At 53.4% G+C, this 57,671-nt stretch carries 45 protein-coding genes (1 of these 45 running past the window's edge); 11 read left to right on the top strand and 34 right to left on the bottom strand.

Annotation, left to right across the window (positions count from 1 at the left end):
• The 6 genes from J2Z18_RS20485 to spoVAC all read right to left on the bottom strand — a co-directional run.
• Positions 1-1,666: the 5' portion of a transglutaminase TgpA family protein gene (locus J2Z18_RS20485; protein ID WP_210095244.1), read on the bottom strand. It extends 548 nt beyond the left edge of the window; the window shows 1,666 of its 2,214 coding nt (coding positions 1-1,666); its start codon is at positions 1,664-1,666; its stop codon lies beyond the left edge, outside the window.
• Positions 1,663-2,910: a DUF58 domain-containing protein gene (locus tag J2Z18_RS20480; RefSeq protein WP_210095243.1), complete on the bottom strand. Its 1,248-nt coding sequence runs from the start codon at positions 2,908-2,910 to the stop codon at positions 1,663-1,665. Before J2Z18_RS20480 ends, J2Z18_RS20485 begins: the two co-directional genes overlap by 4 nt.
• Before the next feature lie 2 nt (positions 2,911-2,912).
• Positions 2,913-3,869 (bottom strand): AAA family ATPase, encoded by a 957-nt coding sequence (locus J2Z18_RS20475; protein ID WP_007129355.1) that lies wholly within the window; start codon positions 3,867-3,869, stop codon positions 2,913-2,915.
• Between the two features lie 179 nt (positions 3,870-4,048).
• On the bottom strand, positions 4,049-4,399 hold the full coding sequence (spoVAE, locus tag J2Z18_RS20470) for a stage V sporulation protein AE (protein ID WP_007129354.1): 351 nt from the start codon (positions 4,397-4,399) through the stop codon (positions 4,049-4,051).
• Positions 4,399-5,418 (bottom strand): stage V sporulation protein AD, encoded by a 1,020-nt coding sequence (spoVAD, locus tag J2Z18_RS20465; protein WP_007129353.1) that lies wholly within the window; start codon positions 5,416-5,418, stop codon positions 4,399-4,401. Before spoVAD ends, spoVAE begins: the two co-directional genes overlap by 1 nt.
• 6 nt (positions 5,419-5,424) lie before the next feature.
• Positions 5,425-5,916, bottom strand: coding sequence for a stage V sporulation protein AC (gene spoVAC / locus J2Z18_RS20460; protein WP_007129352.1), 492 nt, complete (start codon positions 5,914-5,916; stop codon positions 5,425-5,427).
• 634 nt (positions 5,917-6,550) lie between these two features.
• Here spoVAC and J2Z18_RS20455 point away from each other — a divergent pair.
• Entirely contained in the window at positions 6,551-7,624 is a 1,074-nt protein-coding gene (locus tag J2Z18_RS20455) for a M42 family metallopeptidase (RefSeq protein WP_028404355.1), read from the top strand.
• A gap of 500 nt (positions 7,625-8,124) precedes the next feature.
• The gene (locus J2Z18_RS20450) at positions 8,125-8,499 is read left to right on the top strand and encodes a winged helix-turn-helix transcriptional regulator (protein WP_028404356.1); all 375 of its coding nucleotides are present in this window, start codon (positions 8,125-8,127) and stop codon (positions 8,497-8,499) included.
• Between the two features lie 145 nt (positions 8,500-8,644).
• Here J2Z18_RS20450 and J2Z18_RS20445 read toward each other — a convergent pair whose 3' ends face one another.
• Positions 8,645-9,721: an SDR family oxidoreductase gene (locus J2Z18_RS20445; protein WP_210095242.1), complete on the bottom strand. Its 1,077-nt coding sequence runs from the start codon at positions 9,719-9,721 to the stop codon at positions 8,645-8,647.
• A 147-nt stretch (positions 9,722-9,868) separates the two neighbouring features.
• Positions 9,869-10,831 (bottom strand): acetylxylan esterase, encoded by a 963-nt coding sequence (locus J2Z18_RS20440; RefSeq protein WP_007129346.1) that lies wholly within the window; start codon positions 10,829-10,831, stop codon positions 9,869-9,871.
• Positions 10,832-11,119: 288 nt separating this feature from the next.
• Between J2Z18_RS20440 and J2Z18_RS20435 the strand changes: the two genes are divergently transcribed.
• Together J2Z18_RS20435 and J2Z18_RS20430 are read left to right on the top strand one after the other, a co-directional pair.
• Complete coding sequence (locus J2Z18_RS20435; protein WP_210095241.1) at positions 11,120-11,965, top strand: sugar phosphate isomerase/epimerase family protein; 846 nt, start codon at positions 11,120-11,122, stop codon at positions 11,963-11,965.
• A gap of 176 nt (positions 11,966-12,141) precedes the next feature.
• The gene (locus J2Z18_RS20430) at positions 12,142-12,417 is read left to right on the top strand and encodes a hypothetical protein (protein ID WP_007129344.1); all 276 of its coding nucleotides are present in this window, start codon (positions 12,142-12,144) and stop codon (positions 12,415-12,417) included.
• A gap of 69 nt (positions 12,418-12,486) precedes the next feature.
• Here the strand turns inward: J2Z18_RS20430 and J2Z18_RS20425 are convergent, their stop codons facing one another.
• The 9 genes from J2Z18_RS20425 to J2Z18_RS20385 form a co-directional block, all read right to left on the bottom strand.
• Complete coding sequence (locus J2Z18_RS20425) at positions 12,487-14,040, bottom strand: hydantoinase/oxoprolinase family protein (RefSeq protein WP_210095240.1); 1,554 nt, start codon at positions 14,038-14,040, stop codon at positions 12,487-12,489.
• Complete coding sequence (locus tag J2Z18_RS20420; RefSeq protein ID WP_210095239.1) at positions 14,033-15,136, bottom strand: S-methyl thiohydantoin desulfurase family protein; 1,104 nt, start codon at positions 15,134-15,136, stop codon at positions 14,033-14,035. Before J2Z18_RS20420 ends, J2Z18_RS20425 begins: the two co-directional genes overlap by 8 nt.
• On the bottom strand, positions 15,136-16,401 hold the full coding sequence (locus J2Z18_RS20415; protein ID WP_210095238.1) for a cytosine permease: 1,266 nt from the start codon (positions 16,399-16,401) through the stop codon (positions 15,136-15,138). Before J2Z18_RS20415 ends, J2Z18_RS20420 begins: the two co-directional genes overlap by 1 nt.
• A gap of 142 nt (positions 16,402-16,543) precedes the next feature.
• Positions 16,544-18,100 carry a PucR family transcriptional regulator gene (locus J2Z18_RS20410; RefSeq protein WP_245256104.1) on the bottom strand — a complete coding sequence of 519 codons (1,557 nt, stop codon included), beginning with the start codon at positions 18,098-18,100 and terminating at the stop codon, positions 16,544-16,546.
• Positions 18,101-18,314: 214 nt separating this feature from the next.
• Positions 18,315-19,013, bottom strand: a complete 699-nt coding sequence (gene sigK, locus J2Z18_RS20405) for an RNA polymerase sporulation sigma factor SigK (RefSeq protein ID WP_007129338.1) — start codon at positions 19,011-19,013, stop codon at positions 18,315-18,317.
• Between the two features lie 381 nt (positions 19,014-19,394).
• Complete coding sequence (locus J2Z18_RS20400; protein WP_210095236.1) at positions 19,395-20,438, bottom strand: dienelactone hydrolase family protein; 1,044 nt, start codon at positions 20,436-20,438, stop codon at positions 19,395-19,397.
• Positions 20,439-20,565: 127 nt separating this feature from the next.
• The gene (locus tag J2Z18_RS20395; RefSeq protein ID WP_138919324.1) at positions 20,566-20,760 is read right to left on the bottom strand and encodes a hypothetical protein; all 195 of its coding nucleotides are present in this window, start codon (positions 20,758-20,760) and stop codon (positions 20,566-20,568) included.
• Positions 20,747-21,601, bottom strand: coding sequence for an anti-sigma factor domain-containing protein (locus tag J2Z18_RS20390; RefSeq protein WP_007129336.1), 855 nt, complete (start codon positions 21,599-21,601; stop codon positions 20,747-20,749). The genes J2Z18_RS20395 and J2Z18_RS20390 overlap by 14 nt, the downstream gene beginning before the upstream one ends.
• Positions 21,582-22,184, bottom strand: a complete 603-nt coding sequence (locus J2Z18_RS20385; protein ID WP_007129335.1) for a sigma-70 family RNA polymerase sigma factor — start codon at positions 22,182-22,184, stop codon at positions 21,582-21,584. The genes J2Z18_RS20390 and J2Z18_RS20385 overlap by 20 nt, the downstream gene beginning before the upstream one ends.
• A gap of 262 nt (positions 22,185-22,446) precedes the next feature.
• Between J2Z18_RS20385 and J2Z18_RS20380 the strand changes: the two genes are divergently transcribed.
• The 3 genes from J2Z18_RS20380 to J2Z18_RS20370 are packed head-to-tail and all read left to right on the top strand — an operon-like array spanning position 22,447 to position 25,710.
• The gene (locus tag J2Z18_RS20380) at positions 22,447-23,610 is read left to right on the top strand and encodes a COG1470 family protein (RefSeq protein ID WP_007129334.1); all 1,164 of its coding nucleotides are present in this window, start codon (positions 22,447-22,449) and stop codon (positions 23,608-23,610) included.
• A 2-nt stretch (positions 23,611-23,612) separates the two neighbouring features.
• Positions 23,613-24,638 (top strand): ABC transporter ATP-binding protein, encoded by a 1,026-nt coding sequence (locus tag J2Z18_RS20375; RefSeq protein WP_007129333.1) that lies wholly within the window; start codon positions 23,613-23,615, stop codon positions 24,636-24,638.
• Positions 24,604-25,710, top strand: coding sequence for an ABC transporter permease (locus tag J2Z18_RS20370; RefSeq protein WP_007129332.1), 1,107 nt, complete (start codon positions 24,604-24,606; stop codon positions 25,708-25,710). The genes J2Z18_RS20375 and J2Z18_RS20370 overlap by 35 nt, the downstream gene beginning before the upstream one ends.
• Positions 25,711-26,004: 294 nt before the next feature.
• Here the strand turns inward: J2Z18_RS20370 and J2Z18_RS20365 are convergent, their stop codons facing one another.
• From J2Z18_RS20365 to J2Z18_RS20315, 11 genes are all read right to left on the bottom strand, one after another.
• The gene (locus J2Z18_RS20365; RefSeq protein WP_210095235.1) at positions 26,005-26,964 is read right to left on the bottom strand and encodes an ABC transporter substrate-binding protein; all 960 of its coding nucleotides are present in this window, start codon (positions 26,962-26,964) and stop codon (positions 26,005-26,007) included.
• Positions 26,965-27,033: 69 nt separating this feature from the next.
• Positions 27,034-28,653: a helix-turn-helix domain-containing protein gene (locus tag J2Z18_RS20360; RefSeq protein ID WP_210095234.1), complete on the bottom strand. Its 1,620-nt coding sequence runs from the start codon at positions 28,651-28,653 to the stop codon at positions 27,034-27,036.
• Between the two features lie 386 nt (positions 28,654-29,039).
• Positions 29,040-29,849 (bottom strand): alpha/beta hydrolase, encoded by an 810-nt coding sequence (locus tag J2Z18_RS20355; protein WP_210095233.1) that lies wholly within the window; start codon positions 29,847-29,849, stop codon positions 29,040-29,042.
• A gap of 77 nt (positions 29,850-29,926) precedes the next feature.
• Complete coding sequence (locus tag J2Z18_RS20350; protein ID WP_210095232.1) at positions 29,927-30,262, bottom strand: cupin domain-containing protein; 336 nt, start codon at positions 30,260-30,262, stop codon at positions 29,927-29,929.
• A gap of 369 nt (positions 30,263-30,631) precedes the next feature.
• Complete coding sequence (locus J2Z18_RS20345; RefSeq protein WP_210095231.1) at positions 30,632-31,171, bottom strand: hypothetical protein; 540 nt, start codon at positions 31,169-31,171, stop codon at positions 30,632-30,634.
• Positions 31,129-32,130 (bottom strand): hypothetical protein, encoded by a 1,002-nt coding sequence (locus J2Z18_RS20340; protein ID WP_245256102.1) that lies wholly within the window; start codon positions 32,128-32,130, stop codon positions 31,129-31,131. The genes J2Z18_RS20345 and J2Z18_RS20340 overlap by 43 nt, the downstream gene beginning before the upstream one ends.
• Positions 32,131-32,147: 17 nt before the next feature.
• Complete coding sequence (locus J2Z18_RS20335) at positions 32,148-33,707, bottom strand: family 43 glycosylhydrolase (RefSeq protein WP_245256101.1); 1,560 nt, start codon at positions 33,705-33,707, stop codon at positions 32,148-32,150.
• 16 nt (positions 33,708-33,723) lie between these two features.
• Positions 33,724-34,602: a carbohydrate ABC transporter permease gene (locus tag J2Z18_RS20330; protein WP_210095230.1), complete on the bottom strand. Its 879-nt coding sequence runs from the start codon at positions 34,600-34,602 to the stop codon at positions 33,724-33,726.
• A 20-nt stretch (positions 34,603-34,622) separates the two neighbouring features.
• Positions 34,623-35,582 (bottom strand): ABC transporter permease, encoded by a 960-nt coding sequence (locus J2Z18_RS20325; protein WP_210095229.1) that lies wholly within the window; start codon positions 35,580-35,582, stop codon positions 34,623-34,625.
• Between the two features lie 85 nt (positions 35,583-35,667).
• Positions 35,668-37,200: an extracellular solute-binding protein gene (locus J2Z18_RS20320; RefSeq protein WP_210095276.1), complete on the bottom strand. Its 1,533-nt coding sequence runs from the start codon at positions 37,198-37,200 to the stop codon at positions 35,668-35,670.
• A 320-nt stretch (positions 37,201-37,520) separates the two neighbouring features.
• The gene (locus J2Z18_RS20315) at positions 37,521-39,032 is read right to left on the bottom strand and encodes an extracellular solute-binding protein (RefSeq protein WP_210095275.1); all 1,512 of its coding nucleotides are present in this window, start codon (positions 39,030-39,032) and stop codon (positions 37,521-37,523) included.
• Positions 39,033-39,265: 233 nt separating this feature from the next.
• On the opposite strand from J2Z18_RS20315, the gene J2Z18_RS20310 reads away from it, so the two are divergent.
• Positions 39,266-41,581, top strand: a complete 2,316-nt coding sequence (locus tag J2Z18_RS20310; protein ID WP_210095228.1) for a helix-turn-helix domain-containing protein — start codon at positions 39,266-39,268, stop codon at positions 41,579-41,581.
• Positions 41,582-41,648: 67 nt separating this feature from the next.
• Here J2Z18_RS20310 and J2Z18_RS20305 read toward each other — a convergent pair whose 3' ends face one another.
• Positions 41,649-42,695, bottom strand: coding sequence for a pectinesterase family protein (locus J2Z18_RS20305; protein ID WP_245256100.1), 1,047 nt, complete (start codon positions 42,693-42,695; stop codon positions 41,649-41,651).
• Between the two features lie 368 nt (positions 42,696-43,063).
• On the opposite strand from J2Z18_RS20305, the gene J2Z18_RS20300 reads away from it, so the two are divergent.
• Complete coding sequence (locus J2Z18_RS20300; RefSeq protein ID WP_210095226.1) at positions 43,064-44,638, top strand: FAD-dependent oxidoreductase; 1,575 nt, start codon at positions 43,064-43,066, stop codon at positions 44,636-44,638.
• Between the two features lie 208 nt (positions 44,639-44,846).
• On the opposite strand, the gene lepB is transcribed toward J2Z18_RS20300, so the two are convergent.
• A complete protein-coding gene (lepB, locus tag J2Z18_RS20295; protein WP_210095225.1) occupies positions 44,847-45,506 on the bottom strand; it encodes a signal peptidase I in 660 nt (219 codons plus the stop codon).
• Positions 45,507-45,790: 284 nt separating this feature from the next.
• Here lepB and J2Z18_RS20290 point away from each other — a divergent pair, with 284 nt between their 5' ends.
• Positions 45,791-46,579 carry an aminoglycoside adenylyltransferase domain-containing protein gene (locus J2Z18_RS20290; RefSeq protein ID WP_210095224.1) on the top strand — a complete coding sequence of 263 codons (789 nt, stop codon included), beginning with the start codon at positions 45,791-45,793 and terminating at the stop codon, positions 46,577-46,579.
• Between the two features lie 449 nt (positions 46,580-47,028).
• On the opposite strand, the gene J2Z18_RS20285 is transcribed toward J2Z18_RS20290, so the two are convergent.
• The 4 genes from J2Z18_RS20285 to J2Z18_RS20270 all read right to left on the bottom strand — a co-directional run bounded on the left by J2Z18_RS20285 (position 47,029) and on the right by J2Z18_RS20270 (position 55,489).
• Positions 47,029-51,672 carry an S-layer homology domain-containing protein gene (locus J2Z18_RS20285; RefSeq protein WP_210095223.1) on the bottom strand — a complete coding sequence of 1,548 codons (4,644 nt, stop codon included), beginning with the start codon at positions 51,670-51,672 and terminating at the stop codon, positions 47,029-47,031.
• Between the two features lie 129 nt (positions 51,673-51,801).
• A complete protein-coding gene (locus tag J2Z18_RS20280) occupies positions 51,802-53,340 on the bottom strand; it encodes an extracellular solute-binding protein (protein WP_007129314.1) in 1,539 nt (512 codons plus the stop codon).
• A gap of 227 nt (positions 53,341-53,567) precedes the next feature.
• On the bottom strand, positions 53,568-54,485 hold the full coding sequence (locus J2Z18_RS20275; protein ID WP_144873019.1) for a carbohydrate ABC transporter permease: 918 nt from the start codon (positions 54,483-54,485) through the stop codon (positions 53,568-53,570).
• 17 nt (positions 54,486-54,502) lie between these two features.
• The gene (locus tag J2Z18_RS20270) at positions 54,503-55,489 is read right to left on the bottom strand and encodes an ABC transporter permease (protein ID WP_077564828.1); all 987 of its coding nucleotides are present in this window, start codon (positions 55,487-55,489) and stop codon (positions 54,503-54,505) included.
• A 1,385-nt stretch (positions 55,490-56,874) separates the two neighbouring features.
• Between J2Z18_RS20270 and J2Z18_RS20265 the strand changes: the two genes are divergently transcribed.
• Positions 56,875-57,111 (top strand): DUF6953 family protein, encoded by a 237-nt coding sequence (locus J2Z18_RS20265; RefSeq protein WP_007129311.1) that lies wholly within the window; start codon positions 56,875-56,877, stop codon positions 57,109-57,111.
• Positions 57,112-57,671 lie beyond the last annotated feature (560 nt).

Raw genomic sequence — 57,671 nt, 5'->3', positions numbered from 1 at the left:
AGCCGTACTCGCCGAAGTAGACCTCGACCCATGAGTGCGCGTCGGCATTCGTTACCGTATAGGTCCCGCTGCTGACCGGACTCTGCCCGTCCATCGGGATGTATTCGCTGACTGAGCTGCTTCCGGGCGCATAGCCTTTTACCCAGCGTGCAGGGATATCCAGCGATCGGGTCATCATCACCATTGCGGTGGAGAAGTAATCGCAATAGCCCTCCCGGACTTCAAACAGGAAGCTGTCCACAAAATCCTCGCTTTGCTTGCGCGACAGATCAGGCGTATTGGTATATGAGTAGTTGCTCTGTAAGTATTGTTGCAGCAAAATGACCTTATCATACGGCGTTTCTGCCGATTCCGTGATTTGCTTGGCCAAATCGGTTACGCGGTCGGGAAAGTTTCTTGGGATCTGGAGATAGGCATCATCCACGGAACCGTTGTACAGTTGACTGTAGGTTTTGCCCCTAAGCTCTTCAAGTGGAATGACGGGAACCTCCGATACCAGCGTATAGCTTTTCGGGTAATCGCCGTTTCGTCCCCCCTGCAGATGCAGCTCAGCCCCTTCAGATACCCAGCTTAGACGCTCCGGATCGATAACCTCATCCAGCATTTGAACCTCATGGATCTTATAAGCTCCGAATAGGACCGGATACTCGGTATCGTTCAGCATCGTGACCGTTTGCTTCACGGTCTTGGTCGGCATGGAGCTTGCCTCCTCATCGGGAAGGCTCTCCCCGATCCCTACATCGGCCCCCGAGCGTCTTCCGCTCCGGTCGGCCCAGCCTGTTCCGGAGTAAACGGCCCTTGTCTCCCCGCGCCAATAACTGCGCTCCTCCGAGCTAACCGACATCACCGGGGAGTAATCAAAGTTGAAGCCGCTGCCCAGATCGTTATCGCCTCTTCCGTATCCGGACGAGCTCTCTACCGGAGTTTCGATCAAGGTACCGGTACCGCTCGTGCTGACGCCGGACAATGGCACTCCGCTCCATTCCCTCCATGCCGTATAAGGGTCGGTCAGCGTCGGATTGATGTGCGGCATATTGACACCGGCAACGATAATGAGCGAGAAGATGACGAGAATGTTGGCAATGATTTTAAACGGAGATCTCGATAAGTTAACCCATCCTTGCGGGAACCGTCTCCGAAAGCGGTTGAAGTGGTTCGTCACGAGCCAGCCCATGCCTGCTCCGGCTACCCATGCCGTCTCATCCCATAGAGTGACCTTCGTGAACGAATCCAGAACCGCAAGGCCGATCACGTTCAGTCCGACAACAAACAGAATGCGCCGTTTGGTCTTCGCCCAGAGAAATATAAAGACGAAAATTACCCACGCTGCAACAGCGAACCATAAATACGGGAATAAATACATCAATTCATCGGATAATACCGTATCCGGTCCGAATGAAGGCACCGGCATGCCGCCGGCTTCCAGCAGCTTAAACACGCTGTATAGAATCAATAGGAATTGCAATACAAGCCTAAACACCATCTTAAGGGGTATCAGCGCTTCAATCACCGCCGTAATGGTGATGGCGGCGATTACGATCGCCGTCGTCTCCGACAGCCAGATGGATTCCGTGAAGGATACCCATTGCATGCCGATGATCCAAATCCACAGCACCGTCAGCGTATTAAAAAATGTCGTTGACAGCTTATCAAGCCACAGCTTCAAGCGACTCCACCTCCCAACGCAGCAGGCAGCTCCTCAAGCGATGAGACGGAGTAACATGAAATCCCCCGCGACCTCAGGATCGAGATCGATTCATCGCGAAGCGGCTTGCCGCCGGGATTCATGATTTGCAGAAAGCATGGATTCATGCCCCTGGCTTCCACCCAGCGTAGGACTTCGGACGCCTCCCTGCCGCTCATCGGACTGATGAGCAGGAGCACGGCTCCCTGCGGGAAATGGCGGTAGGAGCGTTCTAGCTCTGCAATCAGGCTGCCCTTGCGGTTGTGATCCACATCGACCAAATGCTGAATCATGCGCATACGTTCCCCTGCCTGCTCCGTCGGAGGAAACAGCTTGCCTTCCTCTGTGGCCGTAAACAAACCCGTTCCCGCATGCTCCTTCGCACCATATTCAATCAGCGAAGCGGCAGCAGATACGGCAACCTCGAATTGCTGATCGCTCACATAAGCATTCTGGGCTCCATCCAGGACGATCAGCGTCTTGGGAAAGGATTCATGCTCGAACTCCTTGGATTTCCACGAACCGGTCTTCGCCGTCGCGTTCCAGTGAATCCGCGAAATCCGATCGCCATAAACATAATCGCGCACCCCATTAATTTGAGTCGTCTCCCGCCTTGAGGCAGATACTGTTGTATGCGTACCGCCGAGCCGGGATCTATGGATATTCCGGTTCCATTTCGGAATATAAACCGTCCTTGGGAGGACCCTAAATTCCGTGTTCACTTCGATCCGTCCCCGATGCTCCATGATGCCGAAGATATCCTCGCTGATACATTCCGTCCCGGCGAACGCATACCGCCCCCGCTCGAGAGGCGGAGTCTGGAATACGAGCACCCCGGCACCGCGCATGTTCGGGATAATGCTGTCTTCGAATGACCATGAATCGCCGTTATGTCTTTGCAGCACTTCCTTGACGACCAAATACGGCATCGGCAATAACCCGGGGACGTTCACATCGAGCCGAACGCGCACCTGCTCCCCGGCATGAAGCTGATCGCGGCGATCCCGGTCACCGAGAATGTTGCGCTTCGCCTTTACGCGCCTCACCCCGCCAAAGCCCGCTCCGATGACATATACGGATAAGAGGCTGACCATGGAAAAGAGCATGAGAGAGGTTTTCCCTCCTTGAAACAACACGTACAAAAGACATAAGCACCAAACCGTCAATACCGCTGCCAGTCTGGACGGCTGCATGCCATTTAGAAATACGGAAACGGCGCGCCGCATGCTTATCTCCCCATTTGAACAGGCACTTTAACCTGTCGCAAAATAAAGTCCAGCACCGATTCGGGCGTTGCATTATCGAGCCGTGCTTCCGGACGCAGCATAATCCGGTGTGAGAGGACGTAAGGGGCAAGCGTCTTCACATCATCAGGCAGCACGTAGTCACGCTGCTGAAGGAAGGCAAAGGCTTTGGCCGCATTCATGAAGGACAGCGTTGCCCGCGGGCTTGCGCCCAGCATGACGGAAGGGTGCTCCCGCGTTGAGCGGGTGATGTTCAACAAGTAATCGGCAACCGGTTCGCCGATAAATATGTCGCGAATCTCGCGCTGAATTGCGGAGACGGTATCCATATGCGTCACAGGCTTCAGCCTATCCGACAGCTGTCCGTCCTTCGAGGCATACATGAGCTGCTTCTCGGTTGCCGCATCGGGATATCCCAGGCTTAGCTTCAGCATGAAACGGTCAAGCTGCGCCTCCGGAAGCATATAGGTTCCCTCGAAATCAATCGGGTTCTGGGTGGCGCACAGCATGAACGGATGCGGAAGCTCATGCGTCTCCCCGTCCACGGTCACGCTGCGCTCTTCCATGACTTCAAGCAGAGCGGACTGCGTCTTCGTCGTGGCCCGGTTAATCTCATCTGCGAGCAAAATATTGGTCATGACAGGTCCCGGCCGGAAATAAAACATTTCATCTCGGGGGTGAAATACGGATACCCCTGTTATATCACTCGGAAGAATGTCCGGATTGCATTGAATACGCCGGTAATCTCCCTGCATGGATTTAGCCAGTGCTTTGATCAATTGCGTTTTTCCCGTTCCCGGTACGTCCTCGATCAGAACATGTCCACCAGCGAGCAGCGCCGTAAGGAGCAATTGGATCTCGAATTCTTTGCCTAGCAGGCACGACTCCAGATTGGATCGCACCGAGGAAATGATTTTCATGGATTCTTGGCTTACGGGCATGTATGACTAACCTCCTGTAAGGGAATAAATACTTAATTTAGTACTATTGTACATGATCGAGGTCGCAGAGTACATTCGCAGCCATATTTTGTTCCTTAACCAACGCCAGACTTGCTTTAAACAGCAAAAAACCCTGGTTGTTTAACCAGGGCAGCATAGATGTCTGAACAGCTATAACATTAGCCTTTTGGCCTCACCAAAAGCGCAGCAAGAAAAGAGAATATGATCGCCGAGGATATCCCTGCACTCGTTACTTCGAATATCCCCGTCACGACCCCGATCCAGCCGTCCCGCTCCAGCTCTGTCAAAGCTCCGTGAACCAGAGAGTTGCCGAAGCTGGTGATCGGAACCGAGGCTCCGGCTCCGGCAAATTTGACAAGCGGTTCATACAGGCCGAACCCGTCGGCAATTGCGCCGGCCACGACGAGGGTGCTCATCGTATGCGCAGGGGTCAGCTTTATAACATCCATCATGATTTGTCCGATAACGCAGATCAAACCGCCAATGATAAAAGCCCATAAAAACTGCATCAGTTGCTTCCTCCCGTCTCTATAGCTACTGCATGAGCAATGCACGGGATGCTCTCGCCTTGTTGGTATGACAGCGGCGACAACAGGGCACCCGTAGCAACGACCAGCACCTTGTTCAGTTCTCCTTTACGCATCCGGTTCAAGATATGGCCGTAAGTCACAACGGCTGAGCAGCCGCAGCCGCTGCCGCCGGCATTCACGTACTTCTGTTTTTCCAGATCGTAAATCATCAGACCGCAATCGGCAAAAACCGTGCCGTCCATGATGACATCGTTCTGCTTCAGAAGATCCTTGGCAATCGGCAGGCCGACGGATGCCAGGTCGCCGGTCACGATCAAATCATAATCCTTGGCTTGTCTGCCGGTATCTTTAAAATGCTTCGTAATCGTATCGGCCGCAGCGGGGGCCATGGCGGCTCCCATATTGAAGGGATCCTTGATGCCCAGGTCGACGACCTTCCCGATCGTGGCGTATGTGACGCGCGGTCCGTCCCCCTCGCTGGAGACGACGGAGCAGCCTGCTCCCGTTATGGTGTACTGGGCGTACGGAGGCTTTTGCGAGCCGTATTCGGTCGGATAACGGAACTGCTTCTCCACCGTACAGTTATGGCTCGCCGTGCCTGCCATCACATATTTCGCGGAGCCCGAATCCACGATCATCGAAGCGACCGCAAGGCTCTCCATGGAGGTGGAGCAGGCGCCGAAAACGCCGAGATACGGAACGCCAAGCTGCCTTGCTGCGAAGGAGCTGCTGATAATTTGGTTCATTAGGTCTCCGCCTACAAAGAACTGAAGCTGATCCTCCTTAATCCCGGCCTTCTCCGCAGCTTTCCGTGAAGCGTCCTCCAGCAGCTTACGTTCCGCCTTCTCCCATGTTTTCTCATTGATCTCGATGTTGTCGTATATATAATCGAAGTCTTCCGCCAGCGGCCCCTCTCCCTCTTCAGGTCCGACAATCGTACCGGTGCCGATAATGACCGGTTTGTTCTCGAACTGCCACGTTTGACCGATGATCTTCATCTCGCGTTACCTCCCCCCGATGCCGAGCACGGCGTATATGATGCCGATAATAAACGCCGCAACGGTACCGAACACGATCACGGAGCCGGCAAGCTTAAACATGCTAGCTCCCACTCCAAGGACCAGTCCCTCTGCCCGGTGCTCCAAAGCGGCCGAACACATGGAGTTGGCAAAACCCGTAACCGGCACCGCGCTTCCCGCACCGGCCCATTGGGCAATTTTGTCGTATACGCCAAAGCTGGTCAAAATGACGGAAATGATAATAAGAACGGCCACCGTCGGGTTGCTCGCTTCCTTCGTGCTCATATCGAACACGGTCATGAAAAAGCGCTGAATGCATTGACCGATCAAACAGATGAGGCCTCCGACCAAAAAGGCGCGTATACAGTTTTTAAATACGGCGCGGGGAGGCTCATGCTTCTTCGCAATCGCCTGATATTCGGCCGAGCTCATGGTACTGATATCAGACTTGGGCTTTTGGTTGTTGGAACCGGACATTTGGTTACACCTCCGCTGAATATTTAAGTATGGATTCTTCAACCAGCCTCGGAAAGCCATTATGGATATCACTCGATAATCATTATGCTTTGAACGAACTTCCTTTATGTTTGGAAAATCATCCTTAATGCAAAAGCCGCGCGGTGTCATGCTGTTTTGAACGATTCCGTCATCAGGGCGCAAACGGCCGCCACGGTGGTACGGCTCTCATGGGCAAGCATAAATGCAAAAAGACAGCCTTCCGTAACCGGAAAGCTGCCGATCGTAGTTGCTTGATTGAATTTAGCATAAATGTACCGTAACCATTTCGCCCATTAAATCAAAAAGTAATTCAGCAATATGACGAGCAGTATGAAAAGAATGATAATGAGCAGAAACTCGCCGAATTCAGCTTGCCGGCCGTACGATCCCACCCCGTATTCGCCCATATTTCTTCGCCCTTCCCCTGTCCATGACTCATTGACATGTTTTATTCCAGCGTATTCTTCGGGAATCATTTGGTGCTTGGACGATCTATTTTTCCTGAGCAAGCCGCGATTGTTTCATAGCTTGTAATGTAGACTTTTGCGGTATATAGGGGCATACTAAATAGGATGAACTCATACATACCTTTTTCCAAAGGAGCGAATAGCCTATGAATGAATCTACACGCGAATTGTTTCGGACGCTTACTGAATTTCCGGCTGCGCCGGGCTTTGAAAGAGAGCTGCGCGCTTGGGTAAAAAATGCACTCTCCCCATATACCGAAGAATTTGTACAGGATCGGCTCGGCAGCCTGTTTGCTGTACTGCGCGGGAACGACGAAGGTCCGAGAGTCATGGTCGCCGGGCATATGGATGAGGTCGGCTTCATGGTAACCGGCATTACGGAAGCGGGCATGGTGCGCTTTCAGCCGCTGGGCGGCTGGTGGAGCCAGGCCGTTCTGGCTCAGCGCCTGCAGATTATTACCGACAACGGGCCGATTATCGGGGTCGTCGGCTCCATCCCGACCCACCTGCTGGACGAAGCACAGCGCAGCAAGCCGGTCGATATCAAATCCATGTATATCGACATCGGCGCGGACAACAAAGCGGAGGCGGAATCGTTCGGCATCCGTCCGGGGCAGCAGATCGTGCCGATCTGCGAATTTACTCCGCTGGCCAATCCAAAAAAAATCATGGCTAAGGCATGGGATAACCGATACGGCGTCGGCCTGGCCATCGAGCTCGTTCAAGCTCTTCACGGAGAGAAGCTTCCGAATACGGTTTATGCCGGAGCCACCGTTCAAGAAGAGCTCGGACTTCGCGGCGCGCGGACTGCAGCCAACTTGATCCAGCCCGACATTTTCTTCGGCCTTGATGCAAGCGCGGCAAACGATATGATGGGCGACAAGAGCCAATTCGGCCAGCTCGGACAAGGGGCCTTGCTCCGCATCTTCGATCCGACGATGCTGACGCATCGCGGCATGGTGGAATACGTGCAGGATACGGCAGAGACGAATAAGATCAAATATCAGTACTTCGTATCGCCGGGCGGAACGGATGCCGGGCAAGTTCACTTAAGCGGCATCGGGGTTCCATCTACGATCATCGGCATTTGCTCCCGGTATATCCATACCTCGTCGTCCATCATCCACACGGATGACTACGAAGCAGCCAAGGAGCTTCTGATCAAGCTGGTAAAAGGGCTCGACCGGACGACCCTCCAAACGATTCTGGACCGGGCTTAACCGTAAACGGACTAACTAAATCAAAAGGGATAAAGCCAGCCTCCACTAAACGGGACTGACCCCATAGCGTAAGGCAAATTAAACACCTTCAAGAGAAGGATCCGTGTCGAAAGATATGGGGACAATCTTGGAGGTGTTTTTGCGTTGGCAAGAATCTGCTGTCCGGTGAAATTGGGAAGAAACATTGAAATGTGCCTGGCTGGCTGGTATTACAGTGAGAGAAAGAGAAGTCATGGGGCAATTGAACATGCGAAATAGGAGACAAGCGGAAGACCTGGAGAGTTGGCGTAGTGGTCCATGGAACCGGTGACAGTCCAATGTCGGCAAGCCGTTCTTCCTGTCCATTGCCGAGTGCAGGAGAAGTTCATATGTATCAGCATTTCCAAAGCAAGATCGGATCAGATGGATGAAGGAGTTCATGTTATAGTGGAGGAAGTAAAGCGCGAGTTCGGAAATCGCTGGTAAATATCATATCTTGGTCGAAGGGAGCGAGGCTTATCATGGAGCATAAGGAAAAAGTGTACAACACCGCGGTGGAAGCGACGCTGGAGGTCATCGGCGGAAAGTGGAAACCGGTCATTCTTTTTCATCTTACTTTCGGGAAAAGACGCAATAGCGAATTGTTAAGCCTGATTCCCCAAATCACCCAGAAAATGCTGACACAGCATCTGCGTGAGCTGGAAGAGGAGGGCATTATCGTACGTAAAATTTATAATCAGGTTCCGCCCAAGGTGGAGTATGAACTGAGCGAGTATGGCTGGAGCTTAAAGGAAATTCTGCATCTGATGTGCCGATGGGGAGATGCTCATATCGAGCGAAAATACGGCGAGTCCGCAACCGTTCTGGAAAAGCCGCTGCTTGAGGAATCGCATTAACAAGCAGAACAGAGCCGGCTAATATAGCCGGCTCTCTTGTGCAATCCGAAAACGGAATTACCGTTCATGTTCTGGTTGTGACGAGGTGAACGGAAGAAGCGCTCTCGGCTGCCTTGTTTCGGGAGCTTCAGTTACTGCCCGGTGTTTATGGAATGACCTTGCGACGCCGGAGCTCGTCAAAGATATTCAGGAACATGGCTTCCGTATCGACATACTCATGAAAACCGAAGCGGCGGGCCTTTGAGCCGTCCGCAAAGAAATCATAGTCCCAGGAGAACACGAAATCGCCGAATTTCCAGGATGAGACCTCTTGGTAAGAGTGCTTCGCAAGCCCATGCTTCTCAACCATGCGATTCCAGACCGGCTCCTTATCTGCCATGACCGTTTCCAGATTCATCTGCAGAGGCGGTGCGGTTTCCATCTCGAAATACTGCGCAATCTTCGGCCATAACTCGTTCCACCGGAACAGGTCCCCGTTCGCAATATTGAAGGCTTGATTGGCGCAGCGTTCATCGGTTGCCGCCCAAACGGTCGCCTTGGCAAGCAGACCGGCATCGGTCATCTCCAGCAGGCTGTGATAGGCTCCCGGCTTACCGGGAAAACGCAGGGGAATGCCAAGCTCTTTCGAAATCGACGCATATACGGCAATGACCATGGCCAGATTCATCGGGTTTCCAAGAGCGAAACCGCTGACAACGGAGGGACGCAGCGCTGACCAGGTCCAAGCTTTGCCCTTCTGCCGTTCCTCGAGGAAGTTCTGCTGATCGATATTGAATTCCGGCGGCATATGGTTCGCATCCGTCTCCCGGGCCGGCGTCTTGAATGGACCGAGATGAGCGCCGTACACTTTGTAGCCCTGCATTAGGCTTACATGCTGCAGGTTAGCGGCAACGGGCTCGATCGCTTCCACGACATGGACGAGCATGGCCAAATTCGGCGCGACGAGCTCGGCCCACGTCGGCCGATCCTGGTATGCCGCATAGAAAATATGCGTCACTTCGGTCAAGCCGCTTAATTTGGCGGCCGTATCCTCCCGGTCCAGCAGGTCGGCCGATACATAACGAACGCGGTTCGTGGACTCCCCGCCTCGGCGCGATACGCCGATGATATCCCAGTCGGGAAGCGTCGCAAGGTACTCGATGAGGTTGCGGCCAATCACCCCGTTGGCCCCTACAACCAAAGCCGTTTTTAGCGAATGATGTGAACGTTGATCCGTATTCATATAAGCGCATCTCCTAACGTCATGTATTGATTAATGTCATTTTGCACGTTAGGGTTCTGCTTGAGAAGTACGCACTTTGAAGTGATGTAATTACTTTTTGGTAACGTTTAAGCAGTACCAGCCCTTTTAGCTAAGAAATATGTTGACTTAAGCTTTCCCCAAGACCCGCTCCAGAAAGAGTACCGCTTCCCTCTTTTGATACTCATTCACCTCATGCCCGGAGAACGGATAATCCCGTATTTCCTTAGGTGCCTCAATCCGGTTATAAGCTGCGTAGATGGTCTCCGGCATGCATACCGTATCCTTCCAGCCGACAGAAACCATGACCGGCGCTTTGATTCTTGGGGCAAGATTCAGGATGTCGAAATGAGCCAGATGATACAGAATAGGATCCAGCAGATCCGGATAACGCTTGATATACTGGGCGATTTCCGTCAATGAGCTGGCCGAGTGCAGCACCCCGTAATCCATTCTGCACAGATTCGGAATGTCGGCCACGATTGCCGCCACCTTCGGATGCAATGCCCCGGCAAGGAGCGCAAGGCCGCCTCCCTGGCTTCCCCCGACGACGGCGATTTTGGCAGGATCTACCCCAGGCTGTGCCAGGGCAGCATCGACGGCTCTTACGGTATCGATGGCCATCGCCATATAGTAGGATCGATGAATGTCGGTAATGCCCTGGGATACCCAGCCCTTCACGACGCCGCCATCCAGGGGCAGCAGATTTCCCGTCTCTCCGCTCTGGCCCCGGACATCAGCTGCCAGCACGGAATAGCCGAGCATCAGCCAATGGGCATATCGCTCCGGAAGCCCTCGGTCTCCGGAATATCCAGGAAAGGTAATGACGCAAGGCCGTTTGGACGATTCATTGGAATCCGCAGGCGTTATGTACCAGGCATGGATCGGTGTCTGGTCAAAGCCGCGGTATGTCACCTTGGACACCTTCATATGGGGATACGGCGTTTCTTCCGGCTCACTATCGATTTGAAGCGGCGAGCCTGCGTATACATGGAGATAATGATCCCAGAATCGATTCAGCTCGTCCTCGTTCATCGTCGGTTCGGGACGGCAGTTGTTAAGTTCCCTCTTGCGAATCTGTATGGTATTCATTGGTTTGGTTGTTCGTCTCCTTTACCGTCGCTTGTTTCACGATTCATCGTTTACTGTACGATCGTCCCGATTGATATGCGCCCCAGTGAAATCAGTAATAATACGTACCCTCGGGAGTCTCTATAACAAGAGTATTTCGGCACCTTGGTTTGCATTCCCTCTCTGCCCGATATAAAATTCGATGTCTTTAACTCAACTTTAAATCTCCTAATAAGAAGGTTTGATAGATTTATGGGCGAAAACATAACTATAATAGAAATGAACTTTAAGAGATTGGAGACGATAGAAATGCTTCAAGGATTAACAACTGCAGGAATCGGAAAACTTGAAAGCGATTTACAGCTTATCGAACTCGCTTCCCGCTACGGTTTTGATTGCGTGGATTTAGATGCGAAAAGTTTGGTGGACCGTTTGGGAACAGAAGAGGCGGCAGCGCTGCTGCAGGCGAGCAATATTCAAATCGGCGCCATCGGATTGCCTGTGGAGTGGAGAGGAACGGATGAGCAGTTCCTGGAAGGGCTGGAGAAGCTTCCGTCCGCAGCAGCCGCGGCTGCTGCCTTGGGCTGCACTCGCTGCTGTACATACATTCTTCCTTCCACGGATGCGCCGGCTGCGCATTTCATGGCTGTGGCAACCAAGCGCCTTCGCAGCTGCGCCAATATTCTGGGCGCTTACGGCATTCGGCTGGGACTGGAATTCGTCGGGCCGCATCATCTGCGCACGCAGTGGAAGCATCCGTTCATCTGGACCGTTCAGGAAACGCTGGATTGGATCGATGCCATCGGCGAACCGAATGTCGGGCTTCTGTATGATGCTTACCACTGGTACACCAATGAAATGAGCGTGTCGGACATCCGCCAGCTGCGTGCGGACCAGATTGTTCATGTTCATATTAATGACGCCAAGGATATTCCGGTGCAGGACGTCCTCGATAATGATCGGCAGTATCCAGGTGAGGGAGTCATCGATTTGGCAGGCTTCCTTCGCGCGCTGAACGATATCGGGTATGCAGGGCCAGTCAGCCAAGAGATATTGACCGCTGCCCAGCCGACGGCTTCGCCTGAAGAGCTTGTCATCAGATCACGCACTGCTTTTGATCGGGTGTTCCAGGCTGCAGGATTGATACAGCAATAAAGCACCGGATACCCGAGCGTCACTATATAAGTGAACAATGAATGGATGTCAGGGCAAGTACGTAAAATGATCCTACAATCGCTGTTGGTTTCAGATTGGCCGCGGTTTTTCCGCATGATTTCCGGGATCACAGGGGACACTGTCGGTATATCAGGTACCATTCAGGAGGCTTCACTATGAACCGGTTTAAGAAGGAAGAACGGGATGAGTATACGGATTTGTCGACCGTAGAGTCCCAGCGCAACGATCTGACTGCGGAAGAGTTTCCCGAAGGTCCTTTCGGCTCAAGCCTGATGACGGAATCGCTTGGCAAGAGCAGCCCGTGGAGAGCCGATCAGCGGCCGCCGAACAGCTTCGACTATGAAAATCGGGAGCTTCATCAGGAGCTGAAGCGCGACTATCCGTCCGAGGATCAAATCATTCAGACCGAATTCGATCAGGAAGAGTCCTGATCAACTCCAAAGCCAAACAGCCGGCCCCCTTGATGTAAATCATGCAAGGGGGCCGGCTGTTTCACGTTCCTATTTCATTTTCCCGACAACTTTCACTCTTAATCTTGTCGCATTCTCAGGATGATAGGCGAGCGGGGTTTCTTCCACTTCAACCAATTCGATCGTATCCGAGTCCGCACCGGCCAGTTTGGCCTGCTTGACCGCTTTTGCCTCCGCATCCTTCAGACAAGCCTCGCGCGGTTCCCGCGCATAAATATAAATCTGTTCATATTGCCCGCTGATTTGAGCAATGGACGCCCCGATGGCGTTGGCTACACTTCCGTTCTCCACTTTCATCATGCCGGCTACTCCCCGAATCGAATCCGGGATAATAATGCTGCCGCCGCCGACAAGAACGAGCTGAACGTCTTCCGAGGAGGTCTTCATTTTATCGATCGCTTGCTCGACGATTGCAGAAATTTCGGCCTGCACCGCTTTCGCAAACGCCTCCTCTATATGGGACACTAATCGCTTGTCGCCTACATCGGCCAGTCCCAGCCGGACGGCGATATCGGTGGTTGTCAGCGTGCTGCCGCCAAAGACAAGCGCTTCTTCGCCGATCCTGTAACCGACACTGTCGGGTCCGACCGAGATCTTGCCGCTTTCGTCCACGCGGACAATACTGCCTCCGCCCAGTCCAACGGAGATAATGTCCGGCATACGGAAATTGGTACGGATATCGCCAACTTCCACGGCAACCGACGACTCTCTCGGGAATCCATCCTGCAGAACGCCGATATCCGAAGTCGTACCCCCGACGTCCAGCACCATCGTGTCTTTGATCTTCGCCAAATAAGAAGCACCGCGAATGCTGTTCGTCGGGCCGCAGGCGATCGTGAGGATCGGAAACTGTTTGGCGTAATCAATAGACATTAATGTGCCGTCATTTTGACATAAATACACAGCCGCATCCGTAATTCCTTCCTCCTCCAAGGCGTTTACGAACCCTTGGGTGGTCGTCTCGATCACCTTGCACAACGCCGCATTCAAGATGGTCGCATTCTCACGTTCAATGAGTCCGACGGAGCCGATCAGGGAAGAGCAGGAAACCGGATATTCTTCTCCATATACCTCGTGGATAAGATCGCGGACACTTAGCTCCTGGTCGTTCTTGATGGAGGAAAATACGCCGATGACCGCGATGGACTCGACTGTTCCACGCCATGCTGCCAACAGCTCGCGAATTTCATCCTCATCGACTTCGCTGAGCACTTGACCATCGTATTCATATCCCCCATGAACTAGAGCGTAATTTCCCGACAGCTTCTCAACCATATCGTCCGGCCAAGCCGTATACGGAGGAACGGAAGCCGTTGCAGGATAGCCTAGGCGAATGACGCCGACCGTCGCCAGCTTTTTACGTTCCACAATCGCGTTGGTGCATTGCGTCGTGCCAAGCATGGCATGCGTAATTTGGGTTTTATCAATGCTCGATTCTTGCAGCAATTTCCTAAGCGATGCTTCGATCCCTGTCTTGATGTCCAGACTGGTTGGAGATTTTACGGAGTGAACCAACTGATGAAACTCGTCCAAAATAATGGCGTCCGTATTCGTTCCGCCCACATCGATTCCGATTCTATACATGATCAGCCACCGCCTTTTTCACCAGTTCTTCAATCGGAACATAATCGTAATCATATCCAAAGTACCTTGGTCCGGCCGTTTGGATTCCTTTATCCGTTCTCCATTTTTCATGAGCCGGAAGTCCGATTACCCGCACGCGCTTGCCATACTTCAGACTCTCGGTCGTGACGGGCGTTAACGTTTCATAATCAACCAGACAGAGTAAGTCCGGGGTCATGCCGACAACCTGACCGTCCCTTTCGGCAACGAGATTCTCATTTTGAAAATGAACCTTCATATTGCCGCCTTTATGGGCTTCGATGCCTTCCAGATTCATTTTGCCGAGATTAAAGCCTCCCTTGGTTTCCCGGATCACATCGACGATTTTTCCTTGGAACAGCTCGTAGCCGGACACCAACGTTAAAAGCTCCTGCAGCTTTTCTTTCGCATCTCTATGGTTCGAGGAAATAATCTCCCCGATTTGCTCAGACAACGTAACCACATGATGGACCCCGCTTCTCTTCATTTGAGCCCCGGTCGTCGGGTACAAGCTCACCAAAGCGCTGGCCCCCATTTCGACCGTAGCTGCCCGGGCCAAGCGTTCCGTCCATTTGTTATCGATCGTTTCAAAAATGCCGATATTTCCTTTCTCGTCCGTAATCGCCATCGGCGTTGCCGAGATTCCATCCAGGTTAAATGTCACCATCTGCAGCTCGGGAAAGGCTCTGCCCATTCCGTCGCAATCGATCAGCGGCAGACCGAGCTGCGCCGCGACGACGATCGGGATCATCGAATTGACGCCGCCCGCTTCCATTGGGTATGTGCCTGCGATTTTGTCCTCTCCCAAATACCGGGCCAGCTTCTGAAAGACCTTCACAAACTCGCTTCCGTTCGGAAATTTCTCGGATGATACGGAAGGGGCTCCCATCATGGCTGCCGGAATAAAAAAGTCTTCATCGCCGATTTCATCGACCGAATACAATTTGACGGGCCCGTTCTTCTCAACAGCCGAAATCGCCATCAATTTTCCGATATACGGGTCTCCGCCACCGCCTGTTCCCAGGAAAGCAGCGCCAATCGCAATGTGTTCAATCGAGGCTTTATCTAAATATCTCATCAGTGTTCCTCCAATATGACAGACTTTGTAACGGTAAAGCGATATCCTACCACATAAATGACAAATGAAATGACAATGCCGATCAACGGCTGATTAGATACCTGCGGTAAACTGGGGAAGAACGACAATACGACGGGTAGGCAGGCAATGACCGAACCGATCAGCCACGATAAAACGCCCAGTCGATTAACGCCCTCCGTTTCCTTCCAGCGGCTTTTATCCCCTTTGTTCATTACCCAATAAGCGGCAATCATGACGCCCGCTACGGGAGGCACCATGGCCGACAACACGGACATGACCGGCGTAAAGTAATCCAGAATGCCCACGACGGCAAGCACCGTCCCGATCAGCCCTGCGGCGCCTACCGCCCATTTTTCTTTTTCCTTGGAAACGTTAAAGACATTGATCAACGCGAACCCGCCCGAGATCGCATTCACCATATTGGTCTTCCAAGCCGCCAGGATCAGCACGATGCCGCCGATCAACGGAGTGGCGATGTTCAAAAAGACGGCCGTAACATCATTCGTTTGGTAAGCCAGCGTCAAGACGGCCCCTACGCTAATCATCAGAACGCCTGCCGGGATAATCCCGAAGAGGGCGGCTTTCCACACATCGGAACGCTTCGCGGAAAATTGCGAATAATCCCCGGCAATAACCGCTCCGAGCGCAAAGGAGCCCATCGTTACCGCCAGCCCGTCCATGAAGCTCATGTCCTGCTCAGGTCTGTAGTTCGAAATAAGCTGCAGCGTCTCTCCATTCAGCGCCTTGACCAAACCATACACGCAGAGCACGACCAGCAATGGTACCGCAATATAACTGAGCACGCGCAGCACTTTGATTCCGTACATTGCAGAAACGACCATCACCAAACCGCTGATCAGCGAGGCTATTGGGACCGGAATCGCAATATCAAACTCGGCCAACAAATTTGCCACCGCCGCGCCGCAGACATTGGCCTGTATACCAAACCAACCGAGGCAGGCAATCGTCAAAATAATCGAAAGAATCGTGCGGGATCCCTTGCTGCCAAACACCTGACTCGCGACCTGAACGGTCGACTTGCCCAGCTCCGTGCTTTGAATCCCCTGTAAAATCATGATGGCTACGATAATGGCATACCCGACCAAAGTAACCACTAAGGTTTGGGATAAGCTCATACCGGTGATGAGCGTATTCCCTACCAGGAGACCCGGTATGCTGATCATCGCGCCGGCCCAAACGATCCCCAGCGTGAACCAAGACTGCGTTTTTTCTGTATTGCTCATCCTATCCCGCTCCCTCCACTTGATCGAGTGACCAAAAACTATTTTTCTTATTGTAAAAGAAGAGGGACAACGCGTCTTTTTCCGAAATAAAAATAAAAATCCGAATTTTTGTCATTTTCGACAAACCCTCGGATTCTTGGACTTAGTTATGGATTAACCGGTAGATCATGCAGGCCAGATACACATCGTAAAATTCGGAATTCATCGTGATATCGTAGCCCAGCAGCTCGCTGATTTTCTTGATGCGGTACTTTACGGTGTTTTTGTGGACAAAGAGGAGCTTGGCACAGACATCAAAATTCCCCTTCGCATCCAGAAGAAATATCGTTAATGTTCTAACCGATTCAGGGTCATCCAGAATAGGAGCGATCACCGCCATCCATTCCTCAATGACTTCTTCTCCTTGCACGCTCAAGTCGATCGCCCGCTTCATGGAGCGAATTTCTGCAGCCGTAAACATTTTCCGTTCTTGATATATAAGATGCACTTTCTTCCCGACTTGGTTCACGAGCTGATACATCCTGCGTACATCCGTCGTATTCCTCATTCTCGGCGCGTACACCATTTCCGATATGGATGGCAGGAAGCTTGTCGTATCGATATATTCTTCAGCCACCTCAATCTCATTGTATTTATAGGAGCAGTTGCCCAGAAGGACGATGATGCAATGATCGATCGTTTGAATGACCGCCGTTTTATAGGATTTGGAGAGATGCTCCGACAGTTCCTCCCGGATGCGTTTTTCCTCCGATAAATCCTGAATGTAGACGAGCCACATCATTTGGATCGACGCTACATCGATATGCAGCAGATGGGCAAGTCTCCGCATCTTTTCGCTTTCATCGTTAATAATCGCCTTGACCAAGGCATATTCGCTGACCTCGTTATGCTTGTCTCCCCATAAATTGATAGCCACCTGCACGACCTCGCTGATTTTATCGATCGTCTTCCCCGGCAGTTTCGAATTTTCTTTGATTAAAAAAAGATTCAGCGCCTCCCCGTTCTTTTGACGGAGAACCTTATGATCAACGAAGCAGGCGATGTCGGAGCTGATCGCTCCGGCACTGCCGTTCGCCATTTGAGGCGCGTGCTCCTGAATGATTTTCATAACATCCAACGTAGAGTTGCGCGGCCACATGACTTGATTCACGATCTCAAGCTTCGTATTGGTCAGTACAATGTTGGCTTTCAGCCGGTCGGCTAACAATTTCAGCATAATCTCCACGCTGCGCGAATGCTCCGGAAGGTACGACACCTTCTCCAGCGATTCATTGACAAAATTATCATTGATCGTCTGATTGTCCAGCACGATCGCTTCCATCACTTCATAAATCACTTCATTGTAACGCAGGGAGGAGTCGTTCTCCGGCATGCAGATGATAATAAAATTTTGGGACTCGGCTAATTGCAGCACTTCCTCCGGCACCTTCGGAATGACAATTCCGACATAATATAAAATCAGTCCCACTTCACCGAGATTAATCAAGTATTGAATCGCTTCGCACTGCTTGTCCACACTGTCCTTGATGGAGTATAACGAGCTGATCACAATTTCCTCCGCATACCACTCCTCTTGGACGGAACGGACGATTTTAGAAGAAAAATCAGCGTTGGAAACCTCCAATACGGATAATGAGGAGACCGTACGATGAAGGCTGTTCAGTCCGGTCAGCACCTTGGCTCCCCGGAATGAAGGCAATTGCAGTATATCTTTAACGGTTACCCCATATGTTTCACCACTTCTTCTTGTTTTTGCTCCAATGATCAAAGTTATAATCCCGTCATTAAGGGATGCTTATACTTGGCTGCGTGTCTTACATTTTAAAGTGATTTCTGCTGGATTGCTACCAGGAAAAAAAGCGCCGCATGAAACTTAAAGTCAAAAAAAGACCGGGCATGGCCCGATCCTCAAATCACTTTTTCTTATAAAACTCATGATACAGCTTCATTAGCGCCCGCTTCTCAATCCGGGACACATAGCTCCGGGAAATCCCGAGCTCCTTGGCGATTTCGCGCTGGGTACGCTCCTCGCCTCCAGCTTCGAGCCCAAACCGCCCGATCACGACCTCCTTCTCCCGGTCATCCAAAATATCAAGATTGCGGTAAATTTTGCTCTTCTCAATCTTCAGCTGCACCGCATCAACGATATCATCCGCTTCGCTTCCGAGAATATCGATAAGTGTGATTTCATTTCCCTCTTTGTCCGTTCCTATCGGGTCATGCAATGATACGTCTTTTCGCGTCTTCTTCAAGGAACGAAGATGCATCAGAATTTCATTTTCTATACAACGGGCAGCAAATGTCGCCAGCTTCGTGCCTTTATTCGGCCGGAAGCTTTCAATCGCCTTGATGAGTCCAATCGTCCCGATCGAAATCAAGTCTTCCAAATCCTCGCCGGTATTGTCGAATTTTTTGACGATATGCGCGACCAGCCGGAGGTTATGCTCAATCAGTTTGTTGCGCGATTGAGGGTCGCCTTCGGCCATTCGCTGCAGATGCTTTGCTTCCTCATCCTCCGTTAGGGGCTGGGGAAACGCATTGTTTTTCACGTACGAAACGAGCAGGGTCAACTCTTTAATGAACAAAGCAATTGCGGTAAACAATCCAGGCACTGTAGGACACCTCCTGCGAAAAATACAATGCAACCGGCCCTATACGCGCTCGGTTCTCGGTCTTCTCATTGTATGTAGGCTGTGGCCCAGAAGTGCCTGTACGTTTGGAAATGCGTCCAATAAAATCGATCAGGAAGCGGGTGCTCGGCATGTCTGTTGGCGTTCTGCAAGGACCGCGATTTGCATCCAGCTGACGTTCGGCTTCGCCTAGGCGAGCTCCAGTCTTGCCGTCATGTGATGCCGGGGAGGTCCATAATAAAAGAGATGCTCCTTAGAGAGCTTCACAACAGAAAGCTTCATAGTAGGGAGCTTCGCAATACAGCGCTTCATAACAGAGAGTCTCGCAATAGGAACCTCACCAATGAGCTACAGAATCCCTGCTCATTCTATCGCGCCCGGCTGGCTCAGCTGATCGAACAGCCAATCGTACGAGTACCTACCGCTGATTTGGTGCCTTCCCGGGAACAGATCGGCCACCAGCCGATTCTCCGCCCCGTCGCGCCGGTAAATATCCCGGAGCTGATCAGCAGCGGCACGAAAGCCCTGCTCGGGAAATATCCGATCATCGGTGCCCGATTCCACAAACAAGGGTCTGGGAGAGATCAGCCCCAGCCACTCCGGGAGCTCGGCATGGGCCAGCATGCCGGGGATGTAATTGCAGACGCAGTGCTGCATCGCCAAGATGCTGTCCTTAAACGTATTCAGATATCCAGCAATGACGGCAGCCCGGATTCGCAAGTCCAGCACCGCGGTCAAGAACGAAATCATCCCCCCGCCTGAAAAACCCATGATGCCGATTCGATCGTCACGGACCTCTGCCCGACCGGCGGCATAATCGACCGTCTTTAACGCCTCCGTCACGCGCAGACCTGCCAGCGTCTTGCCATGCATCATCAGCCGGGTGGATAAGCGAAGGCAGGAGTGGTTCACGTCAGGGTTAGCTGTCACATCCGCCATAAGCCGCCGCTCTCCGAAGCCGGCAACGTCCGGGGCGATGACGATCATCCCCCGCTTCACCAATTGGATGGCAAAATGCCCGTGGGCTCCGGGCGGCTCCATGTCCGGAGAGCCGTCCGGCTTCAATCCGACAATTTCCCTGCTTCCGTATCCGTGGCCGTGAAGCGCTACGACAGCAGGCAGCGGGTCGCGGCTGTAGCTGTCCGGAACGAGCACGTACGCTGCAAACGACAATCCGGGTATCGCCGACAGCTGAACCCGTTCCCGAATATAACCGTCACAGACCGTTCGTTCAAGCAGTACGGGCTCCGGACCCTTGCTTGCATCAAAATCGCCGAGCAGCTCACGCAGCTTATGCTTCAAGTACTGCTTTCTCTCCTCTGCCGTACGGGACGCCTTCGCCGTCTCTATACACTTCATGCTGTTGTCGTACAGCTTCTCCAAATATTCGTCCGCATGCCACCACATCCGCTATTACACCGCCCTTTTAGTAAATTTCAGATTGGATCACATGATTCGTATATGATCCGTGTCTCGATTGCTCTATTTTCTATAGACAGACGCTAGACATCCGGCATATGCATGGCCGTTCCCCTTACCGGGTTGCTTGACCAGACGCAATCCTTAAGGGAACCGGTGTGTAACGGTCATTGGTCTTGCTCTCACCAAGACGGCGGATCTTGCCGTTGCGGCACCGGGCGATACGATTGATTGCCAACGGCAGTCCGCTGTTTCGCAGGTCGGCTGTCTCCCGCAGCTGCGGATTTGCGCTCGTGTTATTCCTTCTCAATATCGACGAGCACCGCCTCAGGACCTGTCGGCCGCAGGCTTCCTCCTTTAGGCTCCATGCTGACGACGATCCGCTTGGCTTTTTTAGCGCCAAAGCCGTAATAATAGCTTCGGCCCTGCGTCCCTTGAACGAGCATAAAGCCTGCGCTCGACAGCTGATCCTCATCCTGCAGCCATACCTGGTAATCCTTCTCCTTCAAAGAGTACAATCCGTTAACGACAATCAGCATTTCCCCGGATCCGCGCTTTAACCAGACCGATCCGCTGCCATAGAAAGGCTCCACCGGCTGGATGGCAAACCGTTCGGTATCGGCGCTCTGCATATGCGCGATCCGCTGATTCACCGCATGATCAAAGGTTTCTTCCTTGCCCGCGGCCCCCTTCGAGGCAAACAGCCCGACGAACAGGGCGAGGAGGGCCGCCCCCGCGATCGCCTGCAGCGCATAACGGCGATTGGCGGCTGCACGTTTGCGCAGGGATCGCGCATAAGCCGCGCGCATAAGTCTCTTTCGCAGCCGCTGGGACGGCTCGGGCTTGGGCTCGGTCCGATCGGATGCCTTCCCGGTGCTGAATGCAGGCTCCGCATCGAAACCGCCGGGGATTTCCCCCTCGCTGGCTTCCTGAACCAAGCCGCCGCTGAAGCCCCCGGCTTCGCCCAAGATCGCCTGCCACTCGGCGGTCGTCCGGGCGCAGGCTTCGCAATGCCGCAAATGGCGTTCCACTGCAGAGCGGTCCGCTTCAGACAGCCGATTCATCGCGTAATCGGCCAGCTTCTCCTCCGAGTACAACGGACAGCTTACGACAGCATCATCTTCGTGATGACTATGCTTTGTATGCATCATGCTTCGGCTCTCCCCCTTCCTTCGGATCGGCGGCGTCAAGGCGCCGCCTCACGTTGTGAATTCCGTAGCGGATCAGCGATTTGATCGTCCCGACAGGGCGCTTCATCATTTCTGCCATTTCTCTGTGGGACAGCTGTTCGACGTAGCTGCCATATACGGCCATGCGCTGGAGCGGCGGAATGGCCCGCAGCGCCTCCTTCACTTGATCCAGCTCCACGCGGCGCAGAGCGGCCATCTCGACGGATTCCCGTTCGCTGAACAGAATTGGCTCCGGCAGCTCCTCCTCATTCCAATCACACACCGTCATGCGCTGCTTGCGGCGGAGCCGGTCCATCGCCCGGCTGCGCGTTCGTACGGCAAGCCATGCCTCCACGCTCCCCCGGTCGGGATCGTACTGATCCGCCTTATGCAGCACTTCCATAAAGATATCCTGACATAAATCCTCCGCATCGGCCGGATCCTTGGTCATCGTCAGCGCAAGCCGATATACCATCTGGGCGTAGTTGTCATAGAACCGCCCGAATGCCGCAGCCGATCCGTCCGCAATCTCTGCAAGCCATTCCGCAGGATGCTCGCCCACCATCTTCTCCCCCTAACATGACTTTATCGTCTTCGCCCGAACCAGGCGATTGTCCATGAAGGAACCCGAAGCTGACCATAAACGCGCTATGACAGCTATTTTCGATTCATTATTGTAGCAAAGCGGATTTCGGTTTTGAACGGAGCATTCGCTTTTTAAGCTTCCTTTAATGAATTTTTTATGTGTTTTTAAGCTTCCGCGTAAATCCAATCCCCGCCTTTACTTCGTACTAAGGATGAATGAAATCACTAGGAGGGGTTTTGTCATGAGAATCGCTGGAAAGTCAATAAAATCGTTGAGCTTGCTGCTCCTCATTATGCTGGGCGCAAGCTTGCTGACGGGAGGCAGGCCGGTGTTTGCAGCCGGGGAAGTTACGCTGTATACACCCTATACCTCCATATCCGCTCCGCCGGGAGAGACGATAAATTATCCGGTTGAGGTCAAGAACAATACCGGCGGCGTTGTTACGGCGCCGCTTCAATTAAACAACCTTCCCGACGGCTGGACAGCCAAGCTGAGCGGGGGTGGATGGCAGCTGAAGGAGGTATCGGTCAAGCCGGGAGAAGCTGAATCCGTAACGCTTGAGGTGACCGTTCCGCTCAAGGTGAACAAGGGCTCCTACAGCTTCCAGTTATCGGCCGGCTCCATGGGCAGCCTTCCGCTCACCGTCGATATTACAGAGCAGGGAACGTATCAGACGGAGCTGACCACCGACCAGGCGAATTTGGAAGGCCATGCCGATTCCACCTTCACCTACACAGTGAATCTGCAGAACCGTACGGCCAGTAAACAAAATTACGCGCTGCAAGCCGATGCCCAGGCAGGCTGGGACGTTAAATTCACCTCAGGGGGGAACCAGGTGTCTTCCGTAGAGATCGAACCGGGCGCGAACCAATCGATCACGGTTGATGTCAAACCGCCGGCTGAGGTTACGGAAGGAACCTTCAAGATTCCGATCCGGGCCTCCAACCAATCCACCTCGTCCGAGTTGACGCTGGAAGCCGTCATTACCGGTTCCTATGGGCTTGAGCTGACGACGCCGACCGGCCTCCTGAGCACGAGCGTGAGCGCCGGTGGCAGCAAGACGGTCGAGCTGCAGGTAAAGAATACGGGAACCGCCGATCTGTCGGACATCAATTTGAGCTCCGAAGCACCGGTGGATTGGGAGGTGACCTTCAATCCAAAGACGATCGAGAACCTGCCGGCCGGCCAGTCCACGACCGTGGAGGCGAAGCTGACCGCAAGCGATAAAGCGATCGCCGGCGATTATGTAACCAACATGAAGGCTTCCGCGGCTGAGGCCAGCTCGGATGCCCAATTCCGCGTTTCGGTGAAAGGCTCCATGCTATGGGGCTGGATCGGCGTCCTGATCATCTTGGCCATTATTGGCGGCATCTACTATCTGATTCGCAAATACGGGAGGAGATAACCGTGACGGAAACGGTCATAGACATTCACGAGCTGACGAAGAGCTACGGCAAGGCGAAAGCCGTCGACCGCCTCTCCCTGCGAATATCGCGCGGCGAAATCTTCGGCCTGCTCGGTCCGAACGGGGCAGGGAAGTCGACCACGATCTTGATGCTGCTCGGACTGAGCGAGCCCGATTCCGGAACGATTAACGTGCTCGGCATGAATCCGACCCGAGAGCCGATTCCGGTTAAGCAGCGGGTCGGCTACCTCCCTGATGACGTCGGTTTCTATGAGGACCGCACGGGACTGGAGAACTTGATGCTTACCGCCAGGCTGAACGGCATCCCGGAGGATGCCGCGCGCGAGAGGGCAAAGCTGCTGCTGGAGCAGGTCGGGCTGGATAACGCCGCCCATAAGAAGACTGGCGCTTATTCCCGAGGCATGCGCCAGCGCCTGGGGCTTGCCGATGTGCTCGTCAAGTCCCCGGAAATCATCATTCTTGACGAGCCGACCTTGGGCATCGACCCGACCGGGATGGAGGAGCTGCTCAGCCTGATTCGCAAGCTAAGCCGTGAGCAGAATCTGACGGTGCTCCTGTCCTCGCATCAGCTCCATCAGGTTCAGCAGATTTGCGACAGAGTCGGCCTGTTCGTCCGGGGACGGCTGCTCGCCGAAGGCGATGTCCCCAGCCTGTCGAGGACGCTGTTCGCCGACGATCCGCTGCTGATTACAGCGGACATCGAAGGTCTATCGCCTGCCCTGGAGGAGAGCATCCGCGGGATTGATGGCGTGCATCGCCTGGAAATCGAGACTGTAGGACAAGGGGCTGCGGGTCAACAGGGCGCCCTGTCCGCGGATGGCCGCTGCAGGCTGCAGATCCGGTGCGATTCTGACTGCAGTCCCGACATTGCGGGCGCCATAGTCGGTTCCGGTGCGCGCCTGTTTGCTTTGCACCGCCAGGAATACGGTCTTGATGAAATTTACCATCGTTATTTTGCAGGAGGTGAGCCTCATGGCAAAGGAGACGACGCCAAACGCAGCGGCTAAACTGAACGGCTACGCCAGCAAAGCGAAGGCATGGCTTCATAGCCGCCGAGACATGCTGAGAAAGCCGGTGCGCGCCTCCGGCGAAGGCGCGGCGCACGGCGGACGCAGATCCCGCTCCATACCCGGTGCCTTCGGCGTCCTTGTACGCAAGGAGGTATCCGACCATATCCGAAGCTGGCGCTTTATTCTGCTTCTGGGCATTATTGCTCTTACCTGCGTAGCCTCTCTATATACGGCGTTGAACAGCATCCGGGATGCCCTCGGTTCGGAGGACGGCGTGCAGGAATTCGTCCTGCTGAAGCTGTTTACCATCTCCGACGGAACCCTGCCGACGTTCATCGGCTTTGTCGGGTTTCTTGGGCCGCTGCTCGGAATCGGCATGGGCTTTGATGCGGTAAACAGCGAGCGGAACAAAGGCACGCTCAGCCGGATCATGGCTCAGCCGATTCACCGTGACGACCTGCTGAACGCTAAATTCGTCGCATCCCTGATCGTCATCAGCATCATGTTCCTGACCCTCGGGTTCCTGACCATGGCGCTGGGAACCCTGATCATCGGCATTCCGCCGACCTTCGAGGAATTTCTGCGAATCATCAGCTTTTTGCTTGTGACGATCTTCTATGTCGGCTTCTGGCTGAACCTGTCCATTATGTTCTCGGTCCGCTTCCGCCAGCCGGCGACATCGGCGCTGTCCTGTATTGCGGTATGGCTGTTCTTCAGCTTTTTCTACGATATGATCCTGCAGCTGATCGCAAAGGGAATCGCGCCGAGCGCCCCTACGACCACGGTTCAGGACGTGCTCAACTACCAAAATCTGATGATGTGGCTGAACCGCATCTCGCCTTACACCCTATTCAATGAAGCGACCACCACGCTGCTTGTCCCGTCGGTCCGAAATCTCGGACCGCTGACGAACGAGCAGGTGATCGGAGCCATCGCGAGCCCCTTGCCATTCGGGCAAAGCTTGCTGCTCGTATGGCCGCAAATTACGGGGCTCACGGCGCTTACCTTGATCTGCTTCGCCCTGTCCTACGTCCTCTTCCTCCGTCAAGAGATTCGAGGACGCTCATAATCGGAAGGCCGGCTAGTCCAAGCCGACCGAGCATGGAGGCCGTAGCCGCAGGCAGCAGGCAAATGGCCGCCGTCTCCTTATGATCAAATAGGAGGAGACGGCACCCCCATCCTCACTGCCTATCATGGGGATCCGCATACGTCGGTTGCATAAGGTTAACTAACCTCCAACTAAAGAGAAAGCAAGCTTTTCAGCCCTTTCGCTTCCAAGCAGGAAGTCGGAAGGGCGTTCTTCATGTTTCGGGACATTTCCGATAGTCCCATGAATATCCAATTGACACTTTGCCGCTATGCATTACTTCCCATTGCCAAGCAGCAGATTCGTCTGAATCTCCAATTGCTTCTCCAGCGAGATGAGATCGCCTGCCGAGAACTGATTGATATCCAATGTAAAAATGCGATTGTTTTTGTAAGCCGGAAGTGACTTCCAAATGGCACTCTCCATAATCTCCTTGGCACGTTCTCCTCCTCCGTCCGCATCGTAAACCGTCACGAACATATAATCCGCGGCCATTTCCGGCAGTGCTTCCAGGGAAATGTCCCGGCCGGCTCCTCCGTTGACGATATGCTCTTTCACGGCTTCCGGCGGCTGATAGCCAAGCCCCGAATAGAGGTTGCGGGTACCTCGCCCAAAGCTCTCACCTACGACCCAAAAATTTTTCGCCCAAATCTCATAGACGCCAACCGTTTCTCCTTCCTTCACAACGCCGGTAAGCTTCGCCCTAGCCTCTTCAAGCTTCTCCTCATAACGCCGAATGGCTTCCTCCGCTTCCTCCGATTTCCCGAGGATTTCTCCGAATTCACGCAGCTCGGCATATATATCTTTAGCTCCCCAGGGAATTACAATCGTTGGTGCGATTTTAGCGAACTCCTCATAGTTTTTATCGGAAGGTCTAATGATGAGATCGGGATCAAGGGATACGATTTTCTCAAGTGCCGCTTTATCGTCACCGATATCCTCGATTCCGTCGGTCAGATCCTGCAAAAAATACTGATTCAGGCTGGCCGTACCTGCGCCTACAGGCTTAACTCCCAAGGTTAGCAGATGGCCGAGATATTGCGTCGCGACAATTCGCTTCGGATCCTTCGGAATCTCGATCTCGCCCATGACCGTTTCATATTTACGTGTTTCCGCTGCTTGAGGGTCGCCATTGGCTTCGACAATTTCGCTTTGCTGCTGCGTGCTTCCGCAGGCTCCCAGCACAATGACCATACTTCCGACCAGAGACAACATCAATCCTTTAAGCAACCGCATCTTTAAACCCTCCACCTTATTGATAATGATTATCATTATTATCATGATAAAGGCAAGGATTGCACGAGTCTATTGCGTTCCGTAAGCGGTTCTATGGACATTTGTTAGAAGTTCCGTGAGTATTGTCAATTGCTGCTCCAAAGCAAGCGGATCATTATATTTAAACAGCTCCAAATCGAGAAAGAACACCCTCCCGTTTCGAACGGCAGGCAATCTTCTCCATTCTTTGCTGTTCATGACTCGTTCCGCATAGCCTGTACCGCCTCCACTCTCCCAGATGGTTACGAACATATAATCGGCGGCATACGCTGCCAGCATGTCCGGCGTTAGCTCCAAGCCGACCCCCTCACCTAATACATGTTCTGCGAGCGGCCCCGGTGGCCGAAACGAAAACGTCCGGTATAAATTGCGCAGTCCTCTGCCGTACGCCATATTAACCGCCCATATCCGATCCGCCCAAAACTCAAACACGGCTGCCGTAACATGTGAACCGATCATTTTGGCTACCTGAGCAGCAGCTAGTTCTTCCTTCTCTCTAAATCCATCAATCCAGCTCTTCGCTTCGCGTTCGCGATTGAGTGCTCTGCCTAATCGAAGCAGTTCGTCCAAGGTATCTTCCCGCCCCCAAGGAAGTAAAATAGTTGGAGCCAGCTGTGATAAGGGCTCGCTGTTCGGTCCGGATGTGACGATCAGATCGGGCTGCAACGATGATATCCTCTGGAGCGATCGAGCATCTCCGACGTCAGCTACATCCCCCAGCCTTCCGGCATAGGGGCGGGCACGCAGCAGATTGGTCGAAGTTCCTGCGGGCGTAAGTCCAAGCGCCAGCAAATGGCCCACATATTGCAGGGCCACGATACGTTTCGGACGCTGAATATAATCGCGAGGAGAGTAACCGAAATATTGCTTGAATTTCCGGCTTAAATATAAGCCGTCCTGATAGCCGATTTCCCTCGCGATTCGATCGAGATTACGATCTTCGCCGTTAAGTAATTCCTCCCTGGCTTTCTCCAGGCGGAGCCGTGTCAGGTACTCCGTGAAACCGGATCCTGTTGCTCTTTTGAACGATACGGAGAAGTGTTCCGGCGTTAGTCCTACCCTCTTTGCCATGTCGTTACGCGTAATCATCTCGGCGAAATGTTTCTCCACATAATCCACCGCAAGTTTCATGCGCTCCAGCCAATCCTGCTCGCGCTCCTCATCGTCGGTTGACTGCAGCAGTGTGCCCATCAGTTGTTTAAATACCGCATCTTTGCGAAGGTTGGCAGCTAGTCTCCCGCTGAGTCCGGGACTTTGCTTGAATTGGTATAGTTCTTGAGCAAGGACAAGAGCCTCGTGAGTAGCGGCGACGGGAAGCTTACCGGTGTCCATCAGTGCAGAGATTCGCTTACTGTATATGATACGGCTTGTTGTCTGCTCCTTGGACTCCCATACATCGTATTGCAATTCATAAAGCTCGAGCGGAACCGACGAGTTTGGCGTCCGGCGTATGTCGGCAATCGTCCCCGGCGGACAATAACAGATCGCCTTCGCTTTCAATCGATGCCTGACTCCATTCAAATACAAATCACCGGAACCTTTACTTACCAATAGCATGGTATGTGCTTCCATGAATCCGCCGGCAGCTTCTTCGGTATGACCAAGCTTAATATAGCGTACTCCAAACAGCGAATATTGCGTTTCTTCCATGCTGAGGGCCCCCCTTCTGACGGTAACAATGTTTTATCCTATTATAGTCGGGGTGATAACCATTCTCAATTACAGTCCGGCATCTGAGTTATGAATTGCTCTTCCTTATTGAAGAATCGAGTAAGAGGGTTGGCTCCCCCCCGTCCTCTCACACCATATGTACATACGGGGCCGCACCACCTCGCGATGGACACCCTTGCCCTTGGCTAACGGTAATGGCGGGCGCTCGCCAGCCCCCGCTCGGGACATTCCCCCAAAAGATGACGCCCATGCTGGGCATACATTCAAAAGCTCACCCGAGCCAAGCAATCGGGTGAGCTTTTTGTTGGATAAAAGTCCGGCCTCTGGCTAAGAAGACAAGCCTAGCAAATAAGCCTTTAGCCGCCTTACCTTCCCGTAACAGCCGCTTGCGCCATGAATCCGATGCTGCGCAGCCAACCCTCGCACAGCTCCGTCCAGCGCGAAGCATCCGGCTCCTCCTCGGCTAATCCGAGGCCATGGCGACCGTGAGGGAAAACGTGCAGCTCAAACGGAATTTGATGCTTGCTTAGGGCCCCGGCATACAACAGGCTGTTCTCCACCGGGACCGCACCGTCATCCGACGTATGCCACAGAAATGCAGGGGGTGTTCCCGGCTTCACTGCGTGCTGCATGGACAGGGTTCGTCTCATCGCTTCGGACGGATGCTCGCCCAGCAGGTTATGTACGGAGCCCTCATGGCTAAACTCGTTAAACGAAATAACCGGGTAGCACAGGATGGACGCATTTGGACGGCTGCTCTGCCGCTCAACGGGATCCAGGGCCTCCGGATCTCCGGAATCGTGGTCATTGCTCGCCCAAGCCGCCAGATGCCCTCCGGCAGAAAACCCCAAAATTCCAATCCGTTCCGGGTCGATGCTCCACTCCTGGGCATGGTGCCTCACCAGCCGGATCGCCCGCTGTGCATCGAGCAGCGGATATGGATGCCGGTATGGAGCAACCCGGTATTGAACGACAAAAGCGGATAAGCCGATCGAATTCAGCCACAAAGCGACAGGCTCCCCTTCATGATCGGCCCGTCCCTGATAGCCTCCGCCCGGCAGGACAATCACGGCTCCTCCAGGATTATTCCTTTCCAGCAAGTATGGCTTCATATAAGGTTCAAACCGTTCCTCTGCCGACTCGTAACCCGGTGTTTCCTCTTCCCACAGCTTCATGATGGATGTCCCCTTTCAGCCTTCCATGTTTGTTATGCAAATCGTTTAACTGCATGCATGCAATGCTTGGACCGACTTCACACCCGAGGAGCTGTTGATTTCCCGAGAAGATCGGTTCGCAGCGGGGTGAACGTGTCTAGCAGCGCCGACGGCTCCAGCGCGATAACGCCATGCTCGACGCCGCCTGGAATAACGATGGTCTCTCCCTGACTGATGATGAAAGACTCCCCGCCGATGCGAAATTCCATCCGTCCTTCCAGACAATAGCTCATCTGCTCATGCGGATGGCTGTGCAGGGCTCCTTCGGCTCCCTTCTCAAAATGAACCTCCATCATCATCAGCTCCTTCCCGGGCTGAAACACTTTCCGTTTCACGCCGGGCTCGGCCTGCTCCCAGCTGCCGATGACTGCCATGGATCATTCCTCCTTTCGGGTCGTGATGGATACAATTTCAATGCGCTGAGGAGATGAGCAGCCTTGTCACCATAAACAACACTAGACTGCACAACATTTATCCGCCATCACGTCTTCCTGTTGTCGAACGCTCGCCGTTTCGGACCGCTCATTTCACTGCATGCAGCATCGTACCTACTTCGGCGGGGAAAGCCTGAATTCCTATGAAGAAAACCAATTTTTACGGATCGGATCCCATCTCGAACGTCCGCTCCTAAGGCCTCTCCTCTTGCCAGTCTCCTGCCCTTATATCCCCTCACTGCCCCGCAGCCGCTGCACCCCCAATCCCCCTCTGAAAACCGAACACTTCAACATCCATCGCCTTGCCCGTCACAGATCTCGATTGCGCTGGCCGGATAGGGTGATCCGCATCGCTGGAAATACCGGCGACGCAAGCCAGCCGATGAGAAGCTGCAGCAGCGCGATAGCCATCAGCATCCAGGCAATCGGGCTGTCCGTCAGGGAACCGGGAATCAGCATGTATATGGCGACTCCGGTTCCGCGTCCGGCGTTGGTGAATATTTCACGCAGCACCACCGACTCCACCTTAAAATGCTCCTTCAGCGGGAGCTCTCCGCTTAGCTTGTAATAATGCGAGGTATAGGCGTTGTTTTGCAGCGGCTTTACGAGCGAGAACACCGCCATGAATAAGATGACCGTCCACAGCTGCACGCCCAAGAACAAGGGGATGACGCCTGCGATGAACCCGATCGCAGCTGCGGCCAGGTATAAATCGTTCCACTCGGCCCTGCCCCATCTGGCGAGCACCAGACCGGACAGCATCGTCACCCCCAGAAAAGCCACGTTCAAATAGTTGACGAAGGATTCTAGGAACGGCTTGAAACAGCAGAATCGCCGGAATATAGCCAAGAATGCCCTGCGTAGCTCTCCCCCGGCTTGACCTGGGCGACGTTCGGCGCCGGCGGCGAGCGATGCAGCTCTCGAGAGAAGCCGCCGTCCGCACGCTTGAGCCTCGCCATATTCCACAGCGTAATTTCCGCGATTTCGACCATTTCATCCTCAGCAATATCCATGTTCATCGATGACAGAAGACTGATCGGATTCCGGATATAGCACATATCCTCCGCCCTCTCGGTTCTCAGGATTTGCAGAAGCGAGCGGTAAATTTCGGGGACGCGCGGCAGCGGGATCCCAAACCGGTTATAAAACGTCAGCAGCTTAAACGTACCGGATATGCGGACATAGGGGGCGCCTTCGCCCCATAAGCCTGTGTCCGGATCCTGAATTTCGGCAAAATAGGATAACGCCACTTGGAGATACGTCTCCCTCTTCTCCATAGGCATTTGCAGCAGGTATGGCGCCGAGTTGCACAGCCTGTCGCATCCGCGCCAGCTGTTCACCAGACTGATTGAGCGCAGCCAATCGTGATATGCCGCAGGGCTGCGGCAATAATCCGGTGCCGCCTCTTCGGAGCCCCCGGCTCCCGGCAGCGGATATAACGGGGCTGCCCCGAGCTTCCGGAGGGAACCGGCGCTGTAGCCGAGTGCACGTCCCACCATAACCTCATCTCGTCTCATATCCGGATTCGCATCATAGAAATAGCCCGTAACGGGATCCTGCTTCGACTGAAAGAAGCGGATCATGCGCCCCTTCACTTCCTCTGTCAGACCCGCTGCAAGGCCGCAGCGCTCGATAATGCCCAGCGCTTGAGCCGTCGATTCGATATCCGGGGTGAGCCGGGGCGAGTTCCGGGAGCTCCGAGCATAATAGAAGCCGCCCGACTCGGGATCATATTGTCCCTCAAGCCATTCGAAGAAGCCTTCGAAGAGCCCGTCCCCGCTCTCTAAAATGTCCTGTAACCGCTGCATGCCGCCACCTCCTCCCCTCATTGTCCGGCTGTCCATGCTTCTGCTTCATACGAAAAGTTTCGAAAGATTGCCTTGCCGGCCCCGGCGACATCCAGCCCGATGCGCAGGCTTTGGAAGCCGCCGAGCGTATTATGATGCATGCCCGACACTTCTACCGTCTTGTCGTATCGGAACCATTCCGCACCATCAGAGCTAAAGTAGAAAGACACGATATGCTCGTCATTGACGATGCGCAGAAATGCACGTCCTCCTCCGGTCGGGATGACCGCATAGCTCTTGAACGACCGGAAATGCCGAACCCCCTTGGCGCTGATCCCGATGCCCAGATAGGCCGATTCGTTGTAATGTAGCAGCAGCCGGCCCTCGGCATCCCCTTCCACGGCAATTTCCACCTGAGCCGTATACCGCTCATGTCCCGGCATGAAGAAGAGCGGCGACCGTTCCGCTCCCTCAGCCGTTCCTTCTGCCGTCAGGCCATTAGGTCCGGTGTGAAATCTGGACGATGGCGCGCAGCCCTCGCACTGCCAGTGCAGTGCGAGCTCCGCCTCGTTCAGCGAATCGAGAAGCACCTCTTGCGGCGGCGAGTTGACGCCTTTGCCCCTGCCAGCCGCCCAAAACCAGCCGTCAGCGGACCATTCGACGCGCTCCAGCAGGGTCTGGCGGCCCAGCGTATGGTAGCCGTTCCTGTACGCATGATAGACCATCCACCATTCACCGTCCGGCGTATCAATCAAAGAGGCGTGCCCCTTGGACCACCACGGCTCTTCCTTCGACCACGTGCGGATAATTGGATTATAAGGGGAATGCTCCCATGGTCCCCATGGCGTTCTCGATCTCGACGAAACGGCCATATGGCTGGTCGGCGGTCCTGCCGTTCCGCCAACCGCCACCGTCAAGTAATAATAGCCGTTATGGCGGGTCACCTTCGGCCCTTCCAGGCTGTACGCCTCCACCACCCAATCCTGCGGATACCTCCAGCCGTCATACACTTGCTTGACCTCGCCGATGACCGACAGCCCGTCGTCCGACAATGCCGCGAACGCTCCGCCGGACATGTGCAAATACCTTTTGCCGTCCGGTGCCACCGTATGTCCGGGATCGATCCCGCGAATCCCGAGGCTTACCGGCTCGCTCCAAGGCCCGGCCGGGTTAGAGGCGGTAACGACCCAATTGGTTCCGCCTGCAGGATAATAGATATAGAATCTATCATTATGCATCACGAAATCCGGCGCCCATACATCCCCCGCATACCGGGTGAGGGCCGCACCGGCGCGGCGCCAATTCCGCAGATCCCGCGAGTGCCAGATGATGAGCCCCGGCGTCAGCTTATATGATGAATGGGTCATGTAGTAATCATCGCCGACCCGGATGATCGACGGGTCGGCATAGTTGCCCGCGATGATCGGAGCATAAAGCCCGGCATCCGAGTCCTGAAGCACGGCATCCTCGTGAACGGGATCTTGAGGTACAGAGTCCTGGAGCACGGCACCCTGACCGGATGCATCGCCCGGCTCCGAACCAGTCGGCCTGTTAAGGCCATACGTCTCACCGCGTGATTCTGCTTCTGCATGCGTCATGCTTCTACACCTCTTCTTATCCCTTGATGGAACCAAGCAGCGCCCCTTTGGCAAAATGCTTCTGCAGGAACGGATATACGCATAAAATCGGCAGCGTTGCCACAACGATGACCGCCATCTTCACCGTTTGCTCCGGCGGACGAACGATGTCCTCCATGCCGGAGGTGTCCGCGGCCAAGCCGCTGGCCAGGATGACGATTTGCCGCAGGATGACCTGCACCGGCCATTTGGCCGCATCGTTTAAATACAAAATCGCCTGCATATACGTATTCCAATACGTAACGGCATAAAACAACGAGATGGTTGCAATGGCCGGCATCGATAATGGAATGACGATCCGGACCAGAATCCCCCAATCGCCCGCCCCGTCAATCTTCGCGGATTCCTCCAGCCCCTCCGGCAAATTTTGAAAGAAATTCCGCATAATGATCAGGTTAAAGGCATTGATGGCGGACGGGACGATCAGCGCGGCATACGAATCGATCAACCCCATCTCCTTAACGACAAGAAACGTCGGAATCATGCCGCCGCTGAACAGCATCGTGAACAGCACCATGAACATGATGAAATTGCGGCCGTCCAGATCCCTGCGGGATAAACCGTAAGCCATGAGGCAGGTCAGCAGCATGCTGAACAGCGTGCCGAAGAATGTGACGCCCACGGATACGCCAAGCGATTTGAAGACCGTATTGGTTGAAAAAATATATTTGTAGGCATCAAGCGACCATACGGTTGGAAAAAGGACGAACTGCTTCTGCGCCAGCTCCGTCACCGTCGTGAACGAACCGGCGATGACGTGAAGGAAAGGCAAAATCGTAACCAGCCCGATGATCAGCAGCAGCGTATAGTTGACGAAATCGAAGATACGGCTCGAGATCGTTTTATCTTGGACCATAGCGATCAACCTTTCTCGTATTAGTAGATTCCTTCTTCTCCGGCCTTTTTGGCCAGCCAATTCGCCAGCATGACCAGGATCAGGCCGATCAGCGATTTGAAAAATCCGACCGCCGTGCTGAAGCTGAATTGTCCCTGCTTAAGACCGGCCGTATATACATACGTATCGAATATCTCCGCCACATCCCGATTCATCGAGTTCAGGAGGAGATAGATATGTTCGAATCCAAGCTCCAGTACGTCCCCGATTTTCAGGATCAGCAGGACGACGATCACGCTGCGGATCGAAGGGAGCGTAATATGCCACATTTGCCGGAAACGGCTGGCACCGTCTATCCGGGAAGCCTCGTACAATCCGGGATCGATCGCGGCCATGGCAGCCAGATAGATGATCGTCCCCCATCCTGCCTCCCGCCATATCACCTGGACGATATACATCGGCCTGAACCAATCGCTGCTCATCAAGAAGTTAATCTTGTCGAATCCGGCCATAACCAGCAGCTCGTTAATGATCCCGCGGTCCATGGACAGCATAACGAACGATATGGATACGATAATGACCCAGGACATGAAATGGGGAATGTAGACCAAGGTTTGGATAAACCGTTTAAACACCTCGCGCCGCACTTCATTCAGCATGAGGGCAAGAATGATCGGCACCGGAAAATAGAAAAGCAGATTCATAAAAAACAGCAGCAGCGTATTGCGCAAAATCGTAAAGAACATCGGCTCGGTAAACAGCCGCTCGAAATGCTTGAGCCCGACCCACGGGCTGTCCATCACGCCGAGATAGGCCTGGTAATCCTGAAATGCGATAATCAATCCCGACATCGGAATATACTTGAAGATCAAAAAGTATAAAAATCCGGGAACAATCATGAGATAGATCGCCCGGTTCTTCCATATCCTTCTCATTCGTCCGGAATCCGGCTTCGTCTTGGCGCCTTTGCCCATTCCGGCCCGCACGGCGGTTTCGCTCATGACTTCGACTTCCTTTCTGTCCCCGGTTTAACTGGAGACTGCATCATCTGCAGTCTCCCTGCTTCCGGGATGGTGGCATGTTTCGTTATTTGGATGCTTCATACGATGCGTTATATTCGTCGATAATTTGCTGTCCGCCGCTCTTTAGCCAATTATCGATAACGGCCTGGAAGCCCGCTTCATCAATATCACCCAGCATGAATTGGTAAGTTCCGTCTTTAATCATCTCCTGCAGCTGCACGCCCTTCTCATTAAACGTTTTGGAATCCAGCGCAGCTGACGGATCCTCGATCAAGTAATCGTTATTCTCAACGATCAATTCCTCCGATTTCGCCTTGACCGGGAGAATGTGCTTCGCTTCCAGGAAGCCTTCAACCGTTAACGGTCCTCCGACCTGCATCGCCTGGTAAGGCTTGACTTCACGGTCTGTCAGCTTCGTGTCCTCCGAAGGAATGACCTTGCCGTCTTCGATCTTATGATGCTCGCCCTCTATGCCCCAATAGATAAGGTTTCCGAGCTCCGTGCTCATCAGCTGATCCATGAAGGCAAGCACGCCTTTCAGCTCCTCTTCGGATTTGATCGCGGTTTTCGGGAAGAGGATAACGGAGCCGTATCCCGGAACGGACCAGATGCCGAAGCCGTTAGGACCGCCCTCGATCTTGTTCTGCACATCCAGCTCGGCATTCGGGTTAACCTCCACCACTTTCGGATGCAGGCTGGATACATCGCCCATCGCACCGATGTATACCCCGGCCTTGCCGGTAATCAGCAGATTCTGCTGGTCCGTTTTGCTCGTCACCGGGAAGTCCTGATTGATCAATCCTTCCTGATGAAGCTTCTTGAAAAATTTCATCGTTTCCATATACTCCGGAAACATGAATTCAGGTGCGAGTTTGCCGTCCTTCTCTCCCCAGTTGTTCGGCGTTCCGAACCAGGAGCTGATCGTTTTGAAGGCGCCGTAGATGAGGTCGTTCCGATCCGTCAGCGGAATCGTATCGTCCTTGCCGTTGCCGTCCGGATCATTCTCCTTGAACTGCTTCAGCATATTGTAAAATTCGTCGATCGTCGTTGGTGTCCCGAGCCCGAGCTTGTCAGCCCAGTCCTTGCGGTAGATAATGCCCTGCCGGGAGAGCGGAACCTCGCGGTACAGCGCGTATATTTTGCCGTCCACGGCCGTATTCTTCAAGACATCCGGTTTCAGCCTGCTGAGATTCGGGTATTGGTCCAGCAGAGGTCCGATTTCCCAGAATTGGCCGTTCCGGATTGCATCCCGCATATTGACGAGGGAAGCCGCATTCTTTAGATAGGTAACCTGAGGCAGCGTTCCTGTCGCCAGAGAAGCATTTACTTTTTCGTCATACGTTCCGTCCGGCACCCACTGGATCTCCAGGTTCGTATTCGTTTTTTCCTCAATGATTTTCTCAATCTTGTCCGAAGGAACTTCCGGCGTGTGGAGGTTGGCCATGATGGAGATGGATACCGGACCCTTCGCTTGTTCGCCGCCTGCAGGCGTTTCGCCGTTCTGACTGCCCGTTGCTGTTGAGCCGCCGCCGCAGCCTGCCAATACCGCTAAAGCGGTTACAATTGCCAGTATGGTACTGGCTTGTTTCTTTTTCATCATTTTGACCTCCGTTTTTAAAATTTCAATTTGGGCTGGCATGAACAGCTTAACGGAGGGATGGCGGGTACGCATATAATCCCGGGATTGGGTGTGCGGCTCGAACGGCTGGGACGGTGCGTCAGAATCGTCATCAAATCTAATGATTATGCTGTCAACGCCTGCATCGAATGAGCCGGAACGAATGCCGGAAGCTGCCAGGCTATGCGAGGGGCTCACGGGCAAGCAGTGATTACTTCCGCATGTGCAGCACCTCACGTCTGGACGCTCCTACTAGAAAAACGCAAAAAAAAACGCCAGGGAATCTACTCTCCCTAGCGCTAATTCTCCTGATTATATCGCGGAATCGAGTTATACAGCGGAGTCGAGCTCCGGTACGATTCGTTAAACTCCTTGATGATCTGCGCTCCTCCCTCTTCCAGCCAGCTCTCGACCTGCGCTTCATACCCCGCCTCATCAATCATCCCAAGAATGAATTGATAGGTCGCATCACGCATGTTCTCTTCCAGCCTAACCCCGATCTCATTATATCGGGCGGATTCGAGCGGAACGGTCGGATCGTTGATTAGGAAGTTCTCATTGTCGAGAATGAGGCGCTCCGCCTTGTCTTTAGCCTCGTTCCTGGTTACCGGTTGAAGCATGCCGTCGATGGTGCTTGGTCCCCCGATCATGAGCGCTTGATACGGCTTTACGTCCTTTTCCCTTAGATTGTACGAATCCACGGCCATGGCTTTACCGTCCTGAACCGTATAATGCTCGCCTTCGATTCCCCAATACATGTAATTGGCCAGCTCGGCGCTCATTAATTCATTGTAGAAGGCCAGCACTTCCTTCAATTCCGTCTCGGTCGGAATCGCGGACTTGGGAAACAGGACAACCGTGCCGTATCCCTGCGTAGCCCAAACACCGTACCCGTTCGGCCCCCGCACCCGGTTATGGACATCCAGCACCGCGTCCGGGTCATTGGCCTTCAGCTTCGCTTCCAGAGACAGCACGTCGCTCATCGCCCCTACATACACGCCCGCCTTACCGGTAATGAAGAGCTCCTGTTGGTCCTTCTTGCTCGTTATCGGAAAATCGCGATTGATCAGCCCCTCTTCATGCAGCTTACGGAAAAACTTCATCGTCTCCATATATTTCGGGAAACGGAATTCAGGCTGCAGGGAATCCTGATACCAGCCCCAATTGTTCGGCGTTCCAAAATAAGAGCTGATGGTCTTGAATGCACCGTAAATCAGGTCATTGCGGTCCGTGAGCCCGATCGTATCATCGAGCCCGTTGCCGTCCGGGTCGTCAAATGTAAACCTTTTCAACACCTCGTACAGCTCTTCCAGTGAATCCGGCGCGGAGAGCCCCAGTCGGTCCGCCCAGTCCTTCCGGTAAATGATCCCCTGCCTTGACAGTGCGCGTTCTTGATAGAGGCTGTATAATTTGCCGTCAACCGTTGTGTTCTTGAGCACCTCCGGCTTCAATGCGCTCAAATTCGGGTAGCTGTCCAGATAAGGCCCAATCTCCCAAAACAAACCGCTGCGGATCTCATCCTTAAAATAGGACAAAGAGGCCGCATTCTTCAAATACAGCACCTTCGGCAATGTCCCTGTCGCAATCGATGCATACACTTTTTCATCATAGCTGCCGTCCGGCACCCATTGAATGCTCAGCTGCGTCCCCGTCTTCTCCTCGATGATCTTCTCGATCGTATCCGATGGAACTTCAGCCGTATGCAGATTGGCCATAATCGAAATATGGGGCCGCTGGTTCTCCGAAGCATTGGTCGACCCGCTTGTCCAAACCCTTGATATGCCGACGCAGGCAGCCATCAGCGCCAGCATGATCAGGGGAAGCAAAACATAACGCTTGGTACGGATACTCACAGCACGACAACCTCCGTTTCCCGACTTCCTTATAGACAGATTACCGAATCCGATTCTTTTATGCAGTCGTATTCAGACGTGAAGCTTCCAACATCAAATGCAAGGATTATTCCCTAGGAAATGATTATTGAACGCAATCCATAGAACCCATACAATGATTATACACTTTGTTAAACAGGAGAGTGTACCTATTGCATCCAAAAAATAGTCTTTATTCTAAAATGGTCCTGTTCGGCTGCATCATCAGTATCATTCCGCTCCTGGCCCTTGGGTTCTTCTCGTTTATGAAATCGTCCGGATCGGTTCAGAATCATGTCAATACGAGCAATATCCAGCTCATGAATCAGACGAACAGCAATCTGGAACAGGTGCTGAGGACCGTGGACTATACCCTGAATTACGTCATCAACTCCAATATTTTGCAGGGTGCCCTTTACCGTCCCCTGTCCTATTACGACTTTCAGCTGTATAACAAGCTAAAGGAAGAGCTCAGCCTCCTCCAATCCCCCGAGACGAGAGTCACCGATGTCATCCTCGCTAATACGACCACGAACTGGCTGATCAATAACCGGGGAATGTACGAATTTAATGAATACGCTTCCAAAGATACGCTGCTGTCTCTCATGGATATGCAGGGCAGCTCCAACTGGGTCATGCTGGACACCGAATCGCTCGGCTCAAGCGATACCCTCAGCTATGCCTGCCCGTACACGATTGCTCTTGTCAAAAAAATGCCCATGTCTACCTCGTCCGCCCGGGGAATCGCCCTAGCCACAATCCCGAGTTGCAGTCTTGCCGCTATGATGGACAGCCCCTCTCCTTCCAGAGAGGTCATGGTGCTTGATCACAACTACCGAATCGTCGTGCATCCCGATCAGGGAAAGGTCGGCCAATCCTTGACCGAGACCGGATATAACAAGGATGAGCTTGATCGCTTCGACAGCAAAAGCGGGCAATTCGAGACCCGAATTGATAACAAGCCGATCTCCGTTACCTATGTGAAATCGGATTTCAACGGCTGGCTGTACGCTTCTTTTACCGAAATGTCGGCGGTGACCAAGGAATCCCGCTCCATCGGCTGGTTCACGCTGTATATTTGCCTGCTGATGATCGGGCTCAGCATTCTGCTGGTGTGGCTCGGTACCCGCAGAGTATACTCGCCGATCCGCCGCATCCTGCAGGGCATCGCCGAGCGCCTCCCGGATCTCCAGGCTAATAAAAAGAACGAGCTGCAAATTATCGATGAGCATATCCGGGATATGTTCAATTCGAACACCCAGCTTCGGAACGAGCTGCGCCAGAACAGCCGGCAGGTGCGAACCTTCTTTCTGCACAAGCTGTTTCTCGGCAGAATCAGCCCGCCTGAAGCCGAGGAGCAGATCGCGTTGTTCGGCTTCCAAGAGCAGGTGGCGCAGTGGGAGCATCTCGCGGTCTTCACGCTCCAGATCGATACGCTTGACGATACCCGGTATGAGCGCAAGGATTCGGATCTGCTCCTGTTTGCCATCAATAACATGATGGAAGAGATGATTCCATCGATGTTTCGGTTTCCGCCTGTCATTATTGACCAGACCCAGGTGACGCTGATCGGGCGGGGCGGAATCTCGCTGGAGGAATTCAACGATTATATCTACAAGCTGTCGGAGGAGATTCAGAGGACGACCCGCAGCTTCCTCGATCTGGAGGTCAGCATCGGCATCAGCCTTCCGTATAAGACGTTGACGAAGACGTCCCGCGCTTACCAGGAAGGAATGGAAGCCTTAAAGCACCGGATCAAGCTCGGTACCGGCGTCATCATCCCTTATTTCAGCGTGAATTCAGGCAAGCATACCCGGGTCTATTTCTATCCGATGCAGGTGGAGAACGAGCTGATCGACGCGATCAAGCTGGCGGAGGAAGAGCGTGCGCTTGAGCTCCTCAAACAGTGGCTCGCCGAGGTATTTCAGAAGGACCGCACGCCGCACGAGTACCAAATCTCATTGATCCGCCTGCTGAATGACCTGATGATCGTGATGCAGGAGAACGGCATCGTGCTGGAGCAGCCCGACTTTGGTAACAGCTCCCTGGTTGAGGAGCTGCTGTCGCTGTATACCGGTCCGGAAATCGAAGGCTGGTTCAAAACCCGCGTCATTCGCCCGATGGTGAAGGTGTTCCGGGACCGCCAAGATTCCCAGTATCAAAATCTGTCCGAGCAGATCATCGAGATCATCCGCAATGAATTCGACCGCAACATTACGCTGGAGGAATGCGCCTCCCGCTTGCATTACAACAATTTTTACTTAAGCAGCGTGTTCAAGAAAGAAACGAATATGTCGTTTAGCGAATATCTGTCGCAGTACCGGTTCAAGATGTCCAAGAAATGGCTGGTGGAGACCGACATGCCGATCAAGGATATCGCTGAAAAGCTCAGCTACAACAATTCGCAGAACTTTATCCGCTCCTTCCGCAAGCTGGAAGGGATGACACCAGGTCAATACCGGGCCAAATACAAAGGATTGGAGGGATGAACGGAACGGCCTTCGGGCTGCTCCATCCCTGCTTCTTTATTCCAGCTTCTTCCCTTCGATCCCGGTCTTACGAGCCTGAAAACGGAATCCAAGGAGCCTCCCCTTCGAAGATGCAGCCAAGCGAATATTGATCGGCTTGTTCATCCGGCAGCGTGCCGGACCAGGATACCCGGTGCTGCCGATCTGCCCCGGGACCGGCGCAACGGTATTCCACATAGGTCACGGTTGCTTCGCTCTCCGGCTTGTCCCAGTTGTCCCAGCCTTCGGCTCGAATATGCGCTCCCATCCAGCAATCGATCCATGCCACCTTTGCGTGGTTACGCCATGGCCGGCCTAAATACACGGAGCCCTCGGGCGCATCGCCCGTCAGCCTGCAGCGGACAAACACATAGCCGTACGGGCTGCTTTCCGGCGTGGACGCGGCCGTAATCCAGCCGTTAATCTCCGGATGCCGCTCTACATGAGGAAGGTTTTCCGCGGTCAGACGGTTGCGGGAGAAGATTTCGCAGTCCGTAAACACGGCTGTCGCCGAACCGAAGATAAAATCGACATCCCCCTCGATATAACAGCTGTCGTACCACTGGCGTCCGGCTACCTTATGCAAGCCGTCCCGGGGTCCTCCAAAGCTGCCCCGCTTCAGCGGTTTATCCGGCAGCGGACCGGTGAACAGCGTATCCTGATGCCCGATAAAGCGGCAATTTCGGAAGCAGATGCGGTCGCCGTCCACATAGGCGGCCAGCGCCTGTCCGACAAGCTCCCCCCGGCCGGCATCATTTCTTATCGTCAGGTTCTCGACCGTCAAATCGTCCGCACCAAACAAAGCGGTGTAAGAGTTAAAAGTATGGTACGGACTGCCGTCGGGGAACGTTTTTCTGGCGTAGTCGTCATATGTAATGATGGTTCCTTCGGCACTTTCCCCCACGAGATGAAGAAAGGGCTTCTCAATATGGAGCTTCTCGTTATATACGCCATCGCGGATATGGATGACGGTTCGTTGCTCAGCCGTTCCGCCCGGCGCATGGTCCACCGCTTCCTTAATGCTGCGATAATCCCCGCTTCCATCGAGCGCTACCGTAATCAAGCGCTGCTTCTCTTGTTCCGGCAATATCCTCATGCTCTTGCCCTCCCCTGACATATTCACTCACCGTATCCCTCCGTCGCAAACCGTTATTCCCTTCCCTGTATGGTTTCTCGGGGGAAAATCTCGATATCGTTATCATCGATATTCTAATTATTTCGATATCCATATCATAGTAGAGATTCGTGCATTCCGCATACAATCCCTGGATAAGCCCATGTCCTGACACTCAAATGAACCCCTGTGCCGCGGAGCCCAAATCTAATGATTATTCCTAAAAACACATCAGATTACCAAAAAAGGTCACCTCCGTCCGGTACTTTTCAGCCGCCTGTGCTTCTACAATGAAAATAGTATTCTTTAAAAGCTGGACGATGTCCATCCAACCAAAGGAGATCTATGCCATGAACCGAGAAATGCAGGCCGATATCGTTATTCTCGGGGGCGGAACAGGCGGTACAGCCGCCGCCCTCGCCGCTGCCAAATCCGGAAAAACCGTCATCATGACCGAGGAAACCACTTGGATCGGCGGGCAGCTGACTAGCCAGGCCGTCCCCCCGGACGAACATCCGTGGATCGAGTCATTCGGATGCACCCGAAGCTATAGACAGTTTCGTGAGGGTGTCCGGCAGTACTACCGGGATCATTTCCCTATGACCCCCAAGGCAAGGGCAACGGTGAATCTCAATCCTGGCAGCGGCATCGTCAGCCGGCTGTGCCACGAGCCCCGGACCGCCCTGGCCGTGCTGCACCAAATGCTGGCGCCTTACGTTCACAGCGGCAAAATCAAGATTCTGTACAAATCGGTGGTCGAACAGGCGGAGGTTGACGGCGACCAGGTGAAGAGCGTAACGGTCAAGCTGCTTGAGACCGGAGATCGCATCATCCTTCAAGCCCCTTATTTCATCGATGCAACAGAGCTCGGGGACCTGCTTCCGCTAGCCGGAATCGAGTATGTGACCGGAGCCGAATCCGTGGAGCAGACCGGCGAGCCCCATGCGGTGAGCGGAGAACCGCTGCCGCAGGATATGCAAGGCTTCACCTATTGCTTTGCCGTGGATTACTTGGAGGGTGAAGACCACACGATCGATAAACCGCAAATGTATGATTTCTGGCGCCAGTACAAGCCGGATTTCTGGCCGGACCGCCTGCTCAGCCTGACGGCAGTAAAGCCCTCCACGAACGAGCCGGTCGATTATGAAATATTTCCTGGCCACGGCAAGTTCCCGCTGTATCAATACCGTCAGATCCTGGATCCGAGGCACTTTGCGGAAGGGACCTTCGACACCTCGGTATCGCTCGTCAACTGGCCGCAGAATGACTACTGGCTTGGTTCCATTATCGATGTTCCCGAAGAAGAGGCTGCGCGCCATCTGAACGAGGCGAAGCAGCTGAGTCTGTCCCTTCTGTACTGGCTTCAGACGGAGGCACCGCGGCCGGACGGAGGTCAAGGCTATCCCGGGCTGCGTTTACGTCCGGATGTTGTCGGCACGGAGGATGGCATGGCGATGTATCCGTATATCCGGGAATCCAGACGCATTCAGGCCGAATTTACCGTCCTGGAGCAGCATGTGGCCACCGATTCCAGGCCAAGCGGAACGGCGGAAGAGTTCTATGATTCCATTGGCATCGGCTGCTACCGGATTGACCTTCATCCAAGCACGGGCAATCGCCCGTATATCGACATCTCGTCCTTACCGTTTCAAATTCCGCTCGGCAGCCTGATCCCGAAACGGGTAACCAATGTGCTGGCCGCCAGCAAGAACATCGGCGTCACCCACATCACGAACGGGTGCTACCGCCTTCATCCTGTGGAATGGAACATCGGGGAAGCTGCCGGCTACTGCGTCAGCTATTGCCTGGATCACGGCATCCTCCCTACGAACGTACGCAACAACGAGGAAACGCTGGCCGACTTCCAGCAAAGGCTCACGAGTGAAGGAATCGAGCTGAAATGGCCGGCGCTGCGCCCGGTATAAGGTATTCCGTAGTGAAAATACAGGAATCCAAGCTGCACAGATCTGAATAGCCAGTTGCCGGTTATGAACCGGCGACTGGTTGTTTAGTCCATTGAATGCGAATTGAGTTGATGTGGAGTTTTCAGCGTAAACAAAAAACGGCAAACTAAGATACGACGTAGAGTCTTAGTCTGCCGCTTTTTTCATTGGATTAACGTTTCTCTTTAGCTTACGGGCTACCGACTACCCCCGCCACTTTCCCCTCAATTTTGTCTGTGGGTAATGGCCCGAACAATCTGCTATCATTACTGCGGGACCAATCATCTCCTACAAGATAAACATGGTCTTCGGGGATCTCGATTTCCTCCATGCTCATTTGTTGAAAATATTCCACATTGTTTTCAATGTTTTTTCGTATATGAGTTCCCATGTTATCGCGCTCTAAAGCTTTTTTCAAACTTTCGAGATCATCCCCCAGTCGATGTGCCCTTCCGTAAAAAGCATCCAGCAATTTGTCGTTAATATAGATCTGTCCTTTTTCAATCTTTACTTTTTCGCCGGGCAGCCCGATAACTCTGGAAATGCTGTACTCACCAAGATTCTTTTTAGTCTCAGGATTCCTGAAGTATACGATATCACCACGGCTAATCGAGTGATCATTGTAATACTTCAAATCAATCACAACCTGTCCTTCTAAATCATGATTCCCACGATCCATGTTGTCATAGTTATGATTATAGATGATCTGCCCGGAATCCAACTCATGATTGGTTACTGTATTAATCGTTGGCTTGGTTATGGAATCCGTGATGATTTTACTTGTTTTATCTGAACTACACCCTGTAAATATTAGTACAAATACAAAAAGGACAATGACGACTCTCATCATCTTCCCCCCTTCGACTTCTTACCCTTTATAACGAAATCTCAAGGGTAATTGTTCCCGACATATTCAGGATTGGTTGAACTTTTCCACCCGTTAGCTTAATGACCACCATAATGGTTTGTAAAATTTCCGAATAGCGTTTGCCGGATCGGAGGCGGCCGGAGGAGCTTGCTTGCCGGGCCCCGAGTTATTCAAGGCGCACAGAATTCTTATAAGCTTTCATTCCATTGACGGGGGGATATCCCACAAAATAATATACAACTATATACCCGAAGGTGGGATCACGTATGGATATGACAGTCGTATTAGAGCAAGCCGTCGAATTATTTGTCCATGAGCTGGGCGACAATCTGGCCGGGGTTTATTTGCATGGATCCTTGGCTATGGGCTGCTTCAACCCGGCAAAAAGCGATGTGGACCTGCTGCTCGTGGTGCATCAAACATGTTCAAAGGAGCAATGGAAGCGGCTAGCCAAACAAATCATCGCTTTTCAAGACAATCTTCTGAGCGGGCGGGGGCTTGAGCTGAGCGCCGTGCTTGCATCGGGCATCCGGAACTTCGTCTATCCGCCGCCATTTGAATTTCATTACTCGGACTTTCACCGCGAGAAATATATCGCCGACGAGAATTACTTCTGCGGCGGATTCGGCGACCCCGATCTGGCCGCTCATTACACGGTGATATACCATCGGGGACGCACCTTGTACGGCACGCCGGTTCGCGAGATGTTCAGGCCGATCGACCGGACATACGTTGTACAAGCGCTCCTTCATGATGTTAGCGAAGCGGTACAGGAAATTAACAAATCTCCGATGTACTATACGCTCAATCTGTGCCGGGTGCTGTACTACCTGCAAGAGGGCGTCGTCTCGTCCAAGCAGGAAGGCGGTAAATGGGGCTTGCACACGCTTCCCCCGGAGTACCGCCCCATCCTGGAGCATGCGCTCCGCGAATACGCTGGTGCAAATGACGCTTCTGTGATCGAAAGTGCCGGGCTTGTCCGCTTCGCCGAGTACATGCTCGGCGAAATTACCCACGCCGTCGAAGGAGGAGCGTCCACAGGGTTAGAGCGCTGAGCTGCAGGCTGCACATTTGGGATGATCCGTTTCATAACGCGATCCAATACGGAGCGGAGAATCATGATGCGACGGTGCGTACCAGCGAGCTCGTTACGACCTGTAGTCATGCTGTGAATGTAAGGCTGCAGGGCAACACATAGCGGTTATATGATGTACTTGACTGGTTACGCGTTGATTCGTTCGCATTGACTCGTTGCCTTGGCACAAAAAATTCTCCCCCAGGTCTTAACCTGGGGGAGAATTTCCTTTAATTCTATGCAGTTGCGGAGATGCTCAAGAATTTCCCACATCCAAGCCAGCGCCTCCGTGTTAGATCTGCAGTGGGGTTGCCAAATGCGCCACTTGGTCTGTTGTACTGCTCCAGCTTGCCTCTCGTCCCCTGTACTATAGAGAAGCTAGCGAAGGCAACCTGCTATCAGGTCACCTTCGCAGACTCCTGAAGAAAATTAGCGGTTCATATAACCTGCCATTTCCAGCATTCTGGCCAAGACGGCAGCGCCCTCGGCACGGGTAGACTCGGCATCCGGTGCAAAGCGTTCGGACCCGCGTCCCTTCATAATGCCCGAATGCACGATGGCCGACACCGCCTCCTCGGACCAGCCCGCAATGCTGTCCCGGTCCTTGAAGCCCTCCAGCACCGAGCCCGGATCAACGGCCTCCAGTTCGGTTCCGGCAAGCTTCATTGCGCGGACGAGCAGCACGCTCATCTGCTCCCTCGTAATTCGGTCATTCGGTCTGAACTCGCCGCTGCTGAAGCCTTCAATCAATCCATGCTCTACGGCCGTCGCTACAGCTGAAGCATACCAAGCGTCCGCCCCGACGTCCCGGAAGCTGGCGTCGCCCGCCTGCTCCTTCAGCCCGAGCGCCCGCACGAGCATTGCCGTAAACTGGGCCCGCGTTACCTGCTCATTCGGACCGAACCGGTTCTCGCTTAGCCCTTCAATGACGTGCTTGGAGGCAAGCAGTGATACGTCCTCATTGGACCAATGATCCTTCACATCCGCAAACGTCTTTTCATATGCGGCCGCCGCATAAATGCCGCCTTCCCGGAATCTGAAATCCGCATGGGCCGCTCTGATTATCGCCGGTACGAAATACAGTTTACCGGCAGCCGCATCCCATCTCAGAATCGATGTAGAGGATGCGCTGGCACTTCCCGGCAGCGGCTTGATGAATTTGGCCGGCGCTCCCTTCCAAGCGGTGATCGGCTTCAGCGTATCCCCCTGTTTCCAGGCAAAGGATAGTTCAAGGGATGCACCAAGCTTGGAAGCGCCCTCCCGCAAGGCTTTGCTGATCGCGTCTTCTTCCGCTTTTGCAGCATTGCCGATGCGAATCTGAAGAGTATCGGCATTCCCCTGCTGCTGCAGCATCTCTCGCAGCACCTGAATTGGAAGCTCCAGTTTGCCGAAGGCCGATTCCACTGTGATAGAGCCGCCTTGCAGCTCTGCTGCAGCTGTGCTTATGCCTTTAGCCGGCAAGTTCAGCACGATGGAATCCGCCGCTTCGTCGAATGCATATGCAAGCACACGAGACGGTGCTGGCTGCTTGCGCAGCTGTTCGATATCCGCCAGCATCCGCTTCTCATTCGCATCGGCTGTCACCACGGTCCGTCCATCCGCGCCCGTCTCTTTCTTAATGTTTAGGCGAGGCTCTTCCGGCTTAGGCGGGATCGGAGGCTCACCACCGGATCCGCCTCCCGGATTTCCAGGGTTGCCAGGGTTCGAGCCCCCGTCTCCTGTTGACGTCCGAATCACCTCGAATGTTTTGCTATTGGTTTTATAGTTGTCAACGTACACGTCGACCGTAACCGAGTTGACGCCGGTTGCCAGCGGAACTGCAGCCGTAAATTTTCCGTTCGTGGCCACCGACGCTTCGCCGCCGTTTACGTTTACGGTAGCCTTGCCGGGTCCAAGAACTTCAACCTGCCCCTCGAGCTGAAGCTGGCTGTCCCGCGTCTCTTTCCCCTCATCATCCATCAGTCCGCGTAATACCGCGGAACGAACCTGATCGCCCGTATTGTAGGCGTTCGCCACGAGCTGACGCAGCGTTCTCGTGCCGGACGGGTCCAGCGTGGAAATGACGAAGCCGCCCTGAGGGATGACGCTGTTATTCTCCTCCGGTGATCCCCAGCTCCATTTGATGGCCTGATTGCGGTTCACGACTTTTGTAACCTGACCGGTGTTATCGACAACGACCTCGACGCCAAAGCGGTTGGTGCCCGTGGAGTAGCCGAAGGCCTCTGTCATGACGTTGATGTTCCCTTCGATGCGGTTGACATTATAGTAGTTGCCTTCCAGGAACGTATCCGGGCTATTCGGCAAGCTCATCCCGAGCTGGTAGTCCTTCACCCATTCCCGGTCCTGAAGCGCTGCCTTGGCGATCGGCCAGTTGACCTGGGAGGCGTCGAACAGCATCAGGCCGTTCGTATTTTTCAATCCGGCTTGGAACACTTCCCGCTGCACCGCCGGGGCCTGCACGTTGTTCATTGCGATCCCTGCATACAGCGGAATCTCCCCGTTCGTCACGATGTTACCGAGCGTAATGTACTTCTGAATCTCCTGACTAGTCGTTTGATAAGCCCCGATCATGAGGAAATCCAAATACTCAATGTATCCCGTCTCATAATAATCCGGCGTATACACCGATTCGTCCGGCATGCCGAGCGCTGGATGGTACCTGAAGTTTTTGCTGCCCCAGTTCACGCCGTTTAAGTAATAGGTTTCATACCAGGAGCCGACGTAAGAGGACACCTGGATCGTCTTGCCCTTGGTAGCCTCATAGGAATCCGCCAGCTCTTTTACCTCCCGGAAAAAGCTTTGGATCGTTCCGGAGCGGAATTCCCACCATTCTTGAATCAGCGGACCGTATACCCGCACATTGTTCTCATAGTAAAAAATATCGTTCGGCCAATTGGTCAACTGCTTGTCTTGAGCCTGGAGGAACTGCTCGAATTTCACGCGAGTTTCCTCGCTGAAATCCGCCCCCTCGTTATCGTAACGGCTGCGGTCATGAACGATGCCGTCCACGTCATAGTTTTTGATGATTTCCTCAAACGTCTTCAGCTGATAATCGCGAACCTCGTCATTGGCCGGATTGACAAAAGCGACGAGCCCCTGCTTGTTGCTTTCCCGAAGACGCTTGATCTCCCCGTTGTTCTCCGCGAAGTAGACGCGCTCCTCCCAGTCCAGATGATCGTTGAGCACGGCATATTCGTTATGGGCGATCGAGCCCTCAGCAAATACGTTAATCGCCGCATGGATCTTCAAGCCCAGCGCATGGCCGTGATCGATGAATTCCTGCAGCAGATCGAGATCCGGGCTTGCTCCGGCCTTCTCCGGCGCCTTGATCTCGCTGACGTAAGGCCTTCCCGTCAGGTCGTTCTTTTTGTACGATACAAAGCCCTCCACGCCCTTCACGTCCAAAGCGATGGAAGTAACGCCCGTATCCTTGGCTCTCTCCAGGAATTCACGGACTTGCTCGCTGCTTTGGAATTTCCGCACATTCGATGCCTGGTCAACCCAGAGAATGACTTCTTTCTCAGACGAAAAGCCCGGTCTTGCGAACACCGCAACCTCCTGCTTATCCTGCTCGATCCCGTTCTTCTGCACCATAACCTCGATATAATTGATGCCGGCGGTGAGCGAATAGTTGTAAGTAAACGTGCCGTCCGCACCAAAAGGAACCTCGGTCCCGTTCACGAGCAGCTTGATCGCGTTGATGTCGTCTATGTTTTCGATCTTGCCCGATATGACCGTACTGCCCTCCGTCACGGTATACATCTGTGCGTTATCGAGCTTAAGCCGGGCAATGGCGCCGTTGCCGCTCATCAGATCCCGCACCTGAACGACCTCGCCGTTCTTGCGCAGCTTGATAACGTCTCCGGCTTTGAAATTTTCGGCCAAATAACGCTTGATGTTGTTGCCGGTGTAGCTGTTGTCCTGTGCCATCAGCACGTAGCCGCCTTCGGGAATTTCAAGCTCCGTCGGCCCCGTCCACACCGGCGGCTTGCCGTTTATGGAAGGGTTGATGACCTGCAGCACCCGGTTGTTGGCATCCACCTGAACCGCGACATTCGTCTGCGGAACCGTGATGGACGTGCCGAAATCTCTCGTAAACAAAGCTACGATGTTCGGGATGCCGGTAACATCTTTATCGATATAGTCCAGTTTCTTGCGCGGACCCTCAATGTCGATCGTGATATCTTTCGGGGCCGCTTCGACCTCGATATAATCTTGATTTTCGACTGGCTCGTAAACCACGTTTATCGTCGTGGAAGCCATTTCATTCCCATTGATGATCAGCTTTACGGTGATCGGGTTGGCCCCAGGCTCCAGATACACGTTCATCCGGAACATCCCTTCCGCCGACAGCTCGGCTTCCTCGCCGTCCACGGTTACGACGGCATCCTGATCTGCCGCCAGGTTAGCCACAAAGCCCGCAACCTCCACGACAGGGATATCGACGAGCTTACCGTCCTCCGTAATCAGATGCAGCTCCGGAGGCAAAGGATCTGGATCCGGTCCTGGCTGATCCGGAAGGAAATCTCCGGCATTGACCTCAGTTTCCCCGCGCATGAGCTTCACCTGCTCGCCTTTCCGGAAATGCTGGAACAGCGTTTTTTGGTACGTGGACGTATCCCAGTCTGCCGTCTTCCCCGTCAAGACCACATATCCGCCTTCGGGTACCGGCAGACGCATATCCGGGTCCCATCCAGTGGGAGGATCGTTATCCGGACCTACGACCTGCTGTACCGTTCCGTTTGCATCCACAGCGACGGCGACATGCAGCGACGGCACCCAGATTTCCTTGTCATATACCGCGTTGGTGACCCCGGAGCCGCTGGTATACAGCGCCAAATAATCGCTTTTACCTTCCAATGAAGCACCGGTGACATTAATATCGGTCAACTCCAATTCGGTTCCGGATCCATCTCCGGCCACAAACGTGACGGGCTCAGGATTCGCCCCGCTCCCTCCCTGATCGGTCGGTACGGTGTCGGCGTATAACGGCATCGCCGCAGGAGCCAGCAAGGAGAAGATCAGCGAAAGGCCGAGCAGCAAAGACAGCCTCCTCCGAAACATACGATTCATTAACAGTTACCACCTTTCATCGCATATTAGGATTTCCAGCTAGTTCAAGCACCACTTTTTTAGCAACACCTCCTTTCTAAAAGTTGTGAAAAAGCAGCCGCGCATGCAACTGCTTTTTCACTCCATCATTTACTTCGTCGATTGAAACCATTCATTGGCTGCGGCCACCATATCGGCTCCGCCTTCCGCTCTCCACTGTGCGAGGAATTGATCGTAGGCATCAATCGGCTTCGCTCCCGAAATGAATTGCAGCACATTGTCATCCAGCAGCGTCGTCAGCTTCAGCAGGTTTTTCGATACCGCCTCGATCGGCGGCGCCGTCGACATCGGATCCACAACGATCAAGCCCTCGGCGTTTTTCTGGAAGGTTTCGAAATGCGCTTGAAGGATCGGATCTTTGCGGACGCGCGCCTGCCAATAGATTGGGTATTTCTCTTCGTCCACCCCGGTCAGGAAGGCGCTGGCATTGTTCAGCTCGTCATTGAATTTAGGCAGGATCGGGAAATATTTGTCGTCCTTCACTTCATGGTGCACGCCTTCCTCGCCGATCGCGATGCCCTTGAACGTCTCCGGCTCCAGCTTGGCATTCAGGAAATCCATCGCAGCTTCTTTATTCTTCGACGATTTCAGAATCGCGATATACCAGGTTGTATTGGCTTTCGCGCCGACAACCGCTTTACCGTCCTTCCCTTTCAAGTAAGGGATGATGGTCGTTTTCGCCTCTGGGAAGTTTTTCTCCAGCGCGGCAATCGTCGTTCCGGCATTCCACCAGGCAAGCTTATACATCGCCGCATTGCCGCCGGAAAACTTCTCGATCGATTTCTGAGCTGTATTAATCGGCGTTTCAGTATCCAGCAGACCTTCTTTATACAATTTGTTCATGTAGGTAATGTATTCCTTCATTTCAGGAAGCTCGGCACGGTGCATCAGCTTGCCGTCCACTTCCTTCCAATCGGTCAATATCCCGAAGGTCGTGGCGATATCGCCGTAGATCGAGTCTTTGCTCATCGTGAGCGGAATAACATTTTTCTTCTCTTTAATCGTCTTTAGTACCGTATAGAGCTCATCGGTGTTGGTCGGAACGGACAGTCCCAGCTCATCCAGCCAATCCTGACGCACGACGAGCTCCTCTCCAATGCTTACCCCTGAGCCTGTTTCAGGAATACCAAAGATCTTCCCATCGATGGTTGCGCTTCCAAAAGACTCTGGTTTGATCGATTGCTTAATGTAATTGCCGTGGGACTCCAGCAGCTCGTCAATCGGCTCCAATGCTCCGGCAGATGCCAGGTTATAGAACTGGGCAGCGTTCAGCTTCACCAGATCGTAATTGTCTTTGCTCGATACGAGCAGGTTCAGCTTCTCATCCGCGTTCTCGGCCGGAAGCAGCTCATACTCCACCTTGTAGCCGGTTCGCTCCTCGATATATTTCGCTACATACTCGGTCTTCGGGTCAAACAGTCCGTACTGCATGATCATGCGCAGTCCCGGCTTATCGCCCCCTTGAGTTCCTTTATCGCCGCCGTTCTCCGCAGGAGTCGTGGCCGGCGGATCGGACGGTGTCGCCGATGGCGTGTTCGTCCCCGTACCGCCTCCCCCACCGCAGGCGGACAATGCTAGCGTAAAGCCGAGAATCGCGGTAAGCACAGCGGATTTTTTCTTCTTAATCATGGATAACCCTCCTTGTAATTGAGTACTCAACAGGTCCAGCACCAGAGCAAGTTGAAGCATCACCACCTTTACGGTCCTAGGAATCGGCCTCTTCCTGAAGGCGTTCTTTTCCTGACATGGCTTTTCGTCCGAGCGTCGACGCTGATCATCGTGCAGCAATCATCCATTCCCCGGAGTAACTCTTTTTTGATGACATTCTTTTCTGAAATCACCCTTTTACCCTGAAATCACCCTTTTACCGAACCGACCAGCACACCCTTCACGAAGTACTTTTGCAGGAAAGGATATACGAGCAAAATCGGAATCGTCGCGAGCAGAATCGAAGAGGCTTGAATGGACTGCGGGGTCGTATTTATCGCCGCATCCACGTTATCCTTCAGAAAATCCCCGCTGGAGGATACCAGCAGTTCCTTCAAATACAGCTGCATCGGCTTCAGTCCCGGATCGGTGATATAAATCATCGCCGCAAAGTAATCGTTCCAGAAGGCGACCGCAAAGAACAATCCAATCGTTGCCATAACCGGCAGGGACAGCGGCAGGATGACGGAGACCAATATCCGGATATTGCCCGCGCCGTCCAGTTTGGCCGATTCCTCCAGCGAGTCCGGCAGCCCTTCGAAATAGTTTTTGATAATCAACATGTTGTACACATTCACCATCGCTGGCAGGAACAAGACCGGGAACGTATTGACCAGGTTCAAGTTCTGCATCAAGAGATACGTCGGAATGAGACCGCCGCTGAACAGCATCGTGAACACGAACATCAAGAGCAGCCATTTCCGTCCGCGCAGCCGGTATTTGGATAGCGGGTAAGCCGTAATCGTCGTCAGCAGCAGGCTGCAGGCCGTTCCGACGATGGTCAGCAGGATCGAATTTTTCAGCGAGTTCAGGAACATCGAATCCTGCAGCACATATTTATACGTTTCAAACTGAACGCCGACCGGCAGCAAGCCCACCTTGCCTGAAATGACGGCCCCTTCGCTGCTCAGCGATTTGGCGATCAGGTTCACGAACGGCAGCAGTGTCGTCAATCCCATCACGATGAAAAAGACGTAGTTGAAGACGTTGAAGCATTTTTCCGACAGAGACATCTTAATGACGCCCCGGGTGGTGTTGGTTCCTTCCAGTGCTTGTTTATGATCCATTTCATGCCACCCTTTCTTTACCAAATCCCGCGCTGCAAGTATTTTCGGCTCATCGCGTTCCCGACGATCACGAGCGTGAAGGAGATCACCGCTTCAAACAGCCCGACCGCTGTGGAGAAGCTGTAATCCTGGTTGCCTAGGCCCATCCGGTAAACGTAGGTTCCGATGACATCGGATACCTGATACACGACCGGGTTGTACATGACGAGAATCTGCTCGGTTCCGGCCTCCAGCACGTTGCCAAGGCGGAGGATGAACATCAGGATAATGATCGGCGCGATGCCGGGCAGCGTGATATGCCACAGCTGCTTCCATCTTCCGGCTCCATCGATTTTGGCCGCTTCGTACAGCATCGGATCAATCATGGTGAAGGCAGCCAGATAGACGATCGTGCTCCAGCCCGTTTCCTTCCAGCCCGCCGACGTAATGAGCACGCTCCGAAATACACTGTTGTCCAAGAAAAAGGCGATCGGCTCCATGCCCATGCTGACCAGCAATTTATTTACGATCCCGCCATTCGTCGAGAGCAAATCGATGAACAATCCGCCAACGATAACCCAGGACAAAAAGTGCGGAAGGTAGATCACGGTCTGCACCGTGCGCTTAAACATCATATTCCTCAGCTCATTCAGCATCAGGGCGATGATGATGGGGAGGGGGAACAGGATGACGATTTTCAGGAAGCTGATAATGACCGTATTTTTGAATACCTGAGCAAAATCCGGCGACGTAAACAGCTTCTCGAAGTGCTTCCATCCCACCCACGGGCTGTCGGCAAATCCTGTGAATATGTTGAAATCTTTAAATGCGATCGTAATGCCGTACATCGGCGTGTACTTGAACAGCAGCAGAAACAAAATGCCCGGCACAAGCAGCAAATAAAGATCCCACTCTTTCCAAATATCGGTCCCCAGCTTGCCCCAGTACCCTCTTCTCTGTTTGGACTGGATACGCGGCGCTGCGGAACCGTCCGGCGTCTTCGTTGGTTCGATTGCGGGTTTCATGTCATCGTCTCCCCCTTTCTGTGTCTTTCAATCTCCTTGGTTATTTCACATTGTAATTCCGGGCGGAGGGACTGAGTAGGCGAGGATCATTACTATTTATGGTAATCTGATGTTGTGTTCAGCAGGGGGGAGTGTAATGATCGTGTGAGGTCATTGGATGTGACGAGGGAAAGGCATCACTTTCATGCGGATGATGCTTACTGAGGGGAATCAACACTTCGCATGCGGATGCTGCTTCCGATCGCTGTTGTGCCTGGATTTCTTGAACTCATATTTCTAATGGGAGAAATCCAGGCACAAAGGCGAACACTTCGTTTCTACAGCACCATTCCGCCTGCTCCGTTGAAGCTTTCTCCTAGCGCGGATGCCTGTCGTTGATTCGCTGGTGGAATCCCCGCCCCCCTGCTGGTTGGGGGGAGGGGAAAAGCGACTCAGGTTTCACGTCCTGAGCGGCTTCTTAGGTGGGGAATATTCGGGTGGTGCTTCATCACTACGCATGTGGATGGTCCTTCGGATAGTGAGAGTAAATCAGCACTTCGCTTGCGGATGGCCCTTCGGATAGTGAGAGTAAATCAGCACTTCGCTTGCGGATGGCCCTTCGGATAGTGAGAGTAAATCAACACTTCGCATGCGGATGCTGCTTCCGATCGCTGTTGTGCCTGGATTTCTTGAACTCATATTTCTAATGGGAGAAATCCGGGCACAAAGGCGAACACTTCGTTTCTACAGCACCATTCCGCCTGCTCCGTTGAAGCTTTGTCCTTGTGGGGATGCCTGTGGTTGATTCGCTGGTATTCCCTCCTCCCCCTGCTGGTTGGGGGAGGGGAAAAGCGACTCAGGTTTCACGTCCTGAGCGGCTTCTTAGGTAGGGAATATTCGGGTAGTGCTTCATCACTACGCATGTGGATGGTCCTTCGGATAGTGAGAGTAAATCAGCACTACGCTTGCGGATGGCCCTTCCGATCGCTGTTGTGCCTGGATTTCTTGAACTCATATTTCCAATGTAGAAATCCAGGTACAAAGGCGAACACTTTCGTTTCTACAGCACCATTCCGCCTGCTCCGTTGAAGCTTTCTCCTAGCGCGGATGCCTGTCGTTGATTCGCTGGTGAAGCCCCTCCCCCCTGCTGGTTGGGGGGAGGGGGAGAGCCGCTCAGGTTTTACGCCTTGAGCGGCTCTTGGTTGGAGTGGTTAAGCCCTCATAGCAATCGGAGGGGAGCGCTTAACCATTACGGTTAACAATTTGTACAACATTTTCTTCAGTGTTTTTCACAAAAGGATGCTCCTTAATCCTTACCTATTCGAACTACTGCGAATGAAAGAGAAAAACTATCATTGGGTGTGATTTATTTGGTATGATATGTAACTGAACGGAGGTGATTTCACTTGGAAACAACAGCACAGGAAGTCGCCGAGTGGATGGTAAAAGAAATTCGATTCACCGGAACGTTGCGCCAGGAGGACGCGATCGCGTACGTAAAGGAGCACTTCGGGGAACAGTTCGTTTTTGTTAACGAAAACGGAAACCCATCCTTATCGAAAGACGTGAAAAAAGCGTTCCGCAAGCTGCACGGCGGTCGGATCGCTTGGGATCGGGACGGCTTTTTATGGGCTTGGACGTAACATATTGTGTAATGAACCGGTGAAGGACTTCTCCTGCCGGTTTTTTATTTTACCTGCCAACACAATGCACACGTAAAAACCGCTCAGGTAAATCACGCCCCGAGCGGTTTAATTGTTCAGCAGCAGGCCCTGCTGCGCTACGCCTTCCCCCCTTCCCCCACCACCAAGGTGGGGAGGAAGGCCTCCTCGATTGCAACAGCCCATCGGAGCGAACGAATCGATTCCGGAAAAGCGGCAGCGGGCGCCTTTGGGGCTGAATTTCTCCCGCGCTCACTAATAGTTCCAGGAAATTCAGCCACAACAGCGATTGGAGGAACGATACGTACGCGGAGCAACTAACAAGTTCAGCAGCAGGCCCTGCTGCGCTACGCCTTCTCCCCTCCCCCACCACCAAGGTGGGGAGGAGGGCCACCTCGATTGCAACAGCGCCTTTGGGGCTGAATTTCTCCCGCATCTCACTAATAATTCCAGGAAATTCAGCCACAACAGCGATTGGAGGAACGATACGTACGCGGAGCAACTAACAAGTTCAGCAGCAGGCCCTGCTGCGCTACGCCTTC

The organism is Paenibacillus lactis, assembly GCF_017873605.1.
Classification (GTDB): domain Bacteria; phylum Bacillota; class Bacilli; order Paenibacillales; family Paenibacillaceae; genus Paenibacillus_AQ; species Paenibacillus_AQ lactis.
This window is presented reverse-complemented; position numbering and strand designations above follow the sequence as displayed.

Excerpts from the sequence above, each read along its gene's own strand:
- J2Z18_RS20480 (WP_210095243.1), bottom strand. The coding sequence starts at position 2,910 with ATGCGGCGCGCCGTTTCCGTATTTCTAAATGGCATGCAGCCGTCCAGA.
- J2Z18_RS20475 (WP_007129355.1), bottom strand. The coding sequence starts at position 3,869 with ATGCCCGTAAGCCAAGAATCCATGAAAATCATTTCCTCGGTGCGATCC.
- spoVAE (WP_007129354.1), bottom strand. The coding sequence starts at position 4,399 with ATGCAGTTTTTATGGGCTTTTATCATTGGCGGTTTGATCTGCGTTATC.
- spoVAD (WP_007129353.1), bottom strand. The coding sequence starts at position 5,418 with ATGAAGATCATCGGTCAAACGTGGCAGTTCGAGAACAAACCGGTCATT.
- spoVAC (WP_007129352.1), bottom strand. The coding sequence starts at position 5,916 with ATGTCCGGTTCCAACAACCAAAAGCCCAAGTCTGATATCAGTACCATG.
- J2Z18_RS20455 (WP_028404355.1), top strand. The coding sequence starts at position 6,551 with ATGAATGAATCTACACGCGAATTGTTTCGGACGCTTACTGAATTTCCG.
- J2Z18_RS20450 (WP_028404356.1), top strand. The coding sequence starts at position 8,125 with ATGGAGCATAAGGAAAAAGTGTACAACACCGCGGTGGAAGCGACGCTG.
- J2Z18_RS20445 (WP_210095242.1), bottom strand. The coding sequence starts at position 9,721 with ATGAATACGGATCAACGTTCACATCATTCGCTAAAAACGGCTTTGGTT.
- J2Z18_RS20440 (WP_007129346.1), bottom strand. The coding sequence starts at position 10,831 with ATGAATACCATACAGATTCGCAAGAGGGAACTTAACAACTGCCGTCCC.
- J2Z18_RS20435 (WP_210095241.1), top strand. The coding sequence starts at position 11,120 with ATGCTTCAAGGATTAACAACTGCAGGAATCGGAAAACTTGAAAGCGAT.
- J2Z18_RS20430 (WP_007129344.1), top strand. The coding sequence starts at position 12,142 with ATGAACCGGTTTAAGAAGGAAGAACGGGATGAGTATACGGATTTGTCG.
- J2Z18_RS20425 (WP_210095240.1), bottom strand. The coding sequence starts at position 14,040 with ATGTATAGAATCGGAATCGATGTGGGCGGAACGAATACGGACGCCATT.
- J2Z18_RS20420 (WP_210095239.1), bottom strand. The coding sequence starts at position 15,136 with ATGAGATATTTAGATAAAGCCTCGATTGAACACATTGCGATTGGCGCT.
- J2Z18_RS20415 (WP_210095238.1), bottom strand. The coding sequence starts at position 16,401 with ATGAGCAATACAGAAAAAACGCAGTCTTGGTTCACGCTGGGGATCGTT.
- J2Z18_RS20400 (WP_210095236.1), bottom strand. The coding sequence starts at position 20,438 with ATGTGGTGGCATGCGGACGAATATTTGGAGAAGCTGTACGACAACAGC.
- J2Z18_RS20390 (WP_007129336.1), bottom strand. The coding sequence starts at position 21,601 with ATGATGCATACAAAGCATAGTCATCACGAAGATGATGCTGTCGTAAGC.
- J2Z18_RS20385 (WP_007129335.1), bottom strand. The coding sequence starts at position 22,184 with ATGGTGGGCGAGCATCCTGCGGAATGGCTTGCAGAGATTGCGGACGGA.
- J2Z18_RS20380 (WP_007129334.1), top strand. The coding sequence starts at position 22,447 with ATGAGAATCGCTGGAAAGTCAATAAAATCGTTGAGCTTGCTGCTCCTC.
- J2Z18_RS20370 (WP_007129332.1), top strand. The coding sequence starts at position 24,604 with ATGGCAAAGGAGACGACGCCAAACGCAGCGGCTAAACTGAACGGCTAC.
- J2Z18_RS20365 (WP_210095235.1), bottom strand. The coding sequence starts at position 26,964 with ATGCGGTTGCTTAAAGGATTGATGTTGTCTCTGGTCGGAAGTATGGTC.
- J2Z18_RS20360 (WP_210095234.1), bottom strand. The coding sequence starts at position 28,653 with ATGGAAGAAACGCAATATTCGCTGTTTGGAGTACGCTATATTAAGCTT.
- J2Z18_RS20355 (WP_210095233.1), bottom strand. The coding sequence starts at position 29,849 with ATGAAGCTGTGGGAAGAGGAAACACCGGGTTACGAGTCGGCAGAGGAA.
- J2Z18_RS20350 (WP_210095232.1), bottom strand. The coding sequence starts at position 30,262 with ATGGCAGTCATCGGCAGCTGGGAGCAGGCCGAGCCCGGCGTGAAACGG.
- J2Z18_RS20340 (WP_245256102.1), bottom strand. The coding sequence starts at position 32,130 with ATGCAGCGGTTACAGGACATTTTAGAGAGCGGGGACGGGCTCTTCGAA.
- J2Z18_RS20335 (WP_245256101.1), bottom strand. The coding sequence starts at position 33,707 with ATGACGCATGCAGAAGCAGAATCACGCGGTGAGACGTATGGCCTTAAC.
- J2Z18_RS20330 (WP_210095230.1), bottom strand. The coding sequence starts at position 34,602 with ATGGTCCAAGATAAAACGATCTCGAGCCGTATCTTCGATTTCGTCAAC.
- J2Z18_RS20325 (WP_210095229.1), bottom strand. The coding sequence starts at position 35,582 with ATGAGCGAAACCGCCGTGCGGGCCGGAATGGGCAAAGGCGCCAAGACG.
- J2Z18_RS20320 (WP_210095276.1), bottom strand. The coding sequence starts at position 37,200 with ATGAAAAAGAAACAAGCCAGTACCATACTGGCAATTGTAACCGCTTTA.
- J2Z18_RS20315 (WP_210095275.1), bottom strand. The coding sequence starts at position 39,032 with ATGCTGGCGCTGATGGCTGCCTGCGTCGGCATATCAAGGGTTTGGACA.
- J2Z18_RS20305 (WP_245256100.1), bottom strand. The coding sequence starts at position 42,695 with ATGAGGATATTGCCGGAACAAGAGAAGCAGCGCTTGATTACGGTAGCG.
- J2Z18_RS20300 (WP_210095226.1), top strand. The coding sequence starts at position 43,064 with ATGAACCGAGAAATGCAGGCCGATATCGTTATTCTCGGGGGCGGAACA.
- lepB (WP_210095225.1), bottom strand. The coding sequence starts at position 45,506 with ATGATGAGAGTCGTCATTGTCCTTTTTGTATTTGTACTAATATTTACA.
- J2Z18_RS20290 (WP_210095224.1), top strand. The coding sequence starts at position 45,791 with ATGGATATGACAGTCGTATTAGAGCAAGCCGTCGAATTATTTGTCCAT.
- J2Z18_RS20285 (WP_210095223.1), bottom strand. The coding sequence starts at position 51,672 with ATGAATCGTATGTTTCGGAGGAGGCTGTCTTTGCTGCTCGGCCTTTCG.
- J2Z18_RS20280 (WP_007129314.1), bottom strand. The coding sequence starts at position 53,340 with ATGATTAAGAAGAAAAAATCCGCTGTGCTTACCGCGATTCTCGGCTTT.
- J2Z18_RS20275 (WP_144873019.1), bottom strand. The coding sequence starts at position 54,485 with ATGGATCATAAACAAGCACTGGAAGGAACCAACACCACCCGGGGCGTC.
- J2Z18_RS20270 (WP_077564828.1), bottom strand. The coding sequence starts at position 55,489 with ATGAAACCCGCAATCGAACCAACGAAGACGCCGGACGGTTCCGCAGCG.